This window comes from Pseudomonas sp. R4-39-08, assembly GCF_003852275.1.
Taxonomy (GTDB): Bacteria; Pseudomonadota; Gammaproteobacteria; order Pseudomonadales; family Pseudomonadaceae; genus Aquipseudomonas.
On the sequence record NZ_CP027733.1, the window covers coordinates 344,948 to 401,079 of the forward strand.

The window sequence follows — 56,132 nt, forward strand, 5'->3', positions numbered from 1 at the left end:
TGGGCGGCGGACTGGATGTCTTCGGCTTTGGCTTGGGTGTCGATGAGAAGCGGATGGGTATCAGTGAAATTGGTGCGTAACTGACGATAGCGAATCATCGTTTCAGGGATTTGCATTTGAAGTTACTCAGTTTGCTGTTAGGTAACCGACATCACCGTGACCAAGCGGTGGGAGGCGGACTGTGCGCAGGTTGGTCAACCGGAAACAGCAATCCGGCACACCCGAAGGCGTCCTACACACAGCCGCCATAGCATCGCGTTACGAGACGATAGACGTCTGTAGAGCAAGTAATGGCACTTATGTGTGCTGTTTTTCGGGTGACCAAACCCGGTCGCTGATTTAGCAGCGACGGAACGAACCTTAGAAGTGAGTGTGTTCTTGGGCAATAAACGGATGGTTTAATCGTTCGTAGTTTTATCAGGTGCTGGCAGGTTTACTGATACACCGCTCAAAAATCGCCTCCAGCCCCCGATAGTCACACGCCACCGCGTCAATATTTGCCGGTATCCACGCCGCATGTTTGACCAGCCACCAGTTCACCGAAAATCCCGCGTTCACGATGATCTGTTCAAACAAAATTCGCTGCGCCCGGCCATTGCCTTCGCGGAAAGGGTGGATAACGTTGAGATCGCCATAAGCCTCGGCGACTTTACTCGCCAACTCGGGTTGGTTCGCGCCGACAAACCAGTTTGCCTGCTCCATCTGCCGGATGATTTTCGCGGCTTCTGGCGGGATACGTTCCGGAGTGCAGAACAGCGTGTCGCCTTTCTGGAGGTTGACGCTGCGTAGCTCACCGGCCCAGTCGTAGATGTCGCCGAACAGGATGCGGTGGATATGTTGCAGGCGTTCGAGGTCGTAGGGCGGGGGAAAGAGTGGGAGGTTGCCTACGGCGATTTCGGATAGTTCACGCTCGGCTTGGTGCAAGCGGTGCTCGTCGAGCAAGTCGAGTCGGTTGCGCAGGACACTGCTACCGGGGTAGCAGTACGGGTCCTGGCCCACCCCGTACTTGTCGAGCATTAGCGTGGGGTGTTGCGGTACTTGGCAAGGACGGCTTCGCGTGTCGGCAGCGGCTTGTCGACGTCGGTCGGTTGGGTGTCGAACCCTTCCAGGCGCAGGCTGGCCAGGTAATTGGAACGGCGGATCTTATGATAGTGATCCTGTTTTTGCTCAAACGTCAGTTCGCTCATTGCAGCGTACTCCTAGTTAGCAAGGCTTTGATTGTAGCGCAATGCATCAGGGGGCAGGCAGGATAAAAACCACGTCACACTCTATACAAAAAAACCGCCAAAAATCTGAATTCAGCGTATGTTTCACCGCAAAATCTTGTAGGGCAATTCCGCCCACTACTTAAAGGGAATTAGCATGGGTTTGCTTCGTGTCGCTTCGGCGATGTCATTGTGTGCGGTGGCTTTTTCCGTTCAGGCCGAGCAGTTGCCGATCGAGGTGCTGAGTGCGGTGGTCAAGGACCAGAAAATCGCCGACGCCGAGGTGCTGCTGCAACGCAACGGTGCGCAGAACGTGGTGGGCCGCACCAACGCTCAAGGGCAGGTGACGCTGACCAGCGAGGCGGCTGACGACGCCAGCAACCTATTGATCATCAAAAAACCGGGCTATTCCAACCTGGTGGTGAAATGCCCGTGCAAGGGCATGACCTACGCTATCAGCCCTGTGATGGAAAACCTCGATGGCTTGCGCGTGGTGCTGAGCTGGGGCCAGACGCCGGACGATCTCGACTCCCATATGATCTTCCCCGGCAACAATATCTACTTCGAGAACAAGACCGGCACCGACGCCGAGCTGGACGTGGATGACACCGACAGCTACGGCCCGGAGACCATCACCCTGCAGAAAAAACACTACGGTGAAAGCTACGTTTACGCTGTGCATGACTACAGCAACGGCGGCAATCCAGGCTCGCGTCAGTTGTCCAACAGTGAAGCCAAAGTATTCGTGTACATGGGCCAATCGCTGGTGCGCACCTACTACGTGCCGAAAAACCGCAGCGGTAACCTGTGGACCGTGTTCCGCATGACCGGCAGTGGCGATTTCCAGGACATCAACACCTTCAGCGGCGTGACCGTGAATGCCGCCAATGTACTCAACGAAGTCAAACCATTGCTGGACGACAGCGTTGCCGTTACCGCAGTAGCCGTCAGCTCTTCCGCACAGACTGATGCGAAGCGTCTGAATGTGCAGGGTGAAACGGCCTACCAGGCGGGTAATCTGGACCAGGCGATTGACCTGTTCCGCCAGGCCATTGATCTGGATAACGGCTTCGGTAAAGCCTATGGCAACCTCGGCCTGGCGTATCAGAAGGCTGGCAACACCGCCGAGTCGATCTGGGCCAACCGCAAGGCTATCGCCCTGGCGGCGGGGGCCAATGCGGCAACCGTACGCGCGGGTGCCTACTACAATATTGCGCGAATCTACGAAGCGGCGGGCCAGTTCCCGGATGCGCTGCGTCACTACCAGTTGGCCAAGGAGCAGAAGGCCAATCCGGTGTACGACACGGCGATTGAGCGGGTGCAGAACCGCTGATTCGGTTGTAGCGCGGTTTTGGAATGTGGGAGGGGGCAAGCCCCCTCCCACATTTGTTTTTGGTGTTCCTACCGTCGTATTTGGCCCAAGGCCATTGCTGCACCCTGTGTATCATCCTGTCTCTTTTTTCCATGCGACCTTTCTCGATCCGCTGAACTTAATGGGCTACGTTTTTAAGCCACGTTCAACGGTCAATGGAGTGACAGCCTATGCACGACACCCTCCAGCAGGTCTTTGGTTATCCACAGTTTCGTTTGGGCCAGGAAGAGACGGTCAGCGCCGTGCTGGCCGGTCGTTCGGCGGCCGCTATTTTCCCCACCGGGTCGGGCAAGTCCCTGTGTTATCAACTGTCAGCCGTATTGCTGCCACACCTGACGCTGGTGGTGTCGCCGTTGTTGGCGTTGATGCAGGATCAGTTGGGTTTCCTGAAGCGCCACGGTATTTCAGCGGGCAGTATCGACTCGGCGCAAAGCCGCGAGGACGCCAATGACGTGATGGCTCGCGCACGTTCAGGGGAATTGAAAATCCTGATGATTTCCGTGGAGCGCTTGAAAAACGAGCGTTTCCGCAACTTCCTGCAAAGTGTGCAGCTCTCGCTGCTGGTGGTGGATGAGGCGCACTGCATTTCCGAATGGGGCCACAACTTCCGTCCGGACTATCTGAAGCTTCCCGACTACCAGCGCCAGTTCAAGATCCCACAAGCGCTGCTGCTGACGGCTACCGCCACGCCCAAGGTGATTGCCGATATGCAGGCCAAGTTCGCCATTGCGCCGCAGGATGTGATTACCACGGGCTTTTACCGGCCCAACCTCAACTTGTTGGTAGAGCCGGTGAGCGGCGCGGACAAACGCCGCCGTCTCGTGCAATGGATGAGCGAGCGGGCCAATCAGCCGAGCATCGTCTACGTCACCCTGCAAAAAACCGCCGAGCAGATCGCCGAGCACCTGAACCGTAACGGCATCCAGGCCGAGGCGTATCACGCCGGTTTGCCCCACGACAAACGCGAGGGCATCCAGCAGCGTTTCATGGGCGGGCGCTCCAATTGCATCGTCGCCACCATCGCGTTTGGCATGGGCATCGACAAGAGTGATATCCGCAATGTAGTGCACTTCGACCTGCCCAAATCCATCGAAAATTACAGCCAGGAAATCGGCCGCGCCGGGCGCGATGGTCAGCCTTCGGACTGCCTGGTGCTGGCCAATCGCGACAGCCTCAATGTGCTGGAAAACTTCGTATACGGCGATACGCCGGAGCAGGAAGGTATCCGTCGAGTGCTGGAAGAGGTGCAGGCCGCGCGAGACGAGGGTCAATGGGAGTTTTTACTCAGGTCTTTATCGGACCACAGTAACATTCGCGAGCTGCCGTTGAAGACGCTGCTGGTGCAGTTGGAGCTCAAGGGCGTGATCGCACCGCGCTACGCGTTTTATGCCGAGTACCGTTTCAAGTACCTGATCGAACCCGAGGCCTTGCTGGCCCGATTTTCCGGGGAGCGACAACAGTTTGTCGCGGCGATCATCCAGGTGTGCAAGCGCGCGAAAACCTGGGCGACCGTGGATTTCGAGGCGCTCTACCAGCAGCACAACGCCGAGCGCAGTCGTGTGGTGAAAGCGTTGGATTACTTCCAGGAACAGGGCCTGATCGAATTGGAGAGCAAGCAGATGACCGAGGTCTACAGCTTGCTGAACACCGATTTCGACCCACAGGTACTAAGCGCCGAGTTATACACAGGCTTCAAGCAGCACGAGGTGACAGAAGTGGCGCGGATTCACGCCATGCTTGATCTGTTCGCCACCGAGCAGTGCCTTGGGCAACGCCTGGCGCGCTATTTTGGCGACGAAAATGTACCTGAGCGTTGCGGGCATTGCTCGGTGTGCCATGGGCACGTCGCCCATCTACCGCCGCCGCCGCGCCTGCCGCCGCTTGTGGATAAAAACTTTATGGGGCTGTGCGGTGATTTTATCCACAGGCATCATGAGCACACCGGCCAATTGCCGGGTGCGGAACGGTTGACGCGCTTTCTGGGTGGGATCAGCGTGCCGTTGTTCACCAAGTTGAAGGCGCGGGGTATTCCCGGGTTCGCTGCGCTGGAGGACTACCCCTACGCCGAGGTTCGTGAGTGGGCCGAAGCTCATTTGAATGACCTGTAAACTCCTTCTAACGAGAGGTGCCCATGCCTGACTCAGTGCCACAACGTGCCGATTACGCACACTTCCAGCCGATTATTACGCGCTGGCACGACAATGATGTGTACGGCCATGTGAATAACGTCACCTACTACAGCTTTTTCGACACGGCGGTGAATACCTACCTGATCGAACAGGGCGAGTTGAATATTCATGACGGGGAAGTGGTCGGGTTTGTAGTCAGTTCGGCGTGCGATTACTTTGCGTCGATCGCTTTCCCTGAGCGCATTGATATCGGCCTGCGGGTGGGCAAGTTGGGCAATAGCTCAGTGCAATACGAGTTGGCGGTATTCAAGGCAGGCGAGCAGGAAGCCTGTGCGGCGGGGCGTTTTGTGCATGTGTTTGTCGACCGGGGCACGAACCAGCCGGTGACGATTCCGGGGAGGTTGCGCGAGGCGTTGCAGAGATTGGTGGTCTGACTCGTTCAAACACCCAAAACCAAATGTGGGTGAGGGCTCGCCCTAACGCCATTCAGTTAAGCGAAAGTGGTCCACTGTAGGAGCGAGCTTGCTCGCGAAAAACGTCTAGGCAACGCGTTCATTCTGAATAAACGCGGAGGCCCAGAGTTCTTTGCGAGCAAGCTCGCTCCTACAAAAGCCTTAACTGACGGCATTAAGGCTTGCCCCTCCCACATTGATTCGCAGTGTTCTTTAAAGCTTAGCGGTGACGGTAGTGATGTTTGTTCTTGCGATGCCCATAGGCATGACCGCGGCCAGGGTGGTCATCACGGTAGTAGCGACGGTCGTCGCGGCCACGGTAACGACGGTCATCGTCATCGCTCTTGTTGCCCATGTAGTTGCCCAGCGCGCCACCTGCGCCACCGCCGGCGGCTGAGCCGATCAGTGCGCCGGTGCTGCCGCCGACACTGCGGCCTACCACGTTGCCACCGGCGGCGCCCAGTGCGCCGCCAATGGCGGCTTCGCCACGGCTGCGCTTGTCGGCGCCGACTGCACTACCGCCCGCGCCACCCAGCGCTGCGCCAATGGTCGAACCAGTGTTGCCGCCCAACTGCTGGCCGACAACCGAACCTAGAACCCCGCCCAATGCGCCGCCCACACCGGCTTCGGTGGTGCCACCGGCCATGGCTGCGCCACTGACCAGGCCAAGGGACAACAAGAGAATCGAGGAGAACTTCATTCAGGGAAACCTCAAGGGGATGACGGCGCGATCCTGAGGTTGTATCGAGCCGCTGACAATCGAAATCCGACCGGCGGCAGCAGTTGTATACAATTTGCTAAGTTGCTGTTTTGTATAGGGAACTTAAGTTGTTTTTACGAGTCTTTAGCTACTTGGGAAAGGCCGCTTTTATATAAAAAGCGGCCTTTTTTGTGCCTGCAAAATGTGTAGCACACGTCAGGCCGAGCGCGCCATGATCAACCCATTATCGCTCGCCGCTTCCAAACGAATCGCCACAAACTTCGACGTTGGCGTATGGCTACCGTCGCCCGTGCTTTCCAACGGCACCAGAGGGTTCACTTCCGGATAGTAAGCAGCGGCCTGCCCGGCCGGAATATCGAACGCCAGCAGGGTGAAGCCCTTGACGCGCCGCTCTCGGCCGTCTTCCCACAGCGAAATGATGTCCGCCTTCTGCCCCGGCTTGAAGCCCAGGCGGATGATGTCGGCTTCGTTGACGAACAGCACATCCCGTTGGCCTTTGACGCCGCGATAACGGTCGTCTAGCCCATAGATAGTGGTGTTGTACTGATCGTGGGAGCGCATCGACTGCATGATCAGGTCCGGCACACGCCCTGTGGCGTGGGTGCGTTCGTGAATCAGGTCTTTGGGCAGGACGTTCGGTCGGAAGTTGGCGCGGCCCGATGGGGTGTTCCAGCGGCGTGCGCCGGCGGAGTTGCCCAAGTAGAAACCGCCCGGGTTTTTGAGCTTCTCGTTGAAGTCCTTGAAGCCTGGGATGGTGTCGGCGATCAGGTCGCGAATGCGTCCGTAGTCAGCCACCAGCCAATTCCAATCCACCGGTTTGCTGCCCAGGGTCGCGGCGGCAATGCCCGCCACAATCGCGGGCTCCGATTTCATCAGCTTCGACAGCGGCTGCAACTGGCCGTTGGAGTCGTGGACCATGCTGAACGAGTCTTCCACAGTCACGGCTTGCGGGCCCTCGGCCTGGATATCGATGTCGGTACGGCCCAGGCATGGCAGGATCAGCGCGTCTTTGCCGTGCATCAGATGGCTGCGGTTGAGCTTGGTGCTGATCTGTACAGTCAGGTCGCAGTTACGCAATGCTTCGAACGTGCGGGTGCTGTCCGGCGTGGCCTGGGCGAAGTTGCCGCCAAGGCCGATAAACACCTTGGCGCGGCCTTCAAGCATCGCGTGGATGGCTTCGACCACGTTGTGGCCATTGGTGCGCGGCACCTGGAACTGGAAGCGGCGCTCCAGTGAGTCGAGGAATGCCACCGGTGGGCGTTCGTTGATGCCCATGGTGCGGTCGCCCTGCACGTTGCTGTGACCGCGCACCGGGCACAGGCCGGCGCCTGGGCGGCCGATATTGCCGCGTAGCAACATCAGGTTGGCGATTTCCTGGATGGTCGGCACCGAGTGACGGTGTTGGGTGATGCCCATCGCCCAGCACATGATCACGTTCTTGCCTTTGGCATACATGCGCGCGGCTTGCTCGATCTCCACCAGCGTCAGGCCGGACTGCTCGACGATTTCCTCCCACGAGGTGTCGTCGATCTGGCCCAGATAGTCCAGCACGTTGATGGTGTGTTCGTTGAGGAAGTCGTGATCGAACACCGCTTCCTTGCCTTCGGCCAAGGCTTGACGCTCCCACAGCAGCAGGAACTTGGCCATGCCGCGCAGGATGGCCATGTCGCCGCCCAGCGCAGGGCGGAAGTAGGCGGTGTTGGTTGGCTTGTCGCCGTTGGTGAGCATTTCCAGCGGATGTTGCGGGTGCTGGAAGCGTTCCAGGCCACGTTCTTTCAGGGGGTTGATACACACCACCTGAGCGCCGCGCTTCACCGCTTCGCGCAGCGGCTCGAGCATGCGTGGGTGGTTGGTGCCGGGGTTCTGGCCCCAGACGAAAATCGCGTCGGCATGTTCGAAGTCATCAAAGGTCACAGTGCCTTTGCCCACGCCCACACTCTGGGCCAGGGCCACGCCGCTGGCCTCGTGGCACATGTTCGAGCAGTCGGGGAAATTGTTGGTGCCGTAGGCGCGCACAAACAGCTGGTACAGGTAGGCGGCTTCGTTGCTGGCGCGGCCCGAGGTGTAGAACTCGGCCATGTCCGGGCTGGGCAGGGCATTGAGGTGCTTGCCGACCAGGTCGAATGCGGCGTCCCAACTGATGGGCTGGTAGCGGTCGGTCGCGGCGTCGTAGCGCATAGGCTCGGTGAGACGCCCTTGGTACTCCAGCCAGTAATCGCTTTGTTCCAGCAGCGCGGTCACGCTGTGTTTGGCGAAGAACGCGGCGTCCACGCGGCGCTTGGTGGCTTCCCAATTGACCGCCTTGGCGCCGTTTTCGCAGAACTTGACCATGCCACTTTCCGGGGAGTCGCCCCAGGCACAGCCCGGGCAGTCGAAACCGCCGTTCTGGTTGGTCTTGAGCATCATGCGCAGGTTTTTCAGCGCGTTGTCGCTGGTCAGCCAGGCGTGCGCCACGCTGATCAGTGCACCCCAGCCGCCTGCCGGGCCTTTGTAGGGCTTGTAGCGTGGGGTTGGGGTTTGGTCGGCTTGGTGGTGAAGGCTCATGGCTGGTACTCCATCGCTGGGCTGTAAACCCGCGGCGCGCTTTTCTGCGGCAGGTGGATGAGATTGAGGTTATGCCGGCGCGCCCATTGCAGGGCAAGGCCGGTGGGCGACGACAGGCTGACCAGGGTCTGGATGCCCGCGCGCAGGACTTTCTGAATCAATTCGAGGCTGCAGCGGCTGGTGACAATTGCCAGGCCGCCGTCGGTCGGAATCTGTTGGCGGATCAGTGCGCCAATCAATTTATCCAGGGCGTTATGCCGGCCGATGTCTTCGCGGCCCATCAGCAATTCGCCCTGGTTGTTCATAAATATGGCCGCGTGCACCGCGCCGCTGTGTTGGCCCAGGGGCTGGAAGGCGCTGATGCGCTGGCGCAGGCCATCAAGCCATGCGGCGGGTGGCAAGGGTGCGCCGGGCAGCACCTGCAGGTCGGGCAAAGCCTGCTCCACGGCTTCGACGCCGCACAGCCCGCAGCCGCTGGTGCCCGCTAATTGGCGGCGCTGCTGCTTGAGGTTCCAGAACGCCCGGCTGGAAATCTGTACCTGGGCATACTGTGCAGAGCCCGAGCCGCTGAGCTTCAGGTCATAGATGTCGCTGACGTCGGTGATAATGCCGCTGCCAAGGCTGAAGCCGACAATGAAGTCTTCCAGGTCGGTCGGCGTCACCAGCATGACGGCCTGGCTGATGTCGTTATAGGCAATCGCCAACGCCACCTCTTCGGCCAGCGCAGTACTGCCGACGTCTGTGTGTTCGAGATTGCTGTACTCATAGCTCTGGCTGGCGGCGGGCGCGGGCATTTCAAGGGCGGGCGCCGCGCAGGTTGGGCGCTTGGCGTTCATGAGGCAATTACCACCGACGGATTGATCAGTGTTCAGACTAGGCGCGACAAAGGGTCGCGTCTAATTGCCAGTATTGATGTAGTGATAGACGGCGTCGATCAAGGCTCGGTTTTGCGCGGTCGTCTGCTCGTCTTCGGGAGCGCTGGAACCCAAAACCTTGGGACTGGTCTAGTCTTGGGCATCAGGAACTTAAACCCAAGGAGAGCGCACTATGAGTATTTTCAGCTTTATCAAAGAAGCCGGCGAAAAGATCGTCGACCTGTTGACGCCGGGTAATGCTAACGCGAGTGAACAGTTGAAGGAGCATGTGAGCAAGGTGGGCCTGGGTAATCCAAACGTGCAAACCACGGTGGATGGCGACAAGGTCACCGTGACCGGTGAAGTGGCCACCCAGGAAGAGAAAGAGAAGATCCTGCTGGCACTGGGCAACATCGCCGGCGTGGCGAGCGTGGATGATCAGATCACCGTCACGGGTCCTGCGGTTACCGCTGCGCGTTTCGTCGTGGTGAAAAAGGGCGATACCCTCAGCGCGATTTCCCTGGCTGTGTACGGTAATGCCAACCAGTACAACAAGATTTTCGAGGCCAACAAGCCGCTGTTGTCGCACCCGGACAAAATCTACCCAGGCCAGACCCTGCGTATTCCTGAGTAATACGCACAACAACCTTGTGGGAGGGGGCTTGCCCCGATGGCAGTGTGTCAGTCACTGGATGTGTTTCTGATACACCGCCATCGGGAGCAAGCCCCCTCCCACATGGGTTCAGAGTCCGGCTATTAGATCGCGGTAGTCCTCGACAGCCGCAAACTCTGCGGTGTCCTTCGGGCCCTTCGTGCTGTCGGGCTCTTTGACTGCCAGCAAATGCCCCACACCGAACTCCCTGGCGCTGCGCAGGATCGGCAGGGTGTCGTCGATAAACAGGCTGCGGGCCGGGTCGAACTGGATATCAGCGTGCAGCGCTTCCCAGAACTGCTGGTTTTCCTTGGGAAAACCGTAATCGTGGGAGCTGATCAGTTGCTCGAAGTACGGCGCCAGCTCAATGCGCTCCAACTTCAATGACAGCGAGTCGCGGTGAGCATTGGTGATCAGGATCACGCGTTTGCCGGCCTGTTTGATCGCCGCCAGAAATGTATCGGCGTCCGGGCGCAGGGCGATCAGGTGGGCGGTTTCAAGCTTGAGTTCGCGCACTGGGATCTTCAGTTCGGCGCTCCAGAAATCCAGGCAATACCATTGCAACTGTCCGGCGTTACGCTCGAACAGGGGCTGCAATTCCATTTCGGCCATGGCCCGGCTTACACCGTGCAGTTCGGCATAGCGCTGGGGCAGGTGCTCCATCCAGAAATGGTTGTCGTAGTGCAGGTCGAGCAATGTGCCGTCCATGTCCAGCAGGACGGTGTCGATGGCGTGCCAGGGCAAAGAGGGCATGGGGCGTTCTCATGTAAGTAAAGATATCCGACACAGACAATCGGAAAAGCCACGGTATAGTAACCCGATCACGCCAAGGAGCCGTTCATGCGCCAGAAACCCACCGTCCTCGCCCGCGAAATAGTCGCCAGTAGCCGTTTGTTCCGCGTGGAGGAAGTGCAATTGCGCTTTTCCAATGGCGTTGAACGGACCTACGAGCGCCTGGTGGGCCGTGGTGCCGGTTACGGCGCAGTGATGATCGTCGCGATGATCGACGAAGACCATGCCTTGCTGGTGGAAGAGTACTGCGGTGGCACCGACGAGTATGAGCTGTCCTTGCCTAAAGGCTTGATCGAGCCCGGCGAGGATGTGCTGGCGGCGGCCGACCGCGAACTCAAGGAAGAAGCCGGCTATGGCGCACGCCAGTTGGAACACATCACTGAGCTTTCACTGTCACCCGGCTATATGAGCCAGAAAATCCAGGTGGTGCTGGCCACCGAGCTTTATGAAGAGCGCTTGGAAGGCGATGAGCCCGAGCCCATGCGCGTGGAGCGGGTCAACCTGCGTGAGCTGTCGGCACTGGCGCAAAACGAGCAGTTCAGTGAGGGCCGGGCGCTTGCCGCGCTGTACCTGGTGCGAGACCTGCTGACCCAGCGTGGAGTGTTTACCTTATGAGCGAACTGTTTCTGGGCCACCCCTTTATCGCGCCCGTCATTGAATTGGCTCGCCAGGCAGGTGAAGCCATCCTGCCGTACTGGCGTGCCGACGTCGCGGTTACCTCCAAAGCGGATGATTCGCCGGTGACGGCCGCCGACCTGGCTGCGCACCATCTGATTCTCGCTGGCCTGACTGCGCTGGACCCAAGCATTCCGGTGCTGTCCGAAGAAGACGCCGATATCGACCAGAGCGTGCGCGCCGGTTGGCAGCGTTGGTGGCTGGTGGACCCGTTGGATGGCACCAAGGAATTCATTGGTGGCAGTGAAGAATTCACCGTCAATATCGCCTTGATCGAACAAGGCCGCGTGGTGTTCGGCGTGGTGTCGATGCCCACCAGTGGTCGTTGCTACTTCGGCGGCGCGGGCCTGGGGGCTTGGCGTTCGGATGTGAATGCCGCGCCCAGGCAGATTCAGGTGCGCCAGACGCCGGCCGCGGGTGAAGCCTTTACCGTGGTTGCCAGCCGCCGTCATACCAGCCCGGAGCAGGAGCGTTTGCTGGAGGGGCTGAGCCAAGGCTTGGGGGAACTGAAACTGGCGAATATCGGCAGCTCGTTGAAGTTCTGTCTGTTGGCCGAGGGCAGTGCCGACTGCTATCCGCGCCTGGCGCCGACCTCGCAGTGGGACACTGCGGCGGCGCAAGGCGTACTGGAAGGGGCGGGGGGCGAAGTGCTGGAGTTGAATGGCAAGTCGTTCAGCTACCCGGCGCGGGAATCGTTGTTGAACCCGTTCTTCCTGGCGTTGCCGGCCAAGGCGGCGTGGCGTGAGCGCCTGTTGACCCTGGCCCGTTCTTGAAGTCTGAGCCGATCTAAATGTGGGAGGGGGCTTGCCCTAATGCCAGTCAGTTAAGCGAAAGTGGTCCACTGTAGGAGCGAGCTTGCTCGCGAAAAACGCCCAGGCAACGCGTTCATTCTGAATAAACGCGGAGGCCCTGAGTTCTTCGCGAGCAAGCTCGCTCCTACAAAAAGCCTTAACTGACTGGCATTAGGGCTTGCTCCCGATAATGGAGTGTCAGTCACTGAATGTGCTGCTGATACACCGCTATCGGGAGCAAGCCCCCTCCCACATTTTTAGCGGTGCAGGACGTACTGGCCAGTAAACGACACGGCCTGCTCTGCGCTGCCCTCATTCACAATCCACGTCTCCAACGTCAACCGCGCTCGCCCATAACGCTTGTACGTTGCGACAAAGCGCTTCCACACTTTCTCCTCCGGCGCCGCGCAAATCACCGTCGCATCCTGCGTCACCGGCAACGGATAGCTGATCTGCCCTTCCTGAATCACGATGTGCCCGTCTTCGATGCCCTCTTCGCGCAGTCTCAGGTGCAACCAACCCCAACCCGCCAGCACGGCGCCGCAGTAGAGGCTGCCGCCAAACATGGTGCTCTTGTGGTTGATATTGGCCTGCAAGGGTAAATGCAGTTGCAGTTGGCCGTGTTGCCAGTCGAGCACCTTGAGGCCCATTTCCCGGGTGAGGGGGATGTCGTGGTGGAGGATGGATTCCAGGTAACGGCTGTCGCGGCTCATGGCGGTCTCTTGGCGGATGGGCAGGGTCATTCGTCGTCTGCGCTGTGGCTGGCGCTGTCGGCGAAGTTCAGGCCATGCTTGCGCAGTTTGTCGTGCAGGGTTTTGCGGGGCACGCCGAGGGCTTCGGCGAGGCTGCGCATGGAGCTGTGGGGGCGCGTCAGTTCGGCGGCGATCAGGCTTTTTTCGAATTGTTCGACTTGCTCGCTCAAGCCGCCGGGCGTGGAGGTCAGTGTGCTGGCCGATGGATTGTCCAGCGTACTGTCCAAGGCCAGTTCCAGGCCCAGGGCAAAGCGTTCGGCGGCGTTTTGCAGCTCGCGCACATTACCCGGCCAACTGTGGCGCAACAGCAGCGCGCGCTGGCCCGGTTGCAGCTCATGCAAGGGCAGGCCGTGGCGGCTGCTGGCTTCGTCGGCGAAGTGCTGGAACAGCATCAGCGCATCTTCACCACGCTCGCGCAGTGGCGGAATGCGCAGCGGCGCGACATTCAGGCGGTAATACAAGTCGGCCCGGAAGCGGCCCTGGTCGGCCGCCTGGCGCAGGTCTTCCTTGGTGGCGGCGATGATGCGGATATCCAGTGCAATCAACTGGTTGCCGCCCAGGCGCTCCACGACGCGCTCCTGCAGCAGGCGCAACAGTTTGACCTGTACATCCAGGCTCATGCTTTCGATTTCATCGAGGAACAGCGTGCCGCCATTGGCGAATTCGAACTTGCCGATACGGCGCTTCTGCGCGCCGGTAAACGCGCCCGGTTCATGGCCGAACAGCTCGCTTTCCACCACCGATTCGGCCAGGGCCCCGGCGTTGATCGCCACGAACGGACCGCTGCGGCGGCTCGACAGATCGTGCAAGGCGCGGGCGACTACTTCTTTGCCGGCACCGGTTTCGCCAAGGATCAGCACATCGGCCTTGGTCGCTGCCAGTGCGCCGATTTGCTCGCGCAGGCGCAGCATCTGCGGCGAATGCCCCACCAGCCGCGTGCTCAGTTGCTGCCGGTCGCTGAGGGCCAGGCGCAGGCTGCGGTTGTCCAGCACCAGTCGGCGCAGGGCCAGGGCGCGGCGCACGCTGTCGAGCAAGGCATCGCTGGCGAAGGGCTTTTCGAGAAAGTCATAGGCGCCGGCACGCATGGCCTGCACCGCCAGCGGCACGTCACCGTGACCAGTGATCAGCAGCACGGGCAGGTCCGGGTCCTGGCCGTGCAGTTCGGCGAGCAATTCCAGGCCGTCCATGCCGGGCATGCGGATATCGCTGACCACCACGCCCGACCAGTCCCGCGACAAGCGCGCGGTGAGGCCGCTGGCTTCGCCCAGGGGCAGCACTTTCAACCCGGCCAGGTCCAGGGTCTGGCACAGCGCCTGACGCAAATGGGGATCGTCATCGATCAGCACCACCTGAATCTGGTTATCGATACTCATACACTGCGGTCCTCGGACGGTTGCAGACTGACGCCCGGCGAGCCGGCACGCAATTTCAAGGTTAACAGCGCGCCGCCTTCCTTGTGGTTGGCGAATAGCAGTTCGCCGCCGAAGGCACGCATCAGGGTGTCACAGATCGCCAGGCCCAGGCCCAGGCCCTGGGTGCGCGTCTTGGTGGTGTAGAACGGCTCGCTGGCGCGGCCCAACGCCTCCATGCAAAAACCCGGGCCGTTGTCGCGAATGTACAGGTTGACGCCTTGGTCAGTGGTTTGGGCACTCAGCCACAGTTTGCGCGGCGGGCCTTTTTCGGTAAGGGCGTCCAGGGCATTGGCCAGCAGGTTGCCCAGCACCTGGCGCAGACGGGTTTCACCGGCTTGTACCCATAAGGTCGCTTCGGGTAAGTCGCGGATCAATTCCACTTCCATCGAGCGCCGCCGTTTGGCCAGCAAGGCCAGGGCATCGTCCAGCGCGGGTTGCAATGCCACGCTTTCCGGCGCGTGACGGTCACGGCGGGCGAACGCGCGCAAGTGGGCGATGATCGAGGCCATGCGCCCGGTCAGTTCGCTGATCAGCTTGAGGTTGCCGCGCGCATCGGCGGTGCGTTCATGGTCGAGCAGGATTTCAGCGTTTTCCGCGTAGCTGCGAATCGCTGCCAGGGGTTGGTTCAGTTCATGGCTGATACTGGCCGACATGGTGCCCAGCGCCGAGAGTTTACCGGCCTGCACCAGGTCATCCTGAGCACGTACCAGTTCCTGCTGGGCGTGTTCGCGCTCCAGCACTTCCTGTTTCAGGCGCCGGTTCAGGCCTTCCAGGTCGCTGGTGCGCTCGGCCACGCGCATTTCCAGCTCGCGGCGCGCCTTGGCTTCGAAGGCGATGCGCTCCAGGTAATGCCGGCGGCGCTGCATCATCAAGCCGAGCAGCAGCATCAGCACCAGCAACGTCGCGCCGCCTACGGCCACCACGGTACGCACCGGGCGGTTGATCAAGGATTGGGGGGCGAGGATTTCCACGTTCCAGCCGGTCTCGGCGATGGCGGTGGATTGGCGCAGCCAGGCGCTGCTGCTGAGGTTCAGCGGCTGAGGATCACGGGTGGGATAAGGCTGAATGGCAATAATGGCCTGGCGCTCTGCGGCGGTCAGCGGCCGGGTGGCGCGGAACCGCCATTGCGGGCGCGAGGTGAGGATTACCACGCCGTTGTGGTCGGTCACCAGGAGTTGTTCCGGGGTGTTGCCCCACAGGCTTTCGGTGTGGTCCAGGTCTACCTTGACCACCAGCACGCCGATGATTTTCTCACCATCGCGCACGGCGGCGGCGAAGAAGTAGCCGCGCTTGGCCGAGGTGGTGCCTAGCCCGAAAAAGCGCCCCAGGCGCCCGGCCATGGCTTCGCTGAAATAGGGGCGAAAGGAAAAGTTGCGCCCGACGAAGCTGTCTTGTTTGTCCCAGTTGGACGCGGCGAGAGTCTTGCCGGTGGTGTCCATCAGATACATCACCTCCACCCCGGCCTGGGCGGCGACGTCCTTGAGCAGCGAGTTGGCGTTGACCAGGTTGGTGCTGACGTGAGGCGCATCCAGCGCGGTGCGCAGGGCCGGCAGGTCACCGAGGATCTGCGGCAGCACTTCATAGCGATGCAGGGTGCCCAACAGGTTGGCGACGTACAGGTCGAGGGTCTGACGGTTCTGCCCGGCCAGCTCGCTGCGGTAGTAGCGCTCGGCCAAGTGCTCCAGCGGCCAGAGCAGCGGCGCCAGGCACAACGCCAACAGGGCGAGGCTGCGCCAGCGGGGTCTTCGCGGAAGGGGTGGGGTCATGGGAATCGTGCGCCTGTGGGTACAGGCGCATTATGCCTAGTGCTGCTCGGCAAGACACTCGTGCAATGCGTCTTGCCACTGCGGCTGGCTGACTTGCCATTGCTGTTGCAGGCGGCTGCAATCCAGGCGCGAGTTCAGCGGGCGCTGGGCGGGTGTCGGATAGGCGCTGGACGGGATCGCTTCCAGCTCGGCGCAGGCTTTGCCCGCAGCGCGAAGGGCATGACCAATGGCCTCGGCAAAGCCGAACCACGACGTTTCGCCTTGGGCCGTGAGGTGGTAAACCCCCCAATCCCCGGCGTTACCGGCTTGCCAGCGCTCAATCAACGCACGCGTACTGTTGGCGATGGTCCCGGCCCAGGTTGGCGCGCCGATCTGGTCGGCGACGATCCGCATCTGCGGCTTCTCCTGCAGCAGACGCTGCATGGTCAGCAGGAAATTCTTGCCGTGGCTCGAATACACCCAACTGGTGCGCAGAATCAGGTACTTCCCGCCCACGGCCGCAATCGCCTGCTCGCCCGCCAGCTTGCTCTGGCCGTAGACGCCCAGTGGGTTGGGCGAATCGCTTTCGGTGTACGGGGCCGATTTGCTGCCGTCGAACACGTAGTCGGTCGAGTAGTGAATCAGCGGGATGCCAAGGGCCCTGGCTTCTTCGGCGAGGATGCCGGGGGCGATGGCGTTGATGGCGAACGCAGCGTCCGGTTCGCTTTCGGCCTGATCGACCGCCGTGTGGGCGGCGGCGTTGATGATCAGGCTTGGGCGGTAAGCGCGCACTTGTTGGCGAATCTGCTCGGCGTTGGCCAGGTCAAGCTGGTCGCGGCCCAGGACGATGAGTTCGCCCAGGCCTTGGAGCCGCTGTTGCAGCTCCTGGGAGACTTGGCCGTGTTGGCCGGTGATCAATATCTTCATGGGCACTGTCACGGGAACAGGTCCGCATCTTTCAGGCTTTTACCGGTTTGATCCTTGGCGGACAGAGTCGGTGGGCCATTGAGCTGCCAATCGATATTGAGGTCCGGGTCGTCCCAGCGAATGCACCGCTCTGCAGACGGCGTGTAGTAATCCGTCGTCTTGTAGAGGAATTCGGCGTAATCGCTCAGCACAACGAACCCATGGGCGAAACCGGGTGGAATCCACAGTTGACGATTGTTCTCGGCAGACAAGCGCACGCTGGCCCATTGACCGAAATGAGGAGAGCTGCGGCGGATGTCCACCGCCACGTCCAATACTTCCCCGGCTGTCACCCGCACCAGTTTCCCCTGGGCGTGTTCTACCTGGTAGTGCAAGCCGCGCAACACGCCTTTCAACGAGCGTGAGTGGTTGTCCTGCACGAATTGAAGTTTCAATCCGCTGGCGTTTTCAAACTCGCGAGCGTTGAAACTCTCATAAAAAAAGCCGCGGTCATCGCCAAAAACCTTTGGTTCGATGACCAATACACCAGGCAGCTCAGTGGTGCTCACATTCATTTAGGGTTCCCGGCCAGAGTGTACAGATACTGACCATAGCCGGTTTTGCCGAAATATTTCGCACGTTCCAGCAGATAGTCACGATCAATCCAGCCGTTCTCGTAGGCGATCTCTTCCAGGCAGGCTACTTTCAGGCCCTGGCGGTGCTCGATGGTCTGCACGTAGGTCGACGCTTCCAGCAGGCTGTCGTGAGTGCCGGTGTCGAGCCAGGCGAAACCACGACCGAAACGCTCAACGTGCAGGTCGCCGCGCTTGAGGTAGGCGTTGTTGACGTCGGTGATCTCCAGCTCGCCGCGTGGCGAAGGCTGGACGGCCTTGGCGATCTTGATCACGTCATTGTCATAGAAATACAGGCCGGTCACGGCATAGCTGGATTTAGGCTTCGCCGGTTTTTCTTCGATCGACAGGGCACGGCCTTCTTTGTCGAAATCGATCACGCCAAAACGCTCCGGGTCTTTCACCCAGTAGCCGAACACCGTGGCGCCCGATGGGCGTTGGGCGGCGTTACGCAATTGATCACCGAAATGCTGGCCGTGGAAAATGTTGTCGCCCAGGATCAGGCACACCGGGTCATCCCCGATGAATTCCTCGCCAATGATGAACGCTTGTGCCAGGCCGTCCGGCGAAGGCTGCTCCGCATAGCTGAAACGCACGCCGAACTGGCTGCCATCACCCAGCAGGTTGCGGTATTGCGGCAGGTCCACGGGCGTTGAGATCACCAGGATGTCCTTGATCCCCGCCAGCATCAGCACCGAGATCGGGTAATAGATCATCGGCTTGTCATACACCGGCAACAGTTGCTTGGACACGCCCAGGGTGATGGGGTGCAAACGGGTGCCGGAACCGCCGGCCAATACAATTCCCTTCATCATGCGATCAGATCCTTTACGTCAGTATTGCCAAGTCGTTCACCTTGATAACTGCCATCCTGGACCCTACGGCACCATTCCAGGTTATCGAGGTACCACTGCACGGTCTTGCGCAGGCCGGTTTCAAAGGTTTCTTCCGGGACCCAGCCCAGTTCGCGCTCGATCTTGCTGGCGTCGATCGCGTACCGCTGGTCGTGACCCGGACGATCCTTGACGAAAGTGATCAGGTCGGTGAATTTTTCCACCCCGGCTGGGCGCTGTGGCGCCAGCTCTCCCAACAAGGCGCAGATGCCGCGAACTACGTCGATGTTCTTCTGTTCGTTGTGGCCACCGATGTTGTAGGTCTCGCCTACCACCCCAGTAGTCACCACCTTGAGCAGCGCACGGGCGTGGTCTTCGACGAACAGCCAGTCGCGCACTTGCAAGCCATCGCCATAGACCGGCAGCGGCTTGCCTGCGAGAGCGTTGAGGATAACCAGTGGGATCAACTTCTCGGGGAAGTGGAACGGCCCATAGTTGTTCGAGCAGTTGGTCAACAGCACCGGCAAGCCGTAGGTACGCTGCCAGGCGCGGACCAGATGGTCGGAGGCTGCCTTGCTCGCAGAGTACGGCGAGCTGGGGGCGTAGGGCGTGGTTTCGGTGAAGAGATCGTCCACGCCGTGCAGGTCGCCATACACCTCGTCAGTGGAGATGTGGTGGAAGCGGAATGCGCTTTTAGCCGGTTCTGCCAGCGTCTGCCAGTACGCCCGGGTGGCTTCCAGCAGGCTGTAGGTACCGACAATGTTGGTCTGGATGAAATCCGACGGGCCGTCGATGGACCGGTCCACATGGGACTCGGCCGCCAAATGCATGATCGCTTCGGGCTTGAAGCGCGCCAGCACAGCGCTGACGGTGGCCTGGTCGATGATATCGGCCTGGACGAACTCATAGCGGCTGTTGGACGCAATGCTGGACAGCGACTCAAGGTTGCCGGCGTAAGTGAGTTTGTCCAGGTTGAGCACTTCGTGCTCTGTGTGCTGGATCAGATGCCGGATCAGGGCCGAGCCAATAAATCCGGCACCGCCGGTGATGAGAATACGCATGTCGAGGGCCTTTTCCTTAGACGGACATTAAGCGAAAGAAGCATAGCTTGAGTTGTGAATCGGGCGGGCGCAAGCGCGGCGAGCAAGAGGGGTTGATTAACGCCCCGGAACAATGGCGATATAGACGCCTGATAAAACCGAGGTCGTCACAATGTTGCTTGCCACATTGATCCATCGTGCCAGTTTGCCTTGCCCCCAATTGAGCTTCCAGCAGGCGGCCCAGTTGCTTGAGCAGCATTACGGCCTCAGGGGCACATTGCAGTCATTGGGCAGCCAACAAGACCTTAACTACAGGATCGACAGCGCCTTGGGCCGCTTCGTTCTGAAAATCTGCCGGGGTGACTACGCCGCAATCGAGCTACTGGCCCAGCATGCAGCCCTCAACGAGCTGCAGGCCCACGTACAGGTGCGCGTGCCCAGGGTCATCAAGGCCCTCAATGGCGACGAACTGCTGAGCGTCACCGTCGACGGGCAAACCCTGCACCTGCGGCTACTGGACTACATCGACGGCCAGCCGCTGACCGATTTGCCTCACCTGGGCCGCGATGTAATCGCAGGGTTCGGCGACCTGTGCGGGCGAATGAGCCTGGCACTGTCAACGTTCACCCATCTCGGCCTGGACCGCACCCTGCAATGGGACCCACGCCACGCGCAGGAGCTGATTACCCATCTGCTGGCGACCTTGCCCGAGCTTCCCCATCGCACGGCACTGGAGCAGGTCGCCGGGCGGATCGAAGCGCATATCCGCCCTCTGGCTGCACACCTGCCCTGGCAGGCCGTGCACATGGACATCACCGATGACAACGTGGTCTGGCGGCGTGATGCGCAGCGGCACTGGCAGGTCCAGGGGGTGATCGATTTCGGCGACCTGGTACACACCTGGCGCATCGCTGACCTGTCGGTGACGTGCGCTGCGCTGCTGCATCACGCTGAGGGCGACCCGTTTGCCATCCTGCCGGCGATCCAGGCCTGTCATGCGATCACGCCGTTGCAGCATGAAGAGTTGCGCGCGCTGTGGCCGTTGATCGTCGCCCGCGCGGCGGTGTTGGTGCTGAGCAGTGAGCAGCAGCGACGTCTGGACCCTGATAACGCCTACCTGTTGAAGAACGCCGAGCACGAGTGGGAAATTTTCCATGTCGCCACGTCGGTGCCGTTCGAACTGATGGAAGCGGCGATCCTGAGTAGCGTCGGCGAGGCGTTGCCTGCCTTGGCCAGCCAGGACTTTGCCCCCTTGCTGCCGGGGCTGGTCGGACGGGAGTTCGCGCTGATCGACCTGGGCGTGCTCAGCCCGCATTTCGAGGCGGGCAATTGGGAGACGCCGGGCATGGATCGGCGGCTGCTGAACGAAGCCGCTGCGGTGCATGGGCTGGCAGCCAGCCGTTATGGGCAATATCGCTTGTCGCGCACCCGCCCGGACAGTGCTGGGGAGCCGGACACCTTCGCTCTTCATGTCGAATTGAGCCTACCCCATGGCACAGTGCTTGAGGCACCTTTCGCCGGCACACTGCGCGAGGGCGCCGACGGCTTGCTGTGTGTGTACGAAGAGCGCCTGAATCTGCGCGTATGGGGCGTGACAACGCGGCTCAAAGCCGGTGCGCAGGTGGTGAAGGGGCAAATACTCGGTGAAGTCCACGGGCCGTTGATCGTGCAGCTGTGTCGTGCCGATCTTGCGCCCCCGCTGTTCTGTAGCCCTTCCCGGGCGTCGGCGTGGCAGGCGCTGTGCCCGTCACCGGCGGCGCTGCTCGGGCTGGCCTGTGATGCTGAACCGGAGCTGGACCCCGAAGCCCTGCTGGCCCGGCGCGACGCCAGCTTTGCCCGTTCGCAGAAGCACTATTACGTCGACCCGCCCCGTATCGAGCGGGGCTGGCGCAATCACTTGATCGACATGCAGGGCCGCTCCTACCTGGACATGCTCAACAACGTGGCGGTGCTGGGCCACGGCCACCCGCGCATGGCGGCGGTGGCAGCGCGGCAATGGTCACTGCTCAACACTAATTCACGTTTTCATTACGCGGCGATTGCCGAATTTTCCGAGCGTCTGCTGGCGCTGGCGCCGGCGGGCATGGACCGGGTGTTCCTGGTCAACAGCGGCACCGAGGCCAATGACCTGGCGATCCGCCTGGCCTGGGCCTACAGCGGCGGGCGCGACATGCTCAGCGTGCTGGAGGCCTATCACGGCTGGTCGGTGGCGGCGGACGCGGTCTCTACCTCGATTGCCGATAATCCCCAGGCGTTGAGCAGCCGCCCGGAATGGGTGCACCCGGTGACGGCGCCGAATACCTACCGGGGTGAATTTCGCGGGCCAGACAGTGCGCCCGACTATGTACGAAGCGTGGAACATAACCTGGCGAAAATCGCCGCTGGCCAACGCCAACTGGCGGGTTTCATCTGCGAACCGGTGTATGGCAACGCCGGTGGCATTTCGTTGCCGCCCGGCTATTTGCAGCAGGTTTATGGGCTGGTCCGCGCCCAGGGTGGTGTCTGCATTGCCGATGAGGTGCAGGTAGGTTATGGGCGCATGGGGCATTTTTTCTGGGGCTTTGAAGAGCAGGGCGTCGTGCCGGACATCATTACCATGGCCAAGGGGATGGGCAACGGGCAGCCGCTGGGCGCGGTGATCACCCGTCGAGAGATTGCCGAAGCCCTTGAGGCCGAGGGCTATTTCTTCTCGTCATCGGGCGGCAGCCCGGTGAGCTGCCGTATCGGCATGGCGGTGCTGGATGTGATGGAAGAGGAAAAGCTGTGGGAAAACGCCCAGGTGGTGGGCGGATATTTCAAGACATGCCTGCAAGCGTTGATCGAGCATCACCCGCTGGTCGGTGCGGTACACGGTTCCGGCTTCTATCTGGGCCTCGAGCTGGTACGTGACCGACAAACCCTGGAACCCGCGACGCAAGAGACTGCGCTGTTATGCGAGCGTCTGCGCGAACTGGGAATCTTCATGCAGCCGACCGGCGACTACCTGAACATCCTCAAGATCAAGCCGCCGATGGTCACGACCCGGCGCAGTGTGGATTTCTTCCTCGACATGCTGTCGAAGGTGCTGGATGAGCTGTAGTCATTCGATTGTTATCGACTAAATTGCGTGATCTAGCCTAATTATTATTCCTGTTCACTATTAAAGCCGATATTTATCCGTTATAAAGTCGGCTTTCACCCCATTCGGAGTCCTCATCGCCATGACCACCCTGCACAGCACACCTCGCGCCGATGGCTTCCATATGCCCGCCGAATGGGCGCCACAGACTCAAACCTGGATGATCTGGCCCGAGCGCCCGGACAACTGGCGGCTCGGCGGCAAACCGGCGCAAGCGGCCCATGTGGCGGTGGCCAAGGCCATCGCGCGGTTTGAGCCGGTGACCGTTGCGGTTTCCGCCAGCCAGTATGAAAACGCTCGTAGCCGCCTGGACGTGCCGAATATCCGCGTGGTGGAAATGTCCAGTGACGACGCCTGGGTACGGGACACGGGGCCGACTTTCGTGATCAACGACAGCGGTGAAGTACGCGGGGTGAACTGGGATTTCAACGCCTGGGGCGGTTTCGATGGTGGCCTGTATGCGCCGTGGAACCGTGACGCACAGGTGGGCGGCAAGATTCTCGAGATCGAGCGCGCGTCGCGTTATCGCACCGAAGGTTTTGTGCTGGAGGGCGGTTCGATCCACGTCGACGGCGAAGGCACCCTGATCACCACCGAAGAATGCCTGTTGAACCGCAATCGCAACCCGCATCTGGACCGCGCAGCTATTGAAGCGGTGCTCAGCGCCAACCTGGCTGTGGATAAGATCATCTGGTTGCCGGATGGCCTGTTCAACGACGAAACCGACGGCCATGTGGATAACTTCTGCTGCTACGTGCGCCCAGGTGAAGTGCTGCTGGCCTGGACCGACGACCCGCAAGACCCGAACTACCCGCGCTGCCATGCCGCCATGGAGGTACTGCAAAGCAGCACCGACGCCCGCGGCCGCTCGTTCACGGTGCATAAGATGCCGATTCCGGGGCCGCTGTATGCCACCGAAGAAGAATGTGCCGGTGTCGATCCGGTAGATGGCAGCCAGGAACGTAATCCGAGCGTGCGGTTGGCCGGTTCCTACGTCAACTTCCTGATCGTCAACGGTGGCATCATCGCGCCGAGTTTCGATGACCCGCTGGACCATCAGGCCAAGCAGATCCTGCAGAACCTGTTTCCACAACACGAAGTGGTGATGGTGCCGGGCCGCGAACTGTTACTGGGGGGTGGCAATATTCACTGCCTGACCCAGCAGCAGCCAGCACCGCAGAGAAATTGAGTGCAGTTGTAACAGCGCCTTGAGGGCGAGCGAGCACTGCGCGAGCGCAGTGTTCCAGGCAAGCCCGCGACCCAGCACGGTCGCGGGCTTTTTTGTGCCTCAATACCTGTGAATGCGGGAGATTGGCATAGCTCTTGTATCGGCAACACACCACAGAGCGCCAAGGTGATGACCGCATGGTTCTGTCACAAACCTTGAGTAAGTTAGCCGCTCACGCAGCAGGAGAGAGCGCTGAAATGAATGCCGAAATCAACCCGATGTACACGCGCACGTTCCACCCGGTGCGGGTCGACGGCGACGCGATCCACGCGCTGGCGCTCTGGTTGAAGGAAAACGGCGCGCGCCAGGGCAGGCAACAGCCTGACTTGCGCAGCGTGATGAGTGAACGCTACCCAGCGGGCTTGTTCACGGAGGATGAGGTGCAGGTGTTGTGCGAGCTGGAGCGCAACTGAAAGCGCCGACGAATCAATATGGGAGGGGGCAAGGGCTTTTTTGTAGGAGCGAGCTTGCTCGCGAAGAACTCAGGGCCCCCGCGTTTATTCAGAATGAACGCGTTGCTTGGACGTTTTTCGCGAGCAAGCTCGCTCCTACAGCCAAAGCGCTATAGGTCTGTGCTTAGAATTATTTAGCCTAAATAGAGGCGGTTCACGAAATTGACACATAGTTCAACGCGCGCATAGGATTGCGTCCAACGCCTGTGGCTAACAGCCATGACTCATCCAATAAGAAAAGGCCCGCGGCAGTTCAGTCGTCCGCGGGCCTTGTTTTTTCTGGAGAAAGTCGACACCAGAAAGCGATACGGGGCCTGGTGTCATAGCGCGTACTCAACCAGTAATAAGGAATATAAGAAAATGTTGAAGCAACGGATGAGTCTGATCGCTCTGGGGATTTTGAGCGCATCGACAGCCATGGCGAACGACCAGGAGCAATCCAAGGGTTTCGTTGAAGACAGCCACCTGAATATCGCAGCACGTAACGCCTACATCAGCCGTGACTACAAGAACGGCAAGCAGGACAAGGCCGAGTGGGGCCAGGGTTTTATCGGCAAGTTCGAGTCCGGCTTCACCCAGGGCACTGTGGGCGTGGGTGTGGACGTGATTGGCCAATACGCTATCCGTCTGGACGGCGGCAAAGGTCGCAGCGGTGCGGGCGGTATCGACTTCTTCAAGCAGGGCGATAGCGGCGAAGCTGCCAACGATCTGGCCAAAGGCGGCGCAGCCGTCAAGGCGCGCATTTCCAACACCGTGATCAAATACGGTCAGCAGATGCCAGCCGTGCCTGTGTTGCAGTACGACAATTCGCGTTTGTTGTCGGAAACCTACGAGGGCACCTCGATCGTTTCCAAGGAAATCGCCGGTCTGCAACTGGACGCCGGCCACTTCACCAAGGAAGCACGCAAGAGCGCCGAAGGCAGCGACAGCGGTGGCCTGAAAAGCATCAACTACATCGGTGGTAGCTACAAATTCAACGAAAGCCTGTCGGCAGCGTTGTATGCCTCCGACATGCAGGACGTGCTGAAGAAGCAGTACGTCAACGTCAACTATGTGCTGGCGCTGCCAGAGAAACAGTCGCTGACCTTTGACTTCAACGGCTACAAAACCAAGCTGGACCGCAGCTTCGCCCTGGAAAACCAGAAAGACGCCGACGCTCGCGACAACAAAATCTGGAGCCTGGGCGCTACCTGGGCCGTTGGCGCGCACAGCTTCACCATCGCTCACCAGCGCAGCACCGGTGACACCGGCTACCTGTACGGCGGCTACCGCAACGCTGGCGGCATCGGCGACGGCGGTAATACCATCCTGCTGGCCAACTCCTACTGGTCCGACTTCAACGGCAAGGACGAGCGCTCTTGGCAAGCGGGCTACGGCATCGACTTCACCACCTTCGGTGTACCGGGCCTGACCTACAACATTGCCTATGTACGCGGCACCAATATCGACGACGGCACTGGCCGTGGCGATGGCACCGAGCGTGAAATCTGGAACCAGTTCAAGTACGTGGTCCAGAGCGGCCCGGCCAAAGACCTGAGCCTGCGCGCTCGCGCCTCGTGGTTGCGCGTTTCCAACAACGCCAGCGAATACAACGTGGGCGGTAACGAAATCCGCCTGTTCGCCGACTACCCGATCAATGTTTTCTGATTGATCGCAGGTCGCGCCTGATGCCAGGCGAGAAAAACCCCGACTGGTTCGGGGTTTTTTTATTTCTGACGACGAGCATTTCCCGCTAGGCGGTGAGCATCGAACGTCAGGCCTTGATCGGCGCGAGCTTCTTGCAGTTTTCCTTGCGTGTCGGGTATTGCTCACACTTGCGCAGCACGGTTTGCACCTGCTGCACATTCTGCAGTTGCTGGTTGGCCAACAGTTTTTCTGTGATGAACAGTTCCTCCGAGCCCAGATTGCGTTCGGCCTTGTCGATCATCTCCAGTGCCGATTGCCCGTCGCCCCGCTTGAGGTGGTAGCTGATCATCAAGTCATAGGTGGAAGGGCCGGCCAGGGACCAGTCCTTGATCGCTTGCAACTCTCTCACCGCCTCGCTGTTTTTACCCTGGGCCAGGCGCAGGGTATAGGCAGTGCGCCGAATGCTCGGCTGGTCCTTGACGGGCGAGGCCAGGGCCTTGCGAACAAACCTTTCGGCATCCGGTACCTTGTTTTTCTCCAGGGCATCGATTGCGAAGTACGCGTCTTTGTAGCCCTGCAAGGCCTCCGCCACTTTGGGCGTAGCCTTCATCTTCGACCAGCTTTGCGGGTTGACCCGGGCGCGGCGTTCCTGGCGATATTCGCGCTGCAAATATTGGCGCAGCTCGGTGTCGCGGTCCGTGGCCGACATATGCGAGCGGTTGAAGTACTGCGTGGTTGCGGTGATGCCGGTGGTCAAGCCGTCCTTGACCAGTACATCCAACTCCTTGGTGAACTGGTTGAGATTGAACTGTTGCAGCGAATCCTGCATGGCATTCTTACGCGCCGTGAGGAACCCAGTGAGCAAGGGTTTCTGTTTGCCCTGGAAGTCGTTGAGACGCTCCAGACTATGGGTGGCGGCGCGCGGCGCGTAGCCGGCGCGGATCATCAAGTCGGTGCCAAGCAGGTCGGCCTGGTCTTCCTGGCTACGGCCCCAGGCGGTGCTCCACACTTGGTCGGAAAACGTATTGGCCAGCGCGGTGTACAGCACCGTGTTGCCGATGGTCTTCTGGGTACCGGCCGGGTCTTTGCTGAACAGCTTCATGGTACCGGCGCTACGGTCGACGCCAGTATCGGCAGCCATGGTAGCCAGGGCGACCGTGGAGGCGACGGTGGTAAACATGTCTTTCTGCTGCTGGAAGGCCGCCATGCGGTCATGGTGATGCAGCAGCACATGGCTCATTTCGTGGCCAAGCATCGCCGCGATTTCGTCTTCGCTGGCCACGTTGTCCAGCATGCCCAGCGGTACGAACAGGTTGCCGTAAGGATCTGCCGACGGTCCGAACCCATAACTGTCGGTGATCTTCACCTGTAGCGGCGGCACTTCGCCCGGCCAGCCCTTGGACAAGCGCGTGACAATGCCCTGCAAGTAGCCTTGCAGCATAGGGATATCCACCAGGTTCTGCTGGCGCGCTTCGGCAGCGGGCACCGCCCGCCCGTCGTAGCTCAAGCGCTGTTGGCTCTGGCGTTGGGGGTCCAGCTTGTAGTACTGGCGCACGTCGATGTTGTCCACGTAGTGGCCTTGGATCCGCGACTGGGTCGACGGCCCTACCAGATTCAGGAACGCCTGGTCCGCGCCCTTCAAGGTGGCGCAACCACTGAGCACCGAACTGGCCAATAGGCTGGCTGCTACTAGATATTCCCTCACCGCAACGCTCCCTTTATTGATTGCAACCGGCACCAAAACCTATGGTGGAATTATTGCGGGCGTCCCTGGCCTGGCTTTTCGTCAGGCCAAGGCACGGCAGGTCGACCACGTTCAGCGGCGGTTCGATGCGCAGGTCCATGGTGTCCAGCCAGACTTTCTGGCCTGCCAGTTCTACCTGCACCAGGTCCAACGCCTGGTTGTACTGCAGCACCGGCATGGGCTGGGTAGGCGCATCTTTTTTCGCCAACTCGCGCTGTGGCTTGCCCTGCTCGTCGAGCACCGTCACCGGGTCGGCGAGGAACGCCTGAATACTGTGGGTTTCCGCCCAGGCACCCTGGGTGAAGAGGGCTGCGAGCAAGACGATGAGGCTTCTGTTCATCCTTGAGTTCCTTGAGACAAATGGCAAAGCGGCACGCTCAACGATCGCGGTCGAAGAAGGCTTCGATCCGCTCGCTGAACAACACCAACGACAGCAATACAATGCCCAGCACGTTGACCGGGGTGATGTCATTTAGGCTCAGCAGCACACTGACCAACCCCAACGTTGACATCACCAACAGCCACGACGGGCACGGCGAGGTAAAAAACCAGATTTCCTGGCGCCGCCACCGGCTCCAGGTGCGATGGCCCGCCAGGCGTCGTGCGTGCAGCGCCTTGAGCACAGCGATCAACGCCAGCAGCCCGAGCTCCAGCAGGTCCAGCCAATTGAAAGGCAGGTGGGGGAAGTCGGCGGGTTCATGGTCATAGTTCATACCTGCATTGATCAGGTTATCCAGGGCCATGGCGTGCAGGTAAACGCCGGGGAGCTGGCCGTGCACCGGCGACTCCACCAGGTCCCCGGTGGACGCAATATTGGCGCCGATCAGCACCAGGCGGTCGTGGAGTAACTCGGCGATCAAGGCTTGGTCGTCCGGGTCACTGACTTCCAGGTCACTGGCCGATAACGTCAGCGTATAAGGGCACTGCGCCTGGGCGGAGTCATCCAGCTTCCAGAACACGGCCTGGAAGAACTGTGCCACTCCGTCCAGAAAGAAATGCCGTGCCGCTGCGCAGTGGCGGATATCGGCAATACGCGCCTGGTCCGCTGCCAGCTTCAGCCCCCATTGCACGGCGATGGGCTGGCGCTGAGCAGCAGTTTGCGCATCCACTGGCGGCGACGTGCAGTCTTGCGTGGCACAGAACACCCGGTACAGTGCCATGGCGGGGGTTTCCATCAGCCCGGTCTGTGTATGCTTAGCCAGTGGGTACTTGTCGTCCACCCCTTCCCACGCCACCAGTGCTGGCCGGCTGACCTGCATAAAAGGCGCCAGCGTATTGGCCTGGCCCGCCTCTGCTCGCGTCAGCCCAGTATTGGCCAGCCACAGCGGGATGCCCTGGTGTTGATAACGCTCAAACACATTCGCCAGCAACTGACTGCCCCGCGACGGGTCGCCGAACGAGTGGTCGTGGCTGTAAAGCAGATCCACAAACACAGCCCGTGGCTTGTATGCCAGCAAACGCTTGAACAATTTGCTCTGGTCGCTGTACGGCATTGGCCATGGGCTGTCATTGCGCATCAGATAGGCATCATCAATCAACACCACCGCCACCTGCTGTTGTCCGAGGCTTGGGTAGTGGCTGGCGAACATACGATTGAGCCACTGCGCCGACGCCTTGTCGCTGGAACTGGCCAGGCCGAAAGGATCAAGAATCGCCAGCAACACGATGATGGCCGCCAGCCAATAGCGGCGGTATTTGAACAGCGGGGGGTTGGACGACATCCATGTCTCGATTAAATGCACAGCAAGGCGGGTTTTTTAACGGAGTAGAGAAGGGGTGTCAATCAAAGAGATGGCTAAGTGCCACATTCTTCGTGCGCTTGGATCGCCTTTCGCAAAAAAAACTATCGGAGCGTAATGGTGACCTTGCCTTTTGCTCTGCCCTGCTCGACGTACCGCAACGCCTCTGCGGTCGATGTAAACGGGAAGGAGCGATCAATGACCGGTTTGATGACGCCAGCCTCGATCAGCGAGGTGATTTTTTGCAGCTGTACCCCGTCGGCATGCATGAACAAAAACCCATAGCTCACCCTCTGTTTGCGGGCTTTTCTGCGAATGCCACTGCTGAGCAGGCGCATGACCTGCCCCAGCACCCAGGGCAGGCCTTGGGCTTGGGCAAATTGCGCAGTCGGCGGCCCTGACAGGGAAATTAGCTGGCCGCCAGGCTTGAGAACCTTGACCGATTTCTCCAGTACATCGGTGCCGAGGCTGTTCAACACCACGTCGAAATCGCGCAACTCGTTGGAAAAATCCTGGCGTTTGTAATCGATGACCACGTCCGCCCCAAGTGCTTTCACCCATTCGACATTCGCCGTGCTGGTGGTGGTGGCAACGAAGGCACCGAGGTGTTTGGCGAGCTGGATGGCAAGCGTGCCAACACCGCCGGAGCCGGCATGGATCAACACCTTCTGGCCTTTTTTCACCTGGGCGGTTTCAACCAGCGCTTGCCAGGCCGTCAAGGCGGCCAAGGGGATGGACGCCGCCTGGGCCATGTCGAGGTTCGAAGGTTTCAGCGCCAGCGCGTCTTCGTTCACAGCGATCAGTTCAGCGAAGGTCCCGATCTGCGCGTCGGGAGGCCGAGCGTACACTTCGTCTCCCGGCTTGAATCGCGTCACCGCCGCACCCGTGCGAACCACCACCCCGGCCAGGTCATTGCCCAATATCAATGGAAGTTTATAGGGCAGGATCAGCTTGAACGCCCCCGCCCTGATCTTCGAATCCAACGGGTTCACGCTCGTTGCATGCACTTGGACCAGCACGTCATGCACACCGACCGCAGGGTCGGGCACTTCGCCAATCGTTCCGTTCTGCTTACCGTAGCGGTCGATAAAAAATGCTTTCATGGTGCAACTGCTCTTGTCGGTGGAATGAGGAGAAGCGCGGCCCCGGCAACGTCAAGCCGTTCAGGCTTGAGTCAAATAGCGTTGGGCCACCGTGGACTGCTTGATCTGCCCCAACAGCCCCCCACGCGCGGCTTGCAGCGCATCCCAACGCTCGCCTTCCTGCAGCGCAGGAATAGTCACCAACTCGCGTCGGTCGAAACCCAGCAGGGCGGCATCGACCAGCTCACCCACTTCCATGATTTCGCTCAGGGTGTTGATGTCGATACCGGCGCGGTCCCAAATCTCCGTGCGGGTGGCGGCGGGTAGTACGGCTTGTACGTAAACACCCTGGGGCGACAGTTCCAGGCTCAGGCCCTGGGAAAGGAACAGCACAAACGCCTTGGTCGCCCCATAGACCGACATGCCGAACTCAGGCGCCAGCCCCACCACCGAACCGATGTTGATGATAGCCCCGTCACCTGCTTTGGCCAGGCGTGGCGCGATGGCGCTTGCGAGCCGCACCAGCGCGGTGGTGTTGAGGGCCACCAGTTGCGCAACGCTCTCGGTGCTTTGCTCGATGAACGTGCCGGATTGTGCGGCGCCGGCATTGTTGACGAGGATGCCGATGCGCGCGTCATCGCGCAGGCGCGCTTCAACGCTGTGCAGGTCGCTGAGTTGGGTCAGGTCGGCCTGAAGTACGTCAATGGCGACGTTGTGTTCGTCCTGCAACTTCGCGGCGAGCGTTTCCAGGCGCGCGTGGTCGCGGGCGACCAGCACCAGATCATGCCCGCGTTGGGCGAAACGCTCGGCGTACACCGCGCCGATGCCAGTGGAAGCGCCAGTGATGAGAACAGTAGGGCGGGTAGTCATGATGTCAGCTCTTTATCAGGGGTTGAGATTGAGGCACGCGTAGAACCAGGCTCGATCAGCCGACGCCTAGTTCGCGACAGCGCTTGATTCGGCAAGCGTCGGGTAGTCGATGTAACCTGCCGCACCGCCGCCATAGAGCGTGGCGGGGTCGAAGGCGGACAGTGGCGCACCGGTCTTGAGCCGCTCCACCAGATCGGGGTTGCCGATAAATGGCCGACCAAAGGCGACCAGATCGGCCTTGTCATGCGCCACGCGTGCCTCGGCCAGGTCCAGGTCGTAGCCGTTGTTGGCGATGTAGGTGTTCTTGAAGCGCTGGCGCAAGGCCTCGAAATCAAAGGGCGCGACGTCCCGTGGGCCGCCGGTCGCGCCTTCGACGACGTGCAGATACACGATGCTCAGCGCATTGAGTTGGTCGACGACGTAATCGAACTGAGCCTGTGGATCGCTGCTCGATACACCATTGGCTGGCGACACAGGCGAAAGGCGAATGCCGGTGCGATCAGCACCAATCTCGTCGACCACGGCCGCCGTCACTTCCAGCAGCAGACGCGCCCGGTTCGCGATCGAACCACCGTAGGCATCCGTACGCTGGTTGGCGCCGTCCTTGATGAACTGATCCAGCAGATAGCCGTTTGCACCGTGGATTTCCACGCCGTCGAAGCCCGCCGCAATCGCGTTCGCCGCTGCCTGGCGGAAGTCGTTAACGATGCCCGGCAGCTCGTCGGCCTCCAGCGCTCGCGGCTCGGAAGCATCCTCGAAGCGGTTATTGACGAACACCTTGGTCGCGGCACGAAGCGCGGAAGGGGCAACCGGCGCTGCGCCTTGCTGCTGCAGATCCACATGAGACACACGCCCCACATGCCACAGCTGCAGGAAAATTTTCCCACCCTTGGCGTGCACAGCATCGGTCACCGTGCGCCATCCTTCTATCTGCGGCTGCGTGTAAATGCCCGGGGTGTCTTGATAACCCTGGCCCTGCTGCGAAATCTGCGAGGCTTCGGAAATCAACAAGCCTGCGCTGGCCCGTTGGCTGTAATAGGCAGCAGCAAACTCACTCGGCACAAAACCTTTGCCCGCGCGATTGCGTGTCAGTGGCGCGAGAACCACACGGTTCGCCAGCGTCAGATTGCCAAGTGTGTAGGGAGTAAACAGATTCAGATCGCTCATGGATGTTGGTTCCGTGGCCGTGGATAGAGGTCATGTCGCTTGCGATTAGGATGATGATCGAAATCTAAACTGTCAACGGTTTTGATTATGAACGACATCTATGTATCATCAGCCCATGAATTCAGCGGTAGAGAGGTAGCGAACATGCGCGTGTCCAAGGCCCAGGCCCAAGCAAACCGGGAGCACGTCGTCGAAACGGCTTCAGTGGTATTTCGCGAGCGCGGTTTTGACGGCGTCGGCGTGGCCGACCTGATGGCCGCCGCCGGCTTCACCCATGGCGGTTTCTACAAACATTTCGGTTCCAAGGCCGACCTGATGGCCGAAGCCTCGGCCTGCAGTCTTTCGCAGTCCCTGGCCAGCGCCGAAACATTGAGCGTGAAGGACTTCATCGACCTGTACGTGTCCAGGGCTCATCGCGACAACCGCGCCACGGGCTGCACCATGGCGGCGTTGTGCGGCGACGCGGCGCGTCAGTCGGGCGATTTGAAATCGACCTTCGCCGAAGGCATCGAGCACATGTTGCAAACCCTCGGCGAAAAGTACCCAATCGGCCCGGATGCCGCGCCGAATGAGGCGAGGGTGAAAATGATTGATCTGCTGGCAAGAGCGGTTGGCGCGATTGTGTTATCGCGTGCTTGTCCTGATGATTCGGCGTTGGCGGATGAGATTTTGGGGGTGTGTCGGGGGGAGATGATTGAGGCGTTGTTGGTACAGGCGTAGAGGGGATAGGGATCGTGACGTTGCAGGGCTTCTGAAGCAAAACGCGTTGAAGGCCGGTCATTTGTCTATGAATTAGGACCGTTGATGTGGCAGCTATCAACCACGTTAGAGTTAGAGTAGGTCCATGGTGTTCATGGAATCAGCCATTTTAGTTTGCGGGCTCCTAACGAGCCCGCTCAAAATTCCTTAAAGCCACGGATCGATTAAGGCTGAATATTTTTCCAGTTTCGCCGCGCCTACATGATGATGCCTGACTTCTCTCCTGTAAGAATAAACACTGCGCGTACACTTCGTATCTCAAATTTTCTCGCTACTTCTTGTGAGGCGTCAATATCCAAAGCGCATGCCAAGATTCGGTCGCCATATTTTTCCGCCAACTTTGTTAATAATTGGTCTCAGTTCCTTGCATAGGCCGCACTATGTAGCCGTAGCATCTATTAGGACCGGGATAGGTGCGTTAACAATGTCGCGATCATAGTCGAGAAGTTCAACGTCTTGAAGTGTCATTTTTGTATTCTGAAGGTTGGAGTTCTGGAAGCTCTCTATGTCCAATTTATTTTTTTAAAAAAATATATACTGTGAGAAGTGACAGTTTTTATAATTTATAGGACTAAAAAATATTTCGAATGAACCGAAAAGAGCGAGACGCTAGATGCAAAGAGGGACAGTTTTCAGGCTGAGACGGGTTACGGGACAGAATTATGCAGACGGAAAGTCACCACGCTCTAGGCGCCCGATGCACTGCACCGGGCGCGAACTGCCTACTGCGGGTGTGGACCACCTGGCTGCATGGCCAGAAGCAGGTCATCGACAATCGATTTGCCCATTTCACACAGGTAGTGCGAGGCAAACGCAAACTTTTCCGCCCTAGGGTCCATGGCGGCTTCAAGCGCGAGCATTTTTGCGTAGTAGAGGACGTGTGCTGCGTGTTCCAAGGCTTCCAGGATTGGAACTCCGGCGTTGACGCGAAACAATTTCAGATGGTCCTTTTCCTCGCCGCAATCTGCGAAGGTCTGGACGCCGATAGTTTTGGTTTCTGAGGATGGGGTGCTCATTGCTGACCTCCCGCACACGTGGAGGCTATATTGAGACGGATGGCGCTACGGTAATCAAGCATGGTGTGAAACCTCTCTGATGACCAACTGAGACGGCCACACATCGTTTCCAGGCGATGGGTGGCAGCCGTGCGCAGGCTGGAAACCGAGACAGAGACAACTCGGCAGACACGAATGTCTCCCACACACGGCCGCCAAAAAGCACAAACGGCAGACATAAAAAAGCGCCTGCTGATTGTTTGACGACGCTACGTGCGTCTCGGTGACGGGTTTCCAGGCCCGATCGCTGATGAGCAGCGACCCGAGGAAGCTTAAATGGATGGCTGGATTCGTGCAACTCTGTGCACCGCATGGCTCAGGTGTGGACTATTGCTTATCACGAGCTGTTTGAGTCAATCTCCGCCTTGATGGCTCGGTGCCATGCAGGGTTAGCATGGTAGCAAGCACAAGGCTAATAATTCGGCCTTGATGTGCAGAATGGAGATGGAAATTGACTGCGTATCCTAGAGGCTCCGAGTGGCGTAAATGGGACTTACACGTCCATACCCCAGCGTCGGTATTACAAAGCGAGTTTGGTAAAGACTGGGATGGATATGTCGTAACTCTATTCCGTCGAGCTATTGAAGAAAATATTAGCGTAATAGGTATCACTGATTACTATCTTCCGGAAGGTTACGAGATATTAAGGCGGGATTACCTCGAGAACTCCGAAAAGTTAAAAGAGCTGTTTGATGAAGAAGCTATTTCTGCTATAAAAGAAATCAAAGTATTCCCGAACATTGAGTTTAGACTATCAAAGCTTGTGATTGGAAAGGAGCGAGATTTATCGTGGAATCGAAAGGTTAACTATCATGTTGTATTGTCTGATGAGCTTGCAATAGAAAAGATAAATAGCGATTTTATTTCACAGATACAGTTTTGTTTTAATGCATCCGCTGGCGCCGAATTGGAGCGTCGGCCGCTAACAAAGTCTAATCTTGAAGATCTAGGACGGAGGTTGATCGCTGAGCACCCGGAATTTGACAAGTATGGAAATGCTTTATTTGTTGGGATGATGAATGCCTCTGTTGATGAGAATGAACTGATTAAGTTGCTTCGTAATAATACGATATTTAGGGATAGACACCTCGTTGCCCTCCCTTGTGATGAAGACCTCAGTATTGTTAACTGGAATTCCCAAGGACATATGCTTCGTAAAAGCTTGATAAAGCAAGCACACTTTATATTTTCATCCAATCCTAATACAGCAGCATTCTTCTTGGGTGGTAAGGATAAGGTAGGGTTCGTTAGAGAGTTTGGAGCTGTAAAAGCGTGCTTGTGGGGATCCGACGCGCATTGTGAGGGGAAACTATTTAAGCCCGACAATAACAGGCACACCTGGATTAAGAGCGATCCGACGTTTGAAGGTCTAAAACAGGTTATTTATGATCCTAGTTCGAGAGTTGTTGTACAGGAACTGTCGCCGCAGCAAAAAAGCAGTTACCAAACTATAGATCGAGTGCGTTTCGTGAATAAGGCTGGGGTCGGATCTTTCAGCGAAAGCTGGATAGTATTGAATCCCGATCTAAATACAATAATAGGTGGGAAGTCTTCGGGCAAATCGCTGCTTCTGTATCATATTGCACGCTCGGTTAATCGAGATGAGGTTGACAGTAAGGTTCGACTCTCAAAGTCCTCAACTTATAGTGGAATTGAGCTGGGAGATTTTGAAGTTCTTTGGTCTAATGGTGATATTAGCAAGCTTTCGGATTTGGAGGGCAAAAAGCCTTTGACCTATATACCTCAATTGTATATAAATCACTTGGCAGAAGAAGATGGTAAGGAACAGCTAAATTCTTTGGTAAAAGATATACTTTTGCAAAGTAAAGGGTTTAGAGAGTTCTCTGAATTTCAAGAAGGTGTAATCATTTCTTTGGGGAAAGAGATTAATTCAAAAGTTGATTATTATTTTGAGCTTAGAGATAAATTCAAAGTTCTATCAAAGCAGTCGGAAGAGTTTGGTGTTAAGGCAGCAGTTGTTCTGGAAATTGATCGGTTGCGACAAGAGATTAAATCTTTACGCGAAAAGTCCGGTTTTACGGAGGTGGAAGAGAACTGGTATAAATTTCTAGCTTCAAGAAAGGCCACACTTGAGAAGCGTGAGTTAGTCATCGGTAAAATAGAGTCTGCTGCAGACAAGATGGTGAATATTTCGTCGACCCTACTTGGCTCTTTGATTAATGACTTTAAAGAAGGGCTGACTTCTGAAGTTGGGCTGCCATACGACTCAACATACCTAGCCAATTCTTTAAAATTGCTTGAAAAAAAGGTGGGTGACGCAGTTGTTGAATTTGGTCTGGAGATCATGGCGAGATTCAACTCCATTGAGAGTAGCAAGGCGAGAATTGCGCTTGAGTACATTGATATTGATAAGAAACTTCAACCTTTACTGATAAAAATCACTGATCAAGAGTTGTTAAATCTTACGATAAAGAAACTTAATGACGAAGAAGTTAAGTTAAAATTCCTTAATGAGATATTAGAGCGTCAAGTGTCGATAAAAGCACTTGGACTTGAGTGCTTAGAAGAATTGGCCGGTCTCTATAGTGGCCGAGTATGTGCTTATCGAGATTACGCGGCAGAAATTGACAAGCCAGAATATCAATTTGAATCTGGTCTTGATGTCTCCGCTGTTGTGGAATTTAATGAAGACAAATTTAACGAATTTTTGTTTTCATTCGATAGACGAGGTAGTCTAGAAGCGTTACTTAGCGGTTTGCTGGCGCCTGATGGAAGTTTTAACTTCAATCTGGACTCGCATGCTGAGCGCGTAGAAAACATACGTGCCAAGATAATCAAAAAGCACGGCGTTCCCTTAGTTAGGAAGGGCGTTGAGGATATTGATCTGCTCAAAAAGCTGTATAGTGATTGTTTTTATATAAGTTACGTGGTCCGATACAGAGACGATGACATTGCTACGATGTCCCCTGGCAAAAGGGGGTTGGTGCTACTGAACTTAATTTTGCATTTAAGCAACTCATCTCACCCCATATTAATTGATCAACCTGAGGATAATCTCGATAATCGTACTATTTATGATCAGCTTAAAGATTTTGTTAGGCAGAAGAAGTCTTCGAGGCAAATCATCATGGTTACACATAATGCGAACCTAGTTGTTGCCGCTGACGCTGAGTGTGTTGTTGTTGCAAACCAAGATGGTCAGCAACTTAATGTTGACATTGACTTACCTCGTTTCGATTATTTTAGTGGCGGTTTGGAGTGCTCGTTCGAAAGGACGAGCGACGATGGGACACTTAGAAATCAAGGTATTCGACAACACGTTTGCGAAATACTAGAAGGCGGTGTTACAGCATTCAAGGAACGGGAGATGAAGTACGGATTAAAGATTTAGGTGGTCAGGAGCAAGCGCACGAACACACGGTTCGTGCGCTTGCTGCCCTTTGAGAATCATGAACGCGCTTTACATTGATGTGGGCCATTCCTAGATTCAGATGTGTTAAGTCGTAATTTGATTTTTATAAAAACGTAAAAACGGGGTGAAACCACAATTTCCGTTATTGAATTGAAAACATAATCTGACCCAGATTCCTCAAATAGATTTTACTCCGTGATGCTTACGAGTGAGTTGCGCAAGCCCCCGCCTTCTATAAGCGCTACATAAACCCCACATTCAAAGAAAAAGGGGACGGACTTATTTTCTTGCAATTGCCACTATTCATTCAAACGCCAGATACCACAAAGCCCCGAGTTAAGGGGCTTTGTATTGTGGTGACGAGTCGGACCTACCGACTTGTAATCAGTAGGTCAGTTACCTGGGCGCTCCTGCGTATCAACGATCACCAATCCTCTTGACGCTCCGAATGTTGGTGAAGAATCCGGAAGACCATCACGCGGTCACCCTGCAAGCTATAGGTCGCTCGATACGGGTACGTGGTGATAATCAGCTCTCGGCAGTCGGGCATTGGAGACGCTTTCCCTGCATTAGGAAAACGCTCCAGCATTTCCAGGCAGTTGAGGATGTGGAAGACGGCTGCCTCCCCCAATTCCGCGCCGACTAAACCTTCGTAATGCTCGTAAATTCCATTCAGGTCACTTTCCGCTTTGCTGCTTAACGCGATCTTCGGCACGTTTTACCCACTTAGCCTTTACGGCATCCAAATCGGTGACGTTGCCGGCATCAGCATCTGCGATGCCTTCCTGCACGGCTTTGAAATGCCAGGATTCATCGGCCACATAGCGGCTCAAAGCCCGTTGCAGGTGGTATTGGCGGTCTCGGTCGGTCGCCTGCGCCAGTTGATCCAGCTCGCTGGCAAGTTCGGGCTTTACTCGGAAAGACAGAACGGGAGAGGCTGCCATAACGTTGCTCCATACATTTTTGTATACGCTGTGTACACGGTATACAAACGTTAGGCTTCGGCAGGTTGGCGGTCAATAGCGGTTTGTCGGTTTGGGAAGGGTTTGCAGGCGAGCGGCTGGGGTTGTCTTAACCCAGAAACAACAAAGCCCTCACATTTCTGCGAGGGCTTTGTTTTGTATGGTGCCGGCACCAGGAGTCGAACCCGGGACCTACTGATTACAAGTCAGTTGCTCTACCAACTGAGCTATACCGGCGTGTTAGGGCGACGATTATAGCGATTGAAAAGGTTCTGTAAACCCCTGAATTCTGACTATTTTTGCAAACGCTGCGGTTTTTTGCAGTCGCCGTGTTTTTTGCCCAATGTCACTGCATGAAAACCTGCGCAAGCAGCACTCAGAAAAAAGCCATTAAATTGACTTTTTACCGTTCATCCAGAAAGCACAAAACAAAAACATCAAAATAATGACACGCCCTACCCGTTGCCACAGAATGCCCAAACAAGGACGCCTATAATAAGACCTGCGGTAAGTATCCGCGCTTGCCGAGCTTCACGTCTTAACGCTGCGTCGTGAGGAGCAGGTTATGAGCCTTAGCAGAGAAATCCTGGCGTTGTTCGGCAAGGATGTCGCCCATGACGCCGATGGCAACAATGCGCGAATGCACTTTTTCGGCAGTGTCCCTGAACAATCCCTTCAATATCTCCAACCGCTGGTTACCCCTGTGTTGCGTCCAAAAATAGTGGCGCTTGTGTCGATCAATGGCGGTGTCGGGCGCAGCACGCTGGTTACGGCGTTGAGCAGCGGTTTGCAACGCCATGGGGAGTCGGTGGTGGCGTTGGACCTGGACCCGCAGAATGCTTTGCACCACCACTTCGGCGTTAGTTCCACGTTGCCTGGGATCGGGCGCACCAGTCTGGAGCATGGGCAATGGGGGCCGCTGCAGCAGTTGGGGTTTGCCGGTTGTCAGGTGATCACCTTCGGCGATATCGATATCCAGCAGCAGGAGAATCTGGAGCGTTGGCTCAAGCATGAGCCCGATTGGCTGGCGCAGCGTCTCGCGTCGCTGGGCTTGAGCGAGCGGCAGACGGTGATTATCGATACGCCCGCCGGCAATAATGTCTATTTCCATCAGGCGCTGAACGTGGCCGATGTGGTGCTGCTTATTGTGCAGCCGGACGCTGCGTGCCTTGGTACGCTGGATCATCTGGACACGCTGCTCGCCCCGTACCTTGAGGGCCAGTGCCCACCGGCTGCGCACGTAGTGGTCAACCAGATGGATGAAAGCAATGCGTTCAGCCTGGACATGGTTGAGGCATTCAAACGTCGGCTTGGCACAGACCTGCTGGAGGTGCATCGCGACATGGCGATCAACGAGGCCTTGGCCTTCGCGGCCGACCCGTTGGATAACGTGACCAAGCGGCTCGCCAGTGACGATATCAATGCGTTGTGCCTGCTGCTGAAGGCGCCGAGGAAAACCGCGTGAAAGCGCGGTTTATACGGTTTACGCCAGATGCTTATGCACAATCGGTTGGTAACGGTGGTTACTGAACGGCCATTTTGTGGAGCCGTTCTCAATACGCTGCAACTGCCTGTTTTGCGTGCGTTTATTGTGTGAACAAAAAATGACCAGCGCCGCTTTTGGTCTGTAGCGCTGATGGCTACAGCTTTGGTAAAGAATTCATCAACAGAGTTATCCACAGGGCGCGGTAGGAAGTTGTGCTCCTTAATCGCGCTCGGCGAGCACCATCAGGTTGCGTGGGGTGAGGGTGTGTTCACAGAAGCTGCCGAGCTCGACATTGTAGCCGTGCTCCATCAGGAATAACGCGCGATCCAGTACCAGCCACATTTCCAGCGGGCGGCGAAACAGGCCTCGGACCAGTTCCAGGTTTCGCACCTCGGCCAGCCGGCGCCAGCCGTGTGCTTCCAGCGTCCCCCAATCCTGGTCACCGGTAGATAAATCCTTCAGGCGTGCCAGCTCCCGGCAATAGTCAGCGAAGGATTTATCCAGCCACTTCGTGGGCAGGGACGGCGTGGGCAGGTAGTCGTCGCAATCCCGCAGCTGCCGTTGCAGCCGGTCGAAGCCCAGGCGCCGGGCCATGGAGGTATCGCGTTGCTGGCGGACGCGGTTGCCGGCAGTGACGGTTTCGCTCAGCGGCAGGCCCAGATCCTCGATCGACAGCTGCAGGGCCGACGCGCGCCCGGTCGCGGACAGCGCTTGATAGCGGTCGGCGCCGATGCGGTTATAGCAGCACGGCGCCAGCGCCAGTTGCTTGCAGCCGGCAGCGCTGGCCAGTTGCAGCATACGCACGTGCAGGTCGCCGCAGGCATGCAGGGCGATGGGGGTGTGCTCGGGGCTGATCGCCACATCCGCCATCACGTCTTGCAGGCGATGGGCAACGCGCAAGCCGTGGTGATCACTCAAAGCTGTGCCGGAGGCAATCAGGGCCGGGTCATATTCCAGGCAAGTCAGCTGTTGGCCAGGTTGCAGCAGGCGGCGGCCGAGATGGCCTTTGCCGGCGCACCAGTCCAGCCAGTGGTGGGGCTCTGCGGCAAAATTCAGGGCGGCGCCGAAGGCTTCGATCTGCTGCCACTTGCGGCCCGGAACGTCGACATCCAGGCGATGGCGAGCGGGTGCAAGCGCGTGTGTCGGCAACTTATCCACAGCGCTGAGGCGCAGCGCCTGTGCGGCCAATTGTGGAAAAGGCGCGGGCGCCGGCAGCTCGTGGGGGTGATTGTGGCTGGCTTCGGCGTCGTCCAGCGAGCGTTGGCGTAGCCACTGCGCTAGCGCGGGATGTTCGGTTTCCCAGGGTAATTGAAGATGGGTAAAGGGCCGTGGTCGCCACAGCCCTTGGTGCTCGATCAGAAACCCATCCAGTGCCTGGAAGCGTGCCTCAACGTCCTTGGCATGCATCGACGCGCAGCCACTTTTCCAGCAGTTTGAAACCGCGCACCAGCACGTAGGCCATCACCAGGTAGAACAGCCCGGCCGCGAAGAAAATCTCCACCGGCAGGTAGGTACGGGCAATGATGGTCCGGGCCATGCCGGTCAGTTCCAGCAAGGTCACGGTACTGGCCAGGGCGCTGGCCTTGAGCATCAGGATCACTTCGTTGCTGTAGGCCGGCAGGCCGATGCGCGATGCGCGGGGCAGGATGATGTAGAACAGTGTCTTGGGCCTGGACATGCCCAGGGCGCGTGCCGCCTCGATCTCGCCTGGGGGAATGGCCTGGATCGCGCCGCGCAGGATTTCAGCGATATAGGCGGCGGTGTGCAGGGTCATGGTGGCGGTGGCGCACCAGAACGGATCGCGCAGGTAGGGCCACATGAAGCTGCCACGCACGCTGTCGAATTGCGCCAGGCCGTAGTAGACCAGAAACAACTGCACCAGCAACGGCGTGCCACGGAAGAAGAAAATGTAGGCATAGGGCAGGGCACTCACGTACCAGCGACGCGAAGAGCGAGCGATGCCCAATGGGATCGCCAGCAGCAGGCCGGCAGTCACGGCAATTGCCACCAGCTCCAGGGTGAGTGTCGCGCCCTGGGCCAATTTGGGCAGCCATTTGATGATCACGGCCCAGTTCAGGCCCAGGTCGAAATGCGACAGCCAGCTGTAATCACCGCTCATTGGGGGCTCCTTGCAAAGCCGCGGGCGGCGCGTTTTTCCAGGAAGTGCATGCTGGTCATGGCGAGCACGGTCAGGCCCAGGTACATGAAGGCGGCGACCATGAAGAAGGTGAACGGCTGCTTGGTGACGGTCACGCCGATCTGCGCGTGGCGCATGATTTCTTCCAGGCCGATCACCGATACCAGCGCGGTGTCCTTCATCAGGATCATGAACAGATTGCCCAGGCCCGGCAGGGCGATGCGCCACATCTGCGGCATGATCAGCCGCGTGAAAATCCGAAATTTCGACAGCCCCAACGCCACACCGGCTTCACGGTGGCCCTTGGGAATGGCGAGGATCGCGCCGCGAAACACTTCCGTGGCGTAGGCGCCAAAGCACAGGCCCAGAGCGATGACGCCGGCGGCAAAGGCACTCAGGGACAGGTCGGGGTTACCGAAGAGTTCCCCCAGGGCACGCATCAGGTTAACGGTGCCGAAATAAATCAGCAGCACCCACAGCAACTCGGGAATACCGCGAACGATGGTCGAATAAGCACCGCCCAGCCATTGCAACGGCTTGTACGGTGAGGTCTTGGCCAAGGCACCGGCCAAGCCCAGCACCAGCCCCAGGCACAGGGCCGTGAGCGCCAGTTTGACGGTCATCAGCGCGCCGGCGGCAAGGGCCGGGCCGAATCCGTAGAGGTCGAAATTCATGGTGTTTTCATATCGCGGCAGGCATTGCTGGAAGCCGGCGCGCTCGGCTGAGCGCGCCGGTCAGGCCGTTCAGATCATTCGATGCTGAACGGGAAGTACTTGTCGTTGATCTTCTTGTAGGTGCCGTCTGCCTTGATCTCTGCCAGGGCTTTGTTCAGGCGCTCGCGCAGCGGGTCGCCCTTGCGCACGGCGATACCGATCTTGTCGCTCTCTACAACCGGGTCGCCCTTGAATTCATAGGCCGAACCGTCTTTGCTCTTGAGCCATTCGTACTGCACGTACTTGTCGGCCAGGATGCCGTCCAGGCGGCCGGAAGTCAGGTCGAGGTAGGCGTTTTCCTGGGTGTCATACAGCTTGGCTTCGGTGTCCGGCAGCTTGTCTTCCAGGTAGGTACCGGCCAGCGTTGCACGTTGTGCGCCGATGACTTTGCCCTTCAGGTAATCCGCGTCGGGTTTGAAGTCGGCGGTAGCTTTTGGCGCGATGAACTGCAGCTTGTTGGAGTAGTACGGGTCGGTGAAGTCGACAGCCTGCTTGCGCTCATCGGTGATGGACAGCGAGGACACCAGGAAGTCGAATTTCTTGGCGTTCAGGGCCGGGATGATGCCGTCCCAGTCGGACACATACACTTCGCACTTCTCGACTTTCATCTTGGCGCACAGGGCGTCGCCAATGTCTTTGTCGAAACCGACGACATTGCCACTGGCGTCTTTATTGTTGAAGGGCGGGTAGGCCGCTTCGATCCCCATTTTCAAGGTTTCTGCCATGGCCGTGGCGCTGAACGCCATCGAGACGGCCGCGGCCAGAAGGAATTTTTTATAGGTCTGCATGCATGTTGCTCCGTTAGCGGTTGCTGGACATGAATTGTTTGCAGCGCGCCGAAAGCGGGTTGTCGAACACCTGCTGTGGCGATCCTTGCTCTTCGACCAGGCCCTGGTGCAGGAACACCACCTCGCTGGACACTTGGCGGGCGAAGCCCATTTCGTGAGTGACCAGCAGCATGGTGCGGCCTTCTTCGGCCAGCGCGCGGATCACATTAAGTACTTCCTGGACCATTTCCGGGTCAAGCGCCGACGTCGGCTCATCGAACAGAATGACCTTGGGCTGCATCGCCAACGTACGCGCAATCGCTGCGCGTTGTTGCTGGCCGCCGGACAGTTGAGCCGGGTAGGCGTGGCGCTTGTCGGCGATGCCGACCTTGGCCAGCAGGGCCTCGGCCACTTCTATCGCCTCGGCCTTGCTCTGGCCGAGCACGCGGCGAGGGGCCTCGATGATGTTGTCGAGGATGCTCATGTGCGGCCACAGGTTAAAGTTTTGAAACACAAAACCAATTTCGCTGCGCAGGCGGTTGATCTGCTTGCCGTCGGCGGCCATCAACTCGCCGTTTTTTGCGGCCTTGAGCTTGAGCTCTTCGCCGGCCACCAGAATCTGGCCCTGGTGCGGGTTTTCCAGCAGGTTGATGCAGCGCAGGAAGGTGGACTTGCCGGAGCCGGAGGAACCCAGGATCGAGATCACATCGCCGTCGCGAGCGGTCAGCGAGATACCTTTGAGTACCTCCAGCTCACCGTAGCGTTTGTGCAAGTTGCGGATTTCAAGCGCGGGCGCGGCCTCGGCCATGTGCGGTCCTCATTGTGTGCATTGCATTCCTGCTGTTGGGCCGCCTTCCTGGCGAGGCGCCAAGCTAGCATAGCGTTTGGATGACAGCCAACAGCGCTGCGGACGGTTAACAGGTGGTCTGCGGCAGGGTGTCGCATCGGCGCAGCAGCGTGTCGCGCCATCAACAACTAACAGACGTCTGGACCTGGCCAATCCACAGGCTTCGCGTAAAAAAGGGCGCGATGGTGCCAGCTTTGGCCGGGTGTTGGAAGGGTTAACCGGGTAAACGGTGTATATCGGCCCTTTTATAGAGCGCCTCCTACTTTTTGTGTGTGTTTTTGGTGCGCTCTTGCGCTATGAAAATGGGTCGCTCGGTAACGCTATAGCGGAATGCCATTGTTCTCAATGACTTGCGACGACTGAGGAATTGTCCTACAGCCCGCGTCAATTCAGGCTTTGTAATATTTTGGCGCAAAACTTGCGTAAAAAATAAAGAACGCCCTGTTGGTTTCTTTTCACGAAGACTCCGGGCCGGGCGAACCGTTTTCGCAATTCCTCCCAAAGGTGTGTCAATGAGTAGTACGCAAAGCTGCAATGACCTCGAACAGGGGCTTAAACCGCGTCATGTGACCATGCTCTCGATTGCCGGGGTGATTGGTGCCGGTTTATTTGTGGGCTCCGGCCATGCGATTGCTGCCGCCGGCCCTGCCGTACTGCTGGCATATGCCGCTGCGGGTACGCTGGTGGTACTGGTGATGCGCATGTTGGCCGAAATGGCCGTTGCCTCACCGGACACCGGTTCGTTCTCTACTTACGCCGACCGTGCGATCGGCCACTGGGCCGGGTTTACCATCGGTTGGCTGTACTGGTGGTTCTGGGTGCTGGTGATTCCGTTGGAAGCCAACGCGGCCGCAACCATCCTGCATGCCTGGTTCCCGGGCGTAGCCATTTGGGCCTTTACCCTGATCATCACCTTGCTGCTGACGGCGACCAACCTGTTCAGTGTGAAGAATTACGGTGAGTTCGAGTTCTGGTTCGCGCTGATCAAGGTCGTGGCGATCGTGGGCTTTGTCATCCTTGGCCTGGCGGCGATTTTCGGCTTTTTGCCCACCAGCCAGGTCAGCGGTGTATCGCACCTGTTCGACACCCAGGGCTTTATGCCGAACGGCATGGGCGCGGTGCTGGCGGCGATCCTGACCACCATGTTCTCGTTCATGGGCACTGAGATCGTGACCATCGCTGCCGCAGAATCGAAGAACCCCGGCCAGCAAATCACCAAGGCCACCAACTCGGTGATCTGGCGGATTGGTTTGTTCTATCTCTTGTCGATTTTCATCGTCGTGTCCTTGGTGCCTTGGAATGATCCGACGCTGGCCGCGGTGGGTTCCTACCAGACCGTGCTCGAGCGCATGGGCATCCCGAATGCCAAGCTGATCGTCGACCTGGTGGTGTTGGTTGCCGTGACCAGCTGCCTCAACTCTGCGTTGTACACCGCCTCGCGCATGCTGTTCTCCCTGGGCCGTCGTGGCGACGCCCCGGCTGTGGCCAAACGCACGAATAAAAGCGGCACGCCTTACTGGGCCGTGTTGCTGTCCACGGGCGCTGCGTTCCTGGCGGTGTTTGCCAACTATGTGGCGCCGGCGGCGGTGTTCGAATTCCTGCTGGCCAGTTCGGGCGCCATTGCCTTGCTGGTGTATCTGGTGATTGCCGTGTCGCAACTGCGCATGCGTCAGAAGCGTACGGCAGCAGGCGAGAAGATTGTGTTCAAGATGTGGCTGTTCCCGGGCCTGACCTACGCGGTGATGGTCTTTATCGTGGGCACGCTGACCATCATGCTGTTCCAGGAAGCGCACCGCGTTGAGATCATCGCGACAGGGATCCTGAGCTTGCTGGTGGTGTTGGCGGGGCTGTTTGTTGCGAGTCGTCGCAAGGCCCAGAGAATGGGCACTCCCGTACTGAACTGACGAAATGCAGATCAAAGTGTGGGAGGGGGCTTGCTCCCGATGACGGTGGGTCAGTTAACAAATAAGTGACTGACACACTGCCATCGGGAGCAAGCCCCCTCCCACATTTGGTCTGTGTCAGTCTGCTGAATTTGTCAGCGTTTGGGATGCGGCTAAGTAGTCCGCCTGGAACTGCGGCGATTCGATCCACGCCAATGCGGCGGCCTCGTCATCGCTGTCAGTGGCCCATTGCCGATATTCGATCAGCGCGGCCAGGATAAAGTCGGTCGCTTCCTCTTCGCCTTCCTGCTCCAGCACCAGCGCGAGCAACGGATGCGACAGGAAAGCGGCACACAACGCCTGCTGGCTGACCTCACCCGCAACACGCATTTCTTCGAATAGCTCGGTCAAATCCACTGACTCAAGATCGATACGGCTGTCATCGCCGGCAAATGCATCGGCCTTGGTCGCGACGGCACGCTGGGTGCGGTTTTGCTTGGCCTTGGTTTTTGCCCGCTGGGCGCGTTTTTGCTGCTTGTTTGGCGAGGCCATGGGCGTAACGTCCTGGGGTTTGGGGCAGGTATTGAAGCGCAGGTTGGGAGAAATCCCAAGAAGGTTTGGTCGCTCATCCAACTCGACCGCCAGGCAATAGATGAATAGGCTTGGCCTTTGCAACTTGCCAGAGCGTCTTCATGACCCGCGACACCCTCGAGCACAACCAGATTCCCGTCTACTTTGGCGCCATCCTGCTCGCCGCTCTGTGTGGCGTATTCGCGCCGTCGTACGCTCAGGACCTCAGCGTTCTGATCACGCCGGCCATCGCGGTATTGATGTACGCGATGTTCCTGCAAATTCCTTTCCTGGATCTGCGCCGCGGCTGGGGCAGCAAGCGCTTCATGGCGGCGTTGCTGCTGGCCAATTTCATCCTGGTGCCCTTGCTGGTATGGGCGCTGACCCGTGGCCTGCTGGGGCACCCTGCGCTGTTGGTGGGCGCGTTGCTGGTGTTGCTCACGCCGTGTATCGATTACGTGGTGGTGTTTACTCACATCGGTAAAGGCGACTCGCGGTTGGTACTGGCGGCCACGCCGTTACTGCTGCTGATGCAGTTGGCCTTGCTGCCGGTGTACCTGGGTTTGATGCTGGGCACGCAATCCGGGGTGGTGATCGCGGTCGGGCCGTTTATCCAAGCGTTCATGGGGTTGATCGTGGCGCCGATGTTGCTGGCCACATTGACCCTGTTCTTCGCCCGGCGATCAATGCTGATCGGCCGGTGGAACAGCGCCTGGGCCTGGCTGCCGGTGCCGGCGATGGCGCTCGTGCTGTTTGTGGTGATTGGCTCGCAAATCACATCGGTGATTCGGGACATCGGCGTACTGCTGCCAGTGCTCGCGGTCTACGCAGGCTTCGTGCTGCTGGCGCCGCTGATGGGAATGCTGGCCGCGCGGCTGTTTGCGCTGCCGGCGGCCACGGCGCGTGCGGTGACGTTCAGCGCATCCACCCGCAATTCGCTGGTGGTGCTGCCCCTGGCGCTGGCGTTGCCTGAAGGCGTGCGCGGGTTGGCCGCAACGGCGGTCATCCTGCAAACCCTGGTCGAGCTGGTCGCGCAGTTGATCTATATCCGCCTGATCCCGGCCCTGGTGTGGCCCGCCAGCCGCTAACGCGTGAATAATCAGGTTTGTTCAGGCGCTATTCAGGGAGGCGGCCGGCACCATAAGCCCGCGCCTCCCACCTGACAGGTCACCCGATGGATCATCGCAACCGCTATCGCCTGGAGTCACTGGGCATCTTTCTGATCGCCTTATTGCTGTTCACCTGGGGTATCTGGGACCAGCAGCCCCAAGGCTTTGACGGACGTTGGGCGCTGTTCCTGCAGGAAATGTTTCGCCACGGCGCGAGTCTTTTCCCCACCACCTACGGCCAGCCGTACGCGGATTACCCCGGCACCGCGACCTTCTTCAGCTACGTCTTCGCGCGGTTGTTCGACGCGCCCAACCATCTGGCGAATGTGCTGCCCACCGCGCTGGCTTCGGCCGGCGTGATTGCCTTGATCTATCGCCTGCTGGCGCCGTCCAGCCGGCCCTGGGCATTACTGACGGTGCTGCTGACATTGCTCACCACCCAGTTGCTCGAAAAGTCGCGCTCGGTGTGCCTGGACCAGATGATCGCGCTGTTGTGCATCGGCACTTTCTACCTGCTGCACAGCGGCGAGCGCCTGGGCTCGCGGGTCAGGCAACTTGCGGTGTTCCCACTGTTTATCCTGGCCTTTGCGATTCGCGGGCCGCTGGGGTTGATCGAGGTGTGTGGCGTTACTTGCGTGTACTGGGCGCTGGGCCGGCCGGGGGAGCGGGTCAGGCAGGTGTTGATTCACGGCGTTGCCGGGTTGGTGTTGCTGGCGGCGTGCTGGTGGCTATTGATGAAGCTCGCGCGCATCAGTGGTGGCGATGCCTTTGCCAATGAGGTGTTCAAGATGCAGGTCGGCGGGCGCCTCGATGAGTCTGGCGAGCCGTTCTACTTTTACTTCCAGCTGAGTCTGTACCGCTACTTCCCGGTGGTGCCATTGGCGCTGGCTACCTTGATTGCGCTGCGTCATCGCTGGGCGGAGCGCTGGGCCAATGATGATGTGCAGATGCTGATACGGCTCGGCGCGTGCGGCCTGATGATTCTGCTCGGCCTGTCCGTGCCGCATTTCAAGCGTGCTTATTACATTCTGCCCATGGTGCCGATGTTTGCCGCCGTCGCGGCTTATGGGCTGCTCCAGGCGCAAGGCTGGCTCGTTGGCGTGCGTCGCGGTTACGAAGGGCTCGTTGTAGCGCTGCCGGCGCTGTGCGTGGTGGTGCTGTTTGTGTGTCGGCATGCCTGGCACAAGCAGGGTTACTGGCCCGACGTGTCCATGCCGCTATTGATCGGCGTGCTGGTGCTTCTGCAGGTGGCGGCGATCCTTGCGTGGCATCGGGCTACGCGATTGGTGTGGCTCAGCGCAATCGCCCTGGCGGCCCAGTGGTTGTTGCTGGTGAGCGTCATCGAGCCGGCCAAGGACCTTCAGTTCGATACCCGGCAGTTTGTCAGTCAGGTAGAGGCATTGCGGGATGCGCAGCCGGGGCCTTTGGTGTTTGTCGACCTGGCCCGGGACACCTGGGCGGTGCGCTACATGATGAACCTGGACCACGATGAGCAGCCGCTGTTCGTCGGGCGTAACGAGCTTGAGAAGCTCGTCACATTGCCCCGGCCATCCTGGGTGATTGTGCCGCGCAAGGACACGGCGCTGTTGAAGGGCTCGCCCGTGGAGCCATTGGCGCCGAGCTTTCAGGGGCGGTTGAATGACAATCCGTTGATGGTGTTTTTGCTCAGGTAAGAAGCTCTTCAAGCATAGGGATTATCCAAGTGCTCAAGGCCTCATGAGGGCCTGCACTATCTCAAAAACAGCGCTCAGATAATTGAAAGGCGTCTGAGAAGAATTCCGGCCACCATCAAATCGCAGGCAATAAAAAACCCCAAGGAACACATTGTTCCTTGGGGTTTCTCGGTATTTTGGTGCCCAGAGACGGAATCGAACCGCCGACACGGGGATTTTCAATCCCCTGCTCTACCGACTGAGCTATCTGGGCAACGGGGCGCATTAAACGGGTTTTTCAGGGGGTCGTCAAGCAAGTTTTCAAAAAATATTTAATTATTACCGTCGCTTACGTGCCGACCCCGGTTTTTGATCAATTATTGAGCAGGCGGAACGTAGCCTTCGGCTTGGGCGTATTCCTCGCCGGAAAAGAACTTGTCCATTTCGCCCTGCAGGTATTTGCGGTCTTCGGCGTTCATCATGTTCAAGCGTTTTTCGTTGATGAGCAGGGTCTGGTGTTTCTGCCAGTCGCCCCAGGCTTTGGCGGAGACGTGGTCGTAGATGTCCTGGCCCTTGGCACCCGGAAAAGGGGCGCGTTCGAGTGCGGGCAGTTCTTCTTTGTACTTGCGGCACATGATGGTGCGGGTCATGACGACTCTCCTGCGTTCAATACGTCAGCCGCGCGCTTCAGCAATTTTTTTACCGGGGCGGCAAGGCCCAGGCGCGGCGGGGTGGCGAGGTTATACCAGAGCCAGTCGGCCTCGGCCACGTGATGGGCGCTTTCCTCGACCTGGACCAGCCAGGGTTCGATGGCCAGCTGGAAATGGCTGAAGGTGTGGATCAGCCCTGGCAGTTCCTGGTGCTTGCCCAATGCCAGTGCGTGCTGGTTGGCCAGATGATCGAGGTCTTCCAGGTCGTCCAGCTCCGGCAGGCTCCATAAACCGCCCCACAGGCCCGTGGACGGGCGACGGTAAAGCAGGATCGCGCCTTCGGCATTGGCGAGCATCGGCATCAGCGTGCGTTTCTGCGGGATGGTCTTGCGTGGTTTGGGGATCGGGTAGCGCGTCTCCAGGCCGAGCATGTGCGCTTCGCAGGCTTTTTCCAGCGGGCACAGCAGGCAGCTGGGTTTGCTGCGGGTACAAAGGGTCGCGCCCATGTCCATCATCGCCTGGGTGTAAGCGTTGACGCGGTCATGGGGCGTGAAGCGCTCTGCGGTGGCCCACAGCTGCTTGGCGACCTTGGGTTCGCCTGGGTAGCCCTCTTGCGCGGTAAAGCGTGCTAGCACGCGTTTTACGTTGCCGTCGAGGATCGGCGCGCGCAGGCCCATGCTCAGGCTGGCGATCGCTCCGGCGGTGGACAGGCCGATGCCGGGCAGTTCGGTGAGCTTTTCGACATCCCTGGGAAACTCGCCGCCGTAGTCGGCTACCACGATCTTTGCGGTTTTTTGCAGGTTACGCGCCCGGGTGTAGTAACCCAGGCCGGTCCACAGGTGCAGCACTTCGTCTTCCGGCGCGGCGGCCAGGGCTTCGACCGTCGGCAGGGACGCCATGAACCGGTCGAAGTAATTGAGCACGGTGCTGACCTGGGTCTGTTGCAGCATGATTTCCGACACCCACACCCGGTAAGGCGTAATGCCCTGTTGCCAGGGCAGGTCGTGGCGACCATGGCGGTCGTACCAGTCGAGTACCGCCGCTGAAAACTGCTCGTTTCTCATCGGTTGAACAAGCCTTTCAGTGCGTCTTTGAGCTTTGGATTCACTTTGTCGAGCTTCTCTTCGAGCTTCTCGTTAAGACGGTTGCCCGCCGCCTTGATGGCGACCTGGCCAAGCCCGTCCTTGTCCAGGCGGCAGGCCTTGGCGCCCAGTTCCAGCGGGCCACGGCAACGCAGCGGCACTTCGATGCCCTGGAAGTTGGCGCCGACCTGGCAGGCCGGGTCCGGCACGTCGCGCTGGTCGCCTTCGACGATGATGCCCACGCGGTAGTCCATGCCCAGCACGCGCAGGTCGACATCGCCATCGCCGTTGAGCGTCAGCCCCGGAATGCGCACCTTCAGGTCAGGGTTGCTGGCCACGCCATTGCGGAACGTCAGGTTGCCGCGCAGTTCCTGGAAGGGCGTGTCCTTGCCTTGTGGCGTGGTGCTCAGGGTTTTGCGGTTGAGCAGGGCGATACCGGTACACAGTTGTTGCTCGATGTTGGCATTGAGCAACACGCCGTTGTTGATCACGACGTTGGCGGTGCCGTTGAGGCTGTCGATCAGGGCCTTCTGGCTGTTGCCTCGGCCACTCAGGTTGCTGTCGAGGGTAATCAGGCCCTTGACCGGCGGGGTTTTCCCCTGGGCTTGCAGGATGCGTTCGACGGGCACTTGCTTGATATGGCTTTGCAGCGCCAGCAGCGGGATGTCCTGGCGCACGTCGAGGCTGCCGTTGGCCTGGAACGTACCGTTGTAGAGGCCGCCGCTGAGGCTGTCGAGCTTGAGCTGGCCGTCGATGCCGGAGGCTTTCAATACTGCATTCTGGATTGGCAACTGGCTCAGGGTCAGCTGACCAAAGGCGAGGTCAGCGTTCACATCCAGGCTGCGCAGGCGGGTCAGCGGCAGCAGTTTGTCACTGCTCCAGGCGCCCTTGGTCGGTGCTTCCGGCAGCGGAGTGGTACCGCCGGCGGCCATCGCCCCGGCTTCGCTGCTCTGCACTTCGGCTTGGCGTGCGGCGGTGGCGCCCTTGGCGGCGTCGGATTTGGCCGGCAGGTAATTGTCGGCGTTGAAGGTATCGCCCTTGAGCTGCACGCGCAGGGACTGCTTGGCGAAATCATCCACAGCGACGCGACCGGTGAAGGTGCTGCCGTCGAGTTTCAGGTTCAGGTCTTCCAGCGCAACGCTGGTCGGCGTGCCCTGGAGGCGGCTGACCAGTTCGACTTTGCTCAGGCTATCCGGCGCCATGGCCGGCAGCGGGTGGCCGACGCTCTCGAGAAACTTGGCCAGGTCGAACTGGGCGACCGACAACGCGCCGCTGACCTGCGGGGTTTTGTCCAGGTCATTGACCCGCAGTTCGCCGAGGGCGCGCAGTTGGTTGGCCGAGAGTTTCAGGTTGGTCCATTCGGCGAAGTTGGCCGCCAGGTCCACCAGCACTTGACCCTGGGTGGAGAAGGTCACGGTCTTGCCTTGCAGCGGCTCGCCGGTGGCTTCGCCGCTCAGGCGCATGTCTTCGAACTGATAGCGCTTGAGCGCGCGCTGGATGCGCAGATTGCCATTCAGCTCGGTCTTGAGCCGCATGACCGGCTGGTTGCTGCCCAGGAACGCGGTGAGTTTCAGCGGAATGTTGGCGCCTTCGTGGATCGCGCCGGCACTGAGCTGGATGCTTTCGGCGCTGAACTGCTTGCCGGTCTGTTCATCGTTGTATTCAACGCGGGCGTTGTTGATGGTCAGGCTGTCGATGTCCAGGCGGATCGGCTGCGGCGGTTTTTCCGGCTTGGTTTCGGCCACCGGCTCGACCGGCGCGGGAGCGGGGGTGCCTGTGGGTTCATCGGGCAGGTTCTTGCCGATGTCTTCCCAGTTGCCGTGGCCGTTCTTGTCGCGGTTGAGGCGCAGGTTCAGGCCTTCGACGCGCACATCGCTCATCTGCACTTCGCGGCGCAGCAGCGGCAGCACGCGTACCGACAGGCCGAGCATCTGCAGGTCGGCGAACGGTTGGGTCGGGTTGGTCAGGGTCGCCACCCCGGCTTCGTGCAGCTCCAGGCCCAGCCAGGGGAACAGGCTCCAGCCGATGTCGCCATTGAGCGTCAGCTCGATGTGGGCCTTGTCGCGGGCAATCTGGCGAATTTCTTCTTTGTAGTCGTTGGGATCGAAGAGGTGGGTCAGGGCAAAGCCGAGAGCCACAATGATCAGCAACAGCCCGAGAAATACCAGACCCAGGATTTTGCCGAACGCTTTCATGGGCGAGTCCTTGTATGTCGATTTCAAAATTTAGCCGCAGAGTATAACGCCCGACGGCCTGCATCAGTTCGTGGATCGTTACATTGTATCTACGACCGCCGAAACAAGATTCTGGCGTCAAAAAAAACCGATTTGCTGAAAAAAGTGATGTCACTTTGGTTTTTCTCACGTCCGCAAGTGCTAATCTCTGCGCGTTCGTCCGCCTTCTGCGACGTATCGTCGCGCCAAAATGGAGTTTCACCCAAAAAAACGGTCACGCTTTGCGTGCAAGGCCGAGGGGGAGAGCGCCTGACGGACGCATACCAATAACTGGGGGAAACACCAATGAGCACTAGCACTGCGGCCGATATCAACGCCGCACCGCCTGCGTTCCTGTCCAAGGAACGCATTATCGCCAAGCCCGGCTTCAACCGCTGGCTGGTTCCGCCGGCCGCCCTGGCTATTCACCTGTGCATCGGCATGGCCTACGGTTTCTCGGTGTTCTGGTTGCCGCTGTCCAAGGCGCTGGGTATCACCGCGCCGGTCGCCTGTGCGCCGGACATGGGCTTCATCGCCCAGGTCTTTTCGTCCCAATGCGACTGGCCCATCTCTATGCTGGGCTGGATCTACACCCTGTTCTTCATCTTCCTGGGCTGCTCGGCAGCGATCTGGGGCGGTTGGCTGGAGCATGCCGGGCCACGCAAGGCCGGTGTCGTATCGGCACTGTGCTGGTGTGGTGGCCTGCTGATCTCGGCCTTGGGTATCTATACCCACCAGATCTGGCTGATGTGGATCGGCTCCGGGGTCATTGGCGGTATCGGTCTGGGCCTGGGCTATATCTCGCCGGTGTCGACCCTGATCAAGTGGTTTCCGGACAAGCGCGGCATGGCTACCGGCATGGCGATCATGGGTTTCGGTGGAGGCGCGATGGTCGGCGCACCGCTGGCCGCAGCACTGATGGGCCATTTCGCTTCGCCGATCAGCGTGGGCGTATGGCAGAGCTTTTTGGTGATGGCTGCGATTTACTTCGTGTTCATGATCGGCGGCGCACTCTCGTATCGCGTGCCGCCGACCGGCTGGAAGCCTGAGGGCTGGACCGCGCCGGCGAAAAAAGCCAGCAACGCGATGATCACTCACCGTCATGTACATGTGAACGTGGCGTGGAAAACCCCGCAATTCCGTCTGGTATGGCTGGTGCTGTGCCTGAACGTGTCGGCCGGTATCGGCATCCTCGGCATGGCGTCGCCACTGTTGCAAGAAGTGTTCGGCGGCAAGCTGCTGGGTGTGGATGTGCCGTTTGGTCAGCTGGATGCCGGGCAACTGGCGTCGATTGCAGCCATCGCGGCAGGCTTCACCGGGTTGTTGAGCCTGTTCAACATCGGTGGCCGGTTCTTCTGGGCGTCGTTCTCCGACTACCTGGGCCGTAAAAATACCTACTTCGTGTTCTTCGCCCTGGGCTTTGCCCTGTACGCGCTGATCCCGAACCTGGGGCACCTGGGCAACGTGGCGCTGTTCGTGGCGGCGTTCTGCATCATCCTGTCGATGTACGGCGGTGGTTTTGCGACGGTGCCGGCTTACCTGGCGGACCTGTTCGGTACGCAAATGGTCGGCGCGATCCATGGTCGCCTGCTGACTGCCTGGGCTGCGGCCGGCGTGCTGGGCCCGGTATTGGTGAACTACCTGCGTGAATATCAGCTGAGCATCGGCGTGGAACGCGCTGCGGCCTACGACATCACCTTGTACATCCTCGCCGGCCTCCTGGTGCTGGGCTTTATCTGCAACCTGCTGGTGCGTCCGGTCGCCGACAAGTACTTCATGACCGACGCGGAACTTGCCGCCGAACAGGCGCTGGGCCATGACAAAGGTGCTGATGCCAGCACTTCCCTGGAGTGGAAAGCGGCTCCCGGCACCGTGCCCATGGCGATCGCCGCCTGGCTGGTGGTGGGCATTCCGCTGGCGTGGGGTGTGTGGGTGACGTTGCAGAAGACGGCCGTGTTGTTCCACTAACACTGCAAAACCTTTGTGCCTGATCGTTCCCGCGCTCCGCGTGGGAATGCATCCCGTGACGCTCCGCGTTACCAGCGCGCAGGCTCTGAGTCTTGCACCCGTTGGCGGGACGCGGAGCGTCCCAGGCGGCATTCCCACGCAGAGCGTGGGAATGATCTTCGCGCACCATGCTGGGGCGCTGTGATCAACTCGTCAGTCTTATCCCCTCCGATGTTTCTGTTTAGCGCCCGCGCCCCTATAATGGCTGCCTTTTTCGCCCAATGATTTGCGGAGCTGGTGATGGTCGAACGTATGGCGTCCGTCGAGCGCGACACTCTGGAAACCCAGATCAAAGCCTCGATCAACCTGGATGGCACCGGAAAGGCCCGATTTG

Annotated in this window: 50 protein-coding genes and 2 tRNA genes (2 of these 52 running past the window's edge); 18 read left to right on the plus strand and 34 right to left on the minus strand. The window is 58.9% G+C overall.

The window, feature by feature from the left end; all coding sequences use genetic code 11:
• The 3 genes from C4J88_RS01400 to C4J88_RS01410 form a co-directional block, all read right to left on the minus strand.
• Positions 1-116, minus strand: the beginning of a protein-coding gene (locus C4J88_RS01400; protein ID WP_164487706.1) for a hypothetical protein. The gene continues 205 nt to the left of window position 1, outside the view; the window shows 116 of its 321 coding nt (coding positions 1-116); its start codon is at positions 114-116; the stop codon falls past the left edge of the window.
• A 301-nt stretch (positions 117-417) separates the two neighbouring features.
• On the minus strand, positions 418-1,017 hold the full coding sequence (locus C4J88_RS01405) for a putative adenosine monophosphate-protein transferase Fic (RefSeq protein WP_124406016.1): 600 nt from the start codon (positions 1,015-1,017) through the stop codon (positions 418-420).
• Positions 1,017-1,187 (minus strand): YhfG family protein, encoded by a 171-nt coding sequence (locus tag C4J88_RS01410; RefSeq protein ID WP_124402736.1) that lies wholly within the window; start codon positions 1,185-1,187, stop codon positions 1,017-1,019. Before C4J88_RS01410 ends, C4J88_RS01405 begins: the two co-directional genes overlap by 1 nt.
• A 175-nt stretch (positions 1,188-1,362) precedes the next feature.
• On the opposite strand from C4J88_RS01410, the gene C4J88_RS01415 reads away from it, so the two are divergent.
• The 3 genes from C4J88_RS01415 to C4J88_RS01425 all read left to right on the plus strand — a co-directional run bounded on the left by C4J88_RS01415 (position 1,363) and on the right by C4J88_RS01425 (position 5,140).
• A complete protein-coding gene (locus C4J88_RS01415; RefSeq protein WP_124406017.1) occupies positions 1,363-2,538 on the plus strand; it encodes a tetratricopeptide repeat protein in 1,176 nt (391 codons plus the stop codon).
• Between the two features lie 209 nt (positions 2,539-2,747).
• Positions 2,748-4,685: an ATP-dependent DNA helicase RecQ gene (locus C4J88_RS01420; RefSeq protein WP_124406018.1), complete on the plus strand. Its 1,938-nt coding sequence runs from the start codon at positions 2,748-2,750 to the stop codon at positions 4,683-4,685.
• Between the two features lie 23 nt (positions 4,686-4,708).
• On the plus strand, positions 4,709-5,140 hold the full coding sequence (locus C4J88_RS01425) for a thioesterase family protein (RefSeq protein WP_124365442.1): 432 nt from the start codon (positions 4,709-4,711) through the stop codon (positions 5,138-5,140).
• Between the two features lie 238 nt (positions 5,141-5,378).
• On the opposite strand, the gene C4J88_RS01430 is transcribed toward C4J88_RS01425, so the two are convergent.
• The 3 genes from C4J88_RS01430 to fdhD all read right to left on the minus strand — a co-directional run bounded on the left by C4J88_RS01430 (position 5,379) and on the right by fdhD (position 9,259).
• Positions 5,379-5,858, minus strand: a complete 480-nt coding sequence (locus tag C4J88_RS01430; protein WP_124365443.1) for a glycine zipper domain-containing protein — start codon at positions 5,856-5,858, stop codon at positions 5,379-5,381.
• A 216-nt stretch (positions 5,859-6,074) separates the two neighbouring features.
• Positions 6,075-8,423, minus strand: coding sequence for an FdhF/YdeP family oxidoreductase (locus C4J88_RS01435; protein WP_124406019.1), 2,349 nt, complete (start codon positions 8,421-8,423; stop codon positions 6,075-6,077).
• Positions 8,420-9,259: a formate dehydrogenase accessory sulfurtransferase FdhD gene (gene fdhD / locus C4J88_RS01440; RefSeq protein WP_124406020.1), complete on the minus strand. Its 840-nt coding sequence runs from the start codon at positions 9,257-9,259 to the stop codon at positions 8,420-8,422. Before fdhD ends, C4J88_RS01435 begins: the two co-directional genes overlap by 4 nt.
• 211 nt (positions 9,260-9,470) lie before the next feature.
• On the opposite strand from fdhD, the gene lysM reads away from it, so the two are divergent.
• Positions 9,471-9,911, plus strand: a complete 441-nt coding sequence (gene lysM / locus C4J88_RS01445) for a peptidoglycan-binding protein LysM (RefSeq protein ID WP_003187704.1) — start codon at positions 9,471-9,473, stop codon at positions 9,909-9,911.
• Between the two features lie 108 nt (positions 9,912-10,019).
• On the opposite strand, the gene yrfG is transcribed toward lysM, so the two are convergent.
• Positions 10,020-10,682 (minus strand): GMP/IMP nucleotidase, encoded by a 663-nt coding sequence (yrfG, locus tag C4J88_RS01450; protein WP_124406021.1) that lies wholly within the window; start codon positions 10,680-10,682, stop codon positions 10,020-10,022.
• Between the two features lie 87 nt (positions 10,683-10,769).
• Between yrfG and nudE the strand changes: the two genes are divergently transcribed.
• Both nudE and cysQ read left to right on the plus strand, forming a co-directional pair.
• Positions 10,770-11,336, plus strand: a complete 567-nt coding sequence (nudE, locus tag C4J88_RS01455) for an ADP compounds hydrolase NudE (RefSeq protein WP_124360813.1) — start codon at positions 10,770-10,772, stop codon at positions 11,334-11,336.
• Entirely contained in the window at positions 11,333-12,169 is an 837-nt protein-coding gene (cysQ, locus tag C4J88_RS01460) for a 3'(2'),5'-bisphosphate nucleotidase CysQ (protein ID WP_124406022.1), read from the plus strand. Before nudE ends, cysQ begins: the two co-directional genes overlap by 4 nt.
• A 275-nt stretch (positions 12,170-12,444) precedes the next feature.
• On the opposite strand, the gene C4J88_RS01465 is transcribed toward cysQ, so the two are convergent.
• The 7 genes from C4J88_RS01465 to rfbB are packed head-to-tail and all read right to left on the minus strand — an operon-like array spanning position 12,445 to position 19,528.
• Positions 12,445-12,900 carry a thioesterase domain-containing protein gene (locus tag C4J88_RS01465; RefSeq protein ID WP_124368926.1) on the minus strand — a complete coding sequence of 152 codons (456 nt, stop codon included), beginning with the start codon at positions 12,898-12,900 and terminating at the stop codon, positions 12,445-12,447.
• A 26-nt stretch (positions 12,901-12,926) separates the two neighbouring features.
• On the minus strand, positions 12,927-14,312 hold the full coding sequence (locus tag C4J88_RS01470; RefSeq protein ID WP_124402742.1) for a sigma-54 dependent transcriptional regulator: 1,386 nt from the start codon (positions 14,310-14,312) through the stop codon (positions 12,927-12,929).
• Entirely contained in the window at positions 14,309-16,117 is a 1,809-nt protein-coding gene (locus C4J88_RS01475) for an ATP-binding protein (RefSeq protein ID WP_124406023.1), read from the minus strand. The genes C4J88_RS01470 and C4J88_RS01475 overlap by 4 nt, the downstream gene beginning before the upstream one ends.
• Positions 16,118-16,153: 36 nt before the next feature.
• A complete protein-coding gene (gene rfbD / locus C4J88_RS01480) occupies positions 16,154-17,023 on the minus strand; it encodes a dTDP-4-dehydrorhamnose reductase (protein WP_124406024.1) in 870 nt (289 codons plus the stop codon).
• A gap of 8 nt (positions 17,024-17,031) precedes the next feature.
• Positions 17,032-17,577, minus strand: a complete 546-nt coding sequence (gene rfbC / locus C4J88_RS01485) for a dTDP-4-dehydrorhamnose 3,5-epimerase (protein WP_124365450.1) — start codon at positions 17,575-17,577, stop codon at positions 17,032-17,034.
• Complete coding sequence (gene rfbA, locus C4J88_RS01490) at positions 17,574-18,449, minus strand: glucose-1-phosphate thymidylyltransferase RfbA (RefSeq protein ID WP_124406025.1); 876 nt, start codon at positions 18,447-18,449, stop codon at positions 17,574-17,576. Before rfbA ends, rfbC begins: the two co-directional genes overlap by 4 nt.
• Positions 18,446-19,528 carry a dTDP-glucose 4,6-dehydratase gene (gene rfbB, locus C4J88_RS01495; protein ID WP_124406026.1) on the minus strand — a complete coding sequence of 361 codons (1,083 nt, stop codon included), beginning with the start codon at positions 19,526-19,528 and terminating at the stop codon, positions 18,446-18,448. Before rfbB ends, rfbA begins: the two co-directional genes overlap by 4 nt.
• Before the next feature lie 151 nt (positions 19,529-19,679).
• Between rfbB and C4J88_RS01500 the strand changes: the two genes are divergently transcribed.
• From C4J88_RS01500 to C4J88_RS01515, 4 genes are all read left to right on the plus strand, one after another.
• A complete protein-coding gene (locus C4J88_RS01500; RefSeq protein WP_124406027.1) occupies positions 19,680-22,586 on the plus strand; it encodes an aminotransferase in 2,907 nt (968 codons plus the stop codon).
• A 121-nt stretch (positions 22,587-22,707) separates the two neighbouring features.
• Positions 22,708-23,814, plus strand: a complete 1,107-nt coding sequence (gene aguA / locus C4J88_RS01505; protein ID WP_124406028.1) for an agmatine deiminase — start codon at positions 22,708-22,710, stop codon at positions 23,812-23,814.
• A gap of 236 nt (positions 23,815-24,050) precedes the next feature.
• On the plus strand, positions 24,051-24,266 hold the full coding sequence (locus C4J88_RS01510; protein WP_124406029.1) for a hypothetical protein: 216 nt from the start codon (positions 24,051-24,053) through the stop codon (positions 24,264-24,266).
• Positions 24,267-24,665: 399 nt separating this feature from the next.
• Positions 24,666-25,952 (plus strand): OprD family porin, encoded by a 1,287-nt coding sequence (locus tag C4J88_RS01515; protein WP_124406030.1) that lies wholly within the window; start codon positions 24,666-24,668, stop codon positions 25,950-25,952.
• Between the two features lie 106 nt (positions 25,953-26,058).
• Here the strand turns inward: C4J88_RS01515 and C4J88_RS01520 are convergent, their stop codons facing one another.
• The 6 genes from C4J88_RS01520 to C4J88_RS01545 form a co-directional block, all read right to left on the minus strand.
• On the minus strand, positions 26,059-27,636 hold the full coding sequence (locus tag C4J88_RS01520; protein WP_124406031.1) for a M48 family metallopeptidase: 1,578 nt from the start codon (positions 27,634-27,636) through the stop codon (positions 26,059-26,061).
• A 13-nt stretch (positions 27,637-27,649) separates the two neighbouring features.
• On the minus strand, positions 27,650-28,015 hold the full coding sequence (locus C4J88_RS01525; protein WP_124406032.1) for a hypothetical protein: 366 nt from the start codon (positions 28,013-28,015) through the stop codon (positions 27,650-27,652).
• A gap of 37 nt (positions 28,016-28,052) precedes the next feature.
• Complete coding sequence (locus C4J88_RS01530; protein WP_124406033.1) at positions 28,053-29,396, minus strand: CHASE2 domain-containing protein; 1,344 nt, start codon at positions 29,394-29,396, stop codon at positions 28,053-28,055.
• 122 nt (positions 29,397-29,518) lie between these two features.
• Positions 29,519-30,517 carry an NADP-dependent oxidoreductase gene (locus C4J88_RS01535; protein ID WP_124406034.1) on the minus strand — a complete coding sequence of 333 codons (999 nt, stop codon included), beginning with the start codon at positions 30,515-30,517 and terminating at the stop codon, positions 29,519-29,521.
• Positions 30,518-30,577: 60 nt separating this feature from the next.
• Positions 30,578-31,366: an SDR family oxidoreductase gene (locus tag C4J88_RS01540; protein ID WP_124406035.1), complete on the minus strand. Its 789-nt coding sequence runs from the start codon at positions 31,364-31,366 to the stop codon at positions 30,578-30,580.
• A gap of 66 nt (positions 31,367-31,432) precedes the next feature.
• Entirely contained in the window at positions 31,433-32,533 is a 1,101-nt protein-coding gene (locus tag C4J88_RS01545) for an alkene reductase (protein WP_124406036.1), read from the minus strand.
• Between the two features lie 144 nt (positions 32,534-32,677).
• Between C4J88_RS01545 and C4J88_RS01550 the strand changes: the two genes are divergently transcribed.
• The gene (locus tag C4J88_RS01550; RefSeq protein ID WP_124408582.1) at positions 32,678-33,253 is read left to right on the plus strand and encodes a TetR/AcrR family transcriptional regulator; all 576 of its coding nucleotides are present in this window, start codon (positions 32,678-32,680) and stop codon (positions 33,251-33,253) included.
• Between the two features lie 761 nt (positions 33,254-34,014).
• On the opposite strand, the gene C4J88_RS01555 is transcribed toward C4J88_RS01550, so the two are convergent.
• Positions 34,015-34,308 (minus strand): DUF3077 domain-containing protein, encoded by a 294-nt coding sequence (locus C4J88_RS01555; protein ID WP_124406037.1) that lies wholly within the window; start codon positions 34,306-34,308, stop codon positions 34,015-34,017.
• Between the two features lie 490 nt (positions 34,309-34,798).
• On the opposite strand from C4J88_RS01555, the gene C4J88_RS01560 reads away from it, so the two are divergent.
• On the plus strand, positions 34,799-37,699 hold the full coding sequence (locus tag C4J88_RS01560; protein WP_124406038.1) for a TrlF family AAA-like ATPase: 2,901 nt from the start codon (positions 34,799-34,801) through the stop codon (positions 37,697-37,699).
• 445 nt (positions 37,700-38,144) lie between these two features.
• On the opposite strand, the gene C4J88_RS01565 is transcribed toward C4J88_RS01560, so the two are convergent.
• The 3 genes from C4J88_RS01565 to C4J88_RS01575 form a co-directional block, all read right to left on the minus strand.
• The gene (locus C4J88_RS01565) at positions 38,145-38,435 is read right to left on the minus strand and encodes a type II toxin-antitoxin system RelE/ParE family toxin (protein ID WP_124406039.1); all 291 of its coding nucleotides are present in this window, start codon (positions 38,433-38,435) and stop codon (positions 38,145-38,147) included.
• Entirely contained in the window at positions 38,398-38,664 is a 267-nt protein-coding gene (locus C4J88_RS01570; protein ID WP_078822908.1) for a CopG family ribbon-helix-helix protein, read from the minus strand. Before C4J88_RS01570 ends, C4J88_RS01565 begins: the two co-directional genes overlap by 38 nt.
• Before the next feature lie 179 nt (positions 38,665-38,843).
• A tRNA-Thr gene (locus C4J88_RS01575) sits at positions 38,844-38,919 on the minus strand.
• 328 nt (positions 38,920-39,247) lie between these two features.
• Between C4J88_RS01575 and bcsQ the strand changes: the two genes are divergently transcribed.
• A complete protein-coding gene (gene bcsQ, locus C4J88_RS01580) occupies positions 39,248-40,147 on the plus strand; it encodes a cellulose biosynthesis protein BcsQ (RefSeq protein ID WP_124406040.1) in 900 nt (299 codons plus the stop codon).
• 240 nt (positions 40,148-40,387) lie between these two features.
• Here bcsQ and C4J88_RS01585 read toward each other — a convergent pair whose 3' ends face one another.
• From C4J88_RS01585 to C4J88_RS01605, 5 genes are all read right to left on the minus strand, one after another.
• Positions 40,388-41,575: a methyltransferase gene (locus tag C4J88_RS01585; protein WP_124406041.1), complete on the minus strand. Its 1,188-nt coding sequence runs from the start codon at positions 41,573-41,575 to the stop codon at positions 40,388-40,390.
• The gene (locus C4J88_RS01590; RefSeq protein WP_124408583.1) at positions 41,556-42,245 is read right to left on the minus strand and encodes an ABC transporter permease; all 690 of its coding nucleotides are present in this window, start codon (positions 42,243-42,245) and stop codon (positions 41,556-41,558) included. Before C4J88_RS01590 ends, C4J88_RS01585 begins: the two co-directional genes overlap by 20 nt.
• 38 nt (positions 42,246-42,283) lie before the next feature.
• The gene (locus tag C4J88_RS01595; RefSeq protein ID WP_124406042.1) at positions 42,284-42,979 is read right to left on the minus strand and encodes an ABC transporter permease; all 696 of its coding nucleotides are present in this window, start codon (positions 42,977-42,979) and stop codon (positions 42,284-42,286) included.
• Between the two features lie 74 nt (positions 42,980-43,053).
• The gene (locus tag C4J88_RS01600) at positions 43,054-43,806 is read right to left on the minus strand and encodes an ABC transporter substrate-binding protein (RefSeq protein WP_124406043.1); all 753 of its coding nucleotides are present in this window, start codon (positions 43,804-43,806) and stop codon (positions 43,054-43,056) included.
• A gap of 13 nt (positions 43,807-43,819) precedes the next feature.
• A complete protein-coding gene (locus C4J88_RS01605) occupies positions 43,820-44,593 on the minus strand; it encodes an ABC transporter ATP-binding protein (protein WP_124365477.1) in 774 nt (257 codons plus the stop codon).
• A 551-nt stretch (positions 44,594-45,144) separates the two neighbouring features.
• On the opposite strand from C4J88_RS01605, the gene gabP reads away from it, so the two are divergent.
• Positions 45,145-46,536 carry a GABA permease gene (gabP, locus tag C4J88_RS01610; protein ID WP_124406044.1) on the plus strand — a complete coding sequence of 464 codons (1,392 nt, stop codon included), beginning with the start codon at positions 45,145-45,147 and terminating at the stop codon, positions 46,534-46,536.
• 117 nt (positions 46,537-46,653) lie between these two features.
• Here the strand turns inward: gabP and C4J88_RS01615 are convergent, their stop codons facing one another.
• Positions 46,654-47,067: a hypothetical protein gene (locus C4J88_RS01615; RefSeq protein WP_124406045.1), complete on the minus strand. Its 414-nt coding sequence runs from the start codon at positions 47,065-47,067 to the stop codon at positions 46,654-46,656.
• 140 nt (positions 47,068-47,207) lie between these two features.
• Between C4J88_RS01615 and C4J88_RS01620 the strand changes: the two genes are divergently transcribed.
• The gene (locus tag C4J88_RS01620; protein WP_124406046.1) at positions 47,208-48,173 is read left to right on the plus strand and encodes an arsenic resistance protein; all 966 of its coding nucleotides are present in this window, start codon (positions 47,208-47,210) and stop codon (positions 48,171-48,173) included.
• 86 nt (positions 48,174-48,259) lie between these two features.
• Positions 48,260-49,867 (plus strand): glycosyltransferase family 39 protein, encoded by a 1,608-nt coding sequence (locus tag C4J88_RS01625; RefSeq protein WP_124406047.1) that lies wholly within the window; start codon positions 48,260-48,262, stop codon positions 49,865-49,867.
• 177 nt (positions 49,868-50,044) lie between these two features.
• Here the strand turns inward: C4J88_RS01625 and C4J88_RS01630 are convergent.
• The 4 genes from C4J88_RS01630 to C4J88_RS01645 all read right to left on the minus strand — a co-directional run bounded on the left by C4J88_RS01630 (position 50,045) and on the right by C4J88_RS01645 (position 53,773).
• A tRNA-Phe gene (locus C4J88_RS01630) sits at positions 50,045-50,120 on the minus strand.
• Positions 50,121-50,223: 103 nt separating this feature from the next.
• Complete coding sequence (locus tag C4J88_RS01635) at positions 50,224-50,496, minus strand: oxidative damage protection protein (RefSeq protein ID WP_124360851.1); 273 nt, start codon at positions 50,494-50,496, stop codon at positions 50,224-50,226.
• Positions 50,493-51,560, minus strand: a complete 1,068-nt coding sequence (mutY, locus tag C4J88_RS01640; protein WP_124406048.1) for an A/G-specific adenine glycosylase — start codon at positions 51,558-51,560, stop codon at positions 50,493-50,495. Before mutY ends, C4J88_RS01635 begins: the two co-directional genes overlap by 4 nt.
• Positions 51,557-53,773, minus strand: coding sequence for an AsmA family protein (locus tag C4J88_RS01645; protein WP_124406049.1), 2,217 nt, complete (start codon positions 53,771-53,773; stop codon positions 51,557-51,559). The genes mutY and C4J88_RS01645 overlap by 4 nt, the downstream gene beginning before the upstream one ends.
• Positions 53,774-54,097: 324 nt before the next feature.
• On the opposite strand from C4J88_RS01645, the gene C4J88_RS01650 reads away from it, so the two are divergent.
• Together C4J88_RS01650 and hisB are read left to right on the plus strand one after the other, a co-directional pair.
• The gene (locus C4J88_RS01650; protein ID WP_124406050.1) at positions 54,098-55,759 is read left to right on the plus strand and encodes an OFA family MFS transporter; all 1,662 of its coding nucleotides are present in this window, start codon (positions 54,098-54,100) and stop codon (positions 55,757-55,759) included.
• A 279-nt stretch (positions 55,760-56,038) separates the two neighbouring features.
• Positions 56,039-56,132, plus strand: partial view of an imidazoleglycerol-phosphate dehydratase HisB gene (hisB, locus tag C4J88_RS01655; RefSeq protein ID WP_003237513.1) — the start only. The gene runs 500 nt beyond the window's last position; 94 of the gene's 594 nt are visible here — the first part of the coding sequence; it begins with the start codon at positions 56,039-56,041; its stop codon lies off the right edge, out of view.

What these genes read in the sequence shown, in the direction of transcription:
- C4J88_RS01405 (WP_124406016.1), bottom strand. Translation starts at nt 1,017, where the DNA reads ATGCTCGACAAGTACGGGGTGGGCCAGGACCCGTACTGCTACCCCGGT.
- C4J88_RS01410 (WP_124402736.1), bottom strand. Translation starts at nt 1,187, where the DNA reads ATGAGCGAACTGACGTTTGAGCAAAAACAGGATCACTATCATAAGATC.
- C4J88_RS01415 (WP_124406017.1), top strand. Translation starts at nt 1,363, where the DNA reads ATGGGTTTGCTTCGTGTCGCTTCGGCGATGTCATTGTGTGCGGTGGCT.
- C4J88_RS01420 (WP_124406018.1), top strand. Translation starts at nt 2,748, where the DNA reads ATGCACGACACCCTCCAGCAGGTCTTTGGTTATCCACAGTTTCGTTTG.
- C4J88_RS01425 (WP_124365442.1), top strand. Translation starts at nt 4,709, where the DNA reads ATGCCTGACTCAGTGCCACAACGTGCCGATTACGCACACTTCCAGCCG.
- C4J88_RS01430 (WP_124365443.1), bottom strand. Translation starts at nt 5,858, where the DNA reads ATGAAGTTCTCCTCGATTCTCTTGTTGTCCCTTGGCCTGGTCAGTGGC.
- C4J88_RS01435 (WP_124406019.1), bottom strand. Translation starts at nt 8,423, where the DNA reads ATGAGCCTTCACCACCAAGCCGACCAAACCCCAACCCCACGCTACAAG.
- fdhD (WP_124406020.1), bottom strand. Translation starts at nt 9,259, where the DNA reads ATGAACGCCAAGCGCCCAACCTGCGCGGCGCCCGCCCTTGAAATGCCC.
- lysM (WP_003187704.1), top strand. Translation starts at nt 9,471, where the DNA reads ATGAGTATTTTCAGCTTTATCAAAGAAGCCGGCGAAAAGATCGTCGAC.
- yrfG (WP_124406021.1), bottom strand. Translation starts at nt 10,682, where the DNA reads ATGCCCTCTTTGCCCTGGCACGCCATCGACACCGTCCTGCTGGACATG.
- nudE (WP_124360813.1), top strand. Translation starts at nt 10,770, where the DNA reads ATGCGCCAGAAACCCACCGTCCTCGCCCGCGAAATAGTCGCCAGTAGC.
- cysQ (WP_124406022.1), top strand. Translation starts at nt 11,333, where the DNA reads ATGAGCGAACTGTTTCTGGGCCACCCCTTTATCGCGCCCGTCATTGAA.
- C4J88_RS01465 (WP_124368926.1), bottom strand. Translation starts at nt 12,900, where the DNA reads ATGAGCCGCGACAGCCGTTACCTGGAATCCATCCTCCACCACGACATC.
- C4J88_RS01470 (WP_124402742.1), bottom strand. Translation starts at nt 14,312, where the DNA reads ATGAGTATCGATAACCAGATTCAGGTGGTGCTGATCGATGACGATCCC.
- C4J88_RS01475 (WP_124406023.1), bottom strand. Translation starts at nt 16,117, where the DNA reads ATGACCCCACCCCTTCCGCGAAGACCCCGCTGGCGCAGCCTCGCCCTG.
- rfbD (WP_124406024.1), bottom strand. Translation starts at nt 17,023, where the DNA reads ATGAAGATATTGATCACCGGCCAACACGGCCAAGTCTCCCAGGAGCTG.
- rfbC (WP_124365450.1), bottom strand. Translation starts at nt 17,577, where the DNA reads ATGAATGTGAGCACCACTGAGCTGCCTGGTGTATTGGTCATCGAACCA.
- rfbA (WP_124406025.1), bottom strand. Translation starts at nt 18,449, where the DNA reads ATGATGAAGGGAATTGTATTGGCCGGCGGTTCCGGCACCCGTTTGCAC.
- rfbB (WP_124406026.1), bottom strand. Translation starts at nt 19,528, where the DNA reads ATGCGTATTCTCATCACCGGCGGTGCCGGATTTATTGGCTCGGCCCTG.
- C4J88_RS01500 (WP_124406027.1), top strand. Translation starts at nt 19,680, where the DNA reads ATGTTGCTTGCCACATTGATCCATCGTGCCAGTTTGCCTTGCCCCCAA.
- aguA (WP_124406028.1), top strand. Translation starts at nt 22,708, where the DNA reads ATGACCACCCTGCACAGCACACCTCGCGCCGATGGCTTCCATATGCCC.
- C4J88_RS01510 (WP_124406029.1), top strand. Translation starts at nt 24,051, where the DNA reads ATGAATGCCGAAATCAACCCGATGTACACGCGCACGTTCCACCCGGTG.
- C4J88_RS01515 (WP_124406030.1), top strand. Translation starts at nt 24,666, where the DNA reads ATGTTGAAGCAACGGATGAGTCTGATCGCTCTGGGGATTTTGAGCGCA.
- C4J88_RS01525 (WP_124406032.1), bottom strand. Translation starts at nt 28,015, where the DNA reads ATGAACAGAAGCCTCATCGTCTTGCTCGCAGCCCTCTTCACCCAGGGT.
- C4J88_RS01530 (WP_124406033.1), bottom strand. Translation starts at nt 29,396, where the DNA reads ATGTCGTCCAACCCCCCGCTGTTCAAATACCGCCGCTATTGGCTGGCG.
- C4J88_RS01535 (WP_124406034.1), bottom strand. Translation starts at nt 30,517, where the DNA reads ATGAAAGCATTTTTTATCGACCGCTACGGTAAGCAGAACGGAACGATT.
- C4J88_RS01540 (WP_124406035.1), bottom strand. Translation starts at nt 31,366, where the DNA reads ATGACTACCCGCCCTACTGTTCTCATCACTGGCGCTTCCACTGGCATC.
- C4J88_RS01545 (WP_124406036.1), bottom strand. Translation starts at nt 32,533, where the DNA reads ATGAGCGATCTGAATCTGTTTACTCCCTACACACTTGGCAATCTGACG.
- C4J88_RS01550 (WP_124408582.1), top strand. Translation starts at nt 32,678, where the DNA reads ATGCGCGTGTCCAAGGCCCAGGCCCAAGCAAACCGGGAGCACGTCGTC.
- C4J88_RS01555 (WP_124406037.1), bottom strand. Translation starts at nt 34,308, where the DNA reads ATGAGCACCCCATCCTCAGAAACCAAAACTATCGGCGTCCAGACCTTC.
- C4J88_RS01570 (WP_078822908.1), bottom strand. Translation starts at nt 38,664, where the DNA reads ATGGCAGCCTCTCCCGTTCTGTCTTTCCGAGTAAAGCCCGAACTTGCC.
- bcsQ (WP_124406040.1), top strand. Translation starts at nt 39,248, where the DNA reads ATGAGCCTTAGCAGAGAAATCCTGGCGTTGTTCGGCAAGGATGTCGCC.
- C4J88_RS01585 (WP_124406041.1), bottom strand. Translation starts at nt 41,575, where the DNA reads ATGCATGCCAAGGACGTTGAGGCACGCTTCCAGGCACTGGATGGGTTT.
- C4J88_RS01595 (WP_124406042.1), bottom strand. Translation starts at nt 42,979, where the DNA reads ATGAATTTCGACCTCTACGGATTCGGCCCGGCCCTTGCCGCCGGCGCG.
- C4J88_RS01600 (WP_124406043.1), bottom strand. Translation starts at nt 43,806, where the DNA reads ATGCAGACCTATAAAAAATTCCTTCTGGCCGCGGCCGTCTCGATGGCG.
- C4J88_RS01605 (WP_124365477.1), bottom strand. Translation starts at nt 44,593, where the DNA reads ATGGCCGAGGCCGCGCCCGCGCTTGAAATCCGCAACTTGCACAAACGC.
- gabP (WP_124406044.1), top strand. Translation starts at nt 45,145, where the DNA reads ATGAGTAGTACGCAAAGCTGCAATGACCTCGAACAGGGGCTTAAACCG.
- C4J88_RS01615 (WP_124406045.1), bottom strand. Translation starts at nt 47,067, where the DNA reads ATGGCCTCGCCAAACAAGCAGCAAAAACGCGCCCAGCGGGCAAAAACC.
- C4J88_RS01620 (WP_124406046.1), top strand. Translation starts at nt 47,208, where the DNA reads ATGACCCGCGACACCCTCGAGCACAACCAGATTCCCGTCTACTTTGGC.
- C4J88_RS01625 (WP_124406047.1), top strand. Translation starts at nt 48,260, where the DNA reads ATGGATCATCGCAACCGCTATCGCCTGGAGTCACTGGGCATCTTTCTG.
- C4J88_RS01635 (WP_124360851.1), bottom strand. Translation starts at nt 50,496, where the DNA reads ATGACCCGCACCATCATGTGCCGCAAGTACAAAGAAGAACTGCCCGCA.
- mutY (WP_124406048.1), bottom strand. Translation starts at nt 51,560, where the DNA reads ATGAGAAACGAGCAGTTTTCAGCGGCGGTACTCGACTGGTACGACCGC.
- C4J88_RS01645 (WP_124406049.1), bottom strand. Translation starts at nt 53,773, where the DNA reads ATGAAAGCGTTCGGCAAAATCCTGGGTCTGGTATTTCTCGGGCTGTTG.
- C4J88_RS01650 (WP_124406050.1), top strand. Translation starts at nt 54,098, where the DNA reads ATGAGCACTAGCACTGCGGCCGATATCAACGCCGCACCGCCTGCGTTC.